Genomic DNA, 57,671 nt, shown 5'->3' with positions numbered 1-57,671 from the left:
TGAGCATGGTCATCAGGAAATCCTTATTGAGTTGGCCGAAAAGAGGCGGCCTGCCGTTGAATCAAATTTTCTATGGATGAAGCAGGGGACGAGGCACCGCGATTCACCCTGGCAGTCGTGCACTGACGAGGCAGAGGCTGCGGTGTTGACGACGCTGAATGAGGGTGTGAGAGGTTTTCATGCCTTCAACCCTAACCATTGGGGTGAAGGATGGCAAGCTGGTGAAAAAAATTGAGATAATTTCTGTTTTTAAAGCGTGTTTCGAGATTTTGTGGCGCTAAATTGTTCTTGTTGTTGGATTAATTGCGTTGATGTTAAAAGGTCAGCAATGATCGTTCCTGCGCTCTGCGTGGGAACGATCCCTGAATCGGCGGCGATTACGGCTGGAAGGCACCGATAAAGATCGCCGGATCAACCCGGGTGTCATTCAAACTTACGTTCCAATGCATATGTGGTCCAGTCGCCCGGCCGGTGGAGCCGACTTTGCCAACCACGCTACTGCGGGCCAGTTGCTGGCCTACCTTCACGTCGATTTTAGACATATGGCAGAACATGCTGATAAAGCCCTGGCCGTGGTCAACGAACACTGTATTGCCATTGAAGAAATAGTTGCCGATCAGGATCACCTTGCCGGCGGCCGGAGTTTTGATCGGTGTGCCAGCGGGCACGGCGAAGTCCAGCCCGGCGTGGGGATTGCGTTCCTCGCCGTTGAAGAAACGGCGCACACCAAACTTGCTGGAAAGCGGGCCATCGACCGGTTTGTCCAGTAACAGGTTGCTCGGTGTGTTCGGACTGAAGCTGCGGTAGGCGCGAATCTGTTCGGCCAATTCAGCGTCGATGCGTTTCAGATCCGCCGGGTTTGGATTGACCTGCCGCTGGTTTTTCAGGGTGATGCGCTGTTCCGGGTAGTGCTTGTTGCCGACGGTGAAACTCAGGCTGCGGCCGCCCGCGCTGATCTGCTGGCTGCCCGGTTTGGCCGTCAAAGGCACGCCAACAATCGCCAGCCAGTTGTTCTGTTCCTTGATCACCAGCAACGGTTTGTCCTGATAGCTGGCTTTTGGCACTTGAGCCGAAGGACCGAGATCGACGACTGCGACGCCACCGGGCACCGGTTTGTTCAGCAGACGGGTGATGTAACTGTCGGCATGGGCGTTGAAAGACAAGCAAAGTAACAGCAGGGAGCCAAGAAAACGCAGCATGGATCAATCCAGTAAAGAAAGGGTGACAGGCGTCAGGTGATTGTCTTCGACGCGCACCTGCAATTCACCTTCGCCGAGCCTGGCCTTCAGGCGCTGACCAGTGTGGGTCTGTGCGGCGCTGCGAATGGCCTGGCCGCGCTCGTCCAGCAATATGCTGTAACCACGGCTGAGGGTCGCCAGCGGGCTGACCACATGCAGCGTTTGCATCTGGCTTTGCAGTTGCAGGCGACGGGTCTTCAAACCTTCGCGCATCGCACGCGGCAAGCGTTCGGCGAGGCTTTCGAGGCGTTGGCGCAGCATGGCCAACTGCCGACCGGGATGCTGCCCGGCGAGGCGGGTTTCCAGGCGGATCAGCCGCTCGCGACGGATATTGAGGCTGCGCTCGAAAGCGCGGCGCATGCGCATGTCCAGGTCATCCAGACGTTGCGCTTGCTGGCGCAGGCGTTCGCCGGGATGACGCAAGCGACGCGCCATGCCTTCCAGGCGCAGGCGGTCGCGCATCAGCCGATCGCGAATACGCATCACCAGGCGGCGGTGCAGGCTTTCGACCCGGCGTTGTAGATCGCTGGAATCCGGTGCCAGCAATTCAGCGGCGGCGGAAGGCGTCGGCGCACGGATGTCGGCGACGAAGTCGCTGATCGACACATCGGTTTCATGGCCCACGGCGCTGACAATGGGTGTCACGCAGGCATCCACCGCACGGGCGACGGCTTCTTCGTTGAAACACCAAAGGTCTTCCAGCGAACCGCCGCCGCGCGCCAGGATCAGCGCGTCGAAGCCGCGGGCGTCGGCCAGCTGCAGGGCGCGGACGATCTGCGCCGTGGCTTCACGGCCCTGCACGGCAGTCGGGATCAGGGTCAGCCGGACTTGCGGGGCACGGCGGCGGAACACGCTGATGATGTCGCGTATCACCGCGCCGGTTGGTGAGCTGATGATACCGATGCGTTGTGGATGGGCAGGCAGCGGCACTTTTCGTTCGGCGCTGAACAGGCCTTCGGCACTGAGTTTTTCCTTCAGTGCATCGAAGGCCAGACGCAGCGCGCCATCGCCGGCAGGCTCCACGGTGTCGAGAATCAGTTGATAGTCGCCACGGCCTTCGAACAACGAAACCTTGCCGCGCACCTTGACGGCCAGGCCGTCTTTCAACGCCTGACGAACCCGCGCGGCATTCTGCCGGAACAGTGCACAACGCACCTGGGCACCGCTGTCCTTGAGGGTGAAATACACGTGACCGGAGGCCGGGCGGGCGAGGTTGGAGATTTCGCCTTCGACCCAGATGTTGCTGAACACATCTTCCAGCAACACCCGTGCCCGGCCGTTGAGTTGGCTGACAGTCAGGACTTCGCGGTCGAGGCCGAGTCTTGCAAAGGGGTCTTTAATCATGGGGCGCATGATAAAGGCATTCGGCGGTCAATCTCCACGACTCTATGGGATCGCGCGATCCTGCGTAGCAGCTGGCGCAGCCTGCTGCTACAAGTCATCCTGAAAAGGATCAGGGAAGTCGTACCAATGAGTGTTGTCGCACTGTTAAATCAATGGCCGTTCGGCGCGGTGGAATGGCTGGTGATCGAGCTGGGCATAGCCCTGGCCTATATCGTGTTCGGCATCGCCGGCTTCGGCACGGCGCTAGTGGCGGGACCGATATTGATTCTGTTCATGCCGCTGTCGAAGATTGTGCCGCTGCTGGTGTTGCTGGATTTTGTCGCGGCGTTTGGCAATTTGTTGCCTTCACGACGCAATGTGATCAAGCCTGAGTTACTGAGGCTGCTGCCGTGCATGGCCGTGGGTTGCACCTTGGGGGTGATTTTTCTGCTCAATCTCAAAGCCGACGTGTTGTTGCTGCTCATGGGGCTGTTTATCAGTGCTTATGCGATCTACAGCCTGTCGGTGAAAATCCGTCCCGCCCAGCTTGCTGCCGGGTGGTCGATCCCGATGGGCACGGTGGGCGGGTTGTTTGGTGCGTTGTTTGGCAGTGGCGGCTTTTTATATGCGATCTATTTGAACAGCCGTTTGCCGAAGGATGCCGCGCGGGCGACCCAGAGTGCGCTGATCAGTTGCAGCACGGTGGTGCGTTTGAGTCTGTTTACGCTCGCGGGTGTGTATGCCGAACTACCCTTACTGTTGTTGGCTCTGTGTTTACTGCCAGCAATGGCGCTGGGGCTGTTGATCGGTCGCCGATTGACCATGAAGCTGTCCCGGGACGCCTTTGTGCGGCTGGTGACCTGGCTGGTACTGGCCAGCGGCATTGCCTTGATCACTCGTTATCTGAGTACTTGACCTGATGGTGTCAGGGATTAAGCTGCCGGCCGCCAGATCCATTCGCGGGCAAGCCTTGCTCCTGCAGATTTATCGATTCATGCAGGAGACTCGCCGGCGAGACGGCTGACCGGACAACGCAAAAATCTCATTCAACGCTTCAGGCCCCACCATGAACTCCCAAAGCATCATCGTCCCGAAAATTTCCACACTGCCGGTGCACGAACCCCGAGCGCGGGCGATCGTGCGTTGGCTGGTGCGCAAGAACATCATCGAAGAAGAACTGACCACCTGCGGTCGTACGGGCAACCGCATGGCCCATGCGATTGCGCCGGGGGCTTGCAGCGTGGTGCTGCACCCTGAGGCGTTACCTTTCGGTGAGCCGGTGAATGGTCTGGAGATCATCACCAAGCGCTGCATCTATACACCGGCCAAAGGCTTTCTCGAAGAAGCTGGCTGCGCTGAGTGCCGAAAAGAAGTGGGTGAAGCCCTGTTCGACAGCCTGGAAGACTGGATGCCCGGACGCACGGATAACTTCACCTGCCCGGAATGTGGCCATGAAGACGACATCAACGGCTTTCTGTTTTTGCAGGAATGCGGTTTTTCCAATCTGGGCTTCATCTTTAATAACTGGGCCGAAGCGGGATTCAAACAGAGCTTTCTCGATGAGTTTGCCGAATGGCTTGATCAGCCGGTGACCTGGGTCAAGGTCGAGCTTTAACCAGGTTAGAACAAAGTCGCTCCTGCAGGAGTGAAGCTTGCTCGCGATGCAGAGGCTGCGGTCTTCAAATGACCCTCCCATCACCCCGCCGATAATAGGCAGAGTTTTACATTGAGCCGAAGGGGGTGTCTGAGTATAATGGCGCGCTTCCATTTTCCCGCTCGGGAGCCCCCGCGATGCTGCGTATCAGCCAAGAAGCTCTGACCTTCGACGACATTCTCTTAGTGCCCGGTTATTCCGAGGTTCTTCCTAACGAAGTCAGTCTCAAAACCCGTCTTACCCGTGGCATCGAGCTGAATATTCCACTGGTTTCCGCCGCTATGGACACCGTCACTGAAGCCCGTCTGGCAATTGCCATGGCTCAGGAAGGCGGCATCGGCATCATTCACAAGAACATGACCGTCGAGCAGCAAGCTGCCGAAGTGCGCAAGGTCAAGAAGTTCGAAGCCGGCGTGGTCAAGGACCCGATCACCATCGAGGCTGACGCCACGGTACGTGATCTGTTCGAACTGACCCGCATGCACAACATTTCCGGCGTTCCGGTGCTGCACGATGGCGACCTGGTCGGCATCGTCACCTCCCGTGACGTGCGTTTCGAAACCCGTCTGGAAGCTACCGTTCGTGAAGTCATGACGCCGAAAGAGCGTCTGGTCACCGTTCGCGAAGGCGCCAACAAGAACGAAGTCCGCGAGCTGCTGCACAAGCACCGCCTGGAAAAAGTCCTGATCGTCGACGACAAGTTTGCCCTCAAAGGCATGATGACCGTCAAAGACATCGAAAAAGCCAAGGCCTACCCGCTGGCCAGCAAGGACGACCAGGGTCGTCTGCGTGTCGGCGCTGCGGTCGGTACCGGTAAAGACACCGGCGATCGCGTCGCGGCACTGGTTGCTGCCGGCGTTGACGTGGTGGTGGTCGACACCGCCCACGGTCACTCCAAAGGCGTGATCGACCGCGTTCGCTGGGTCAAAGAGAACTTCCCTGAAGTCCAGGTGATCGGCGGCAACATTGCCACCGGCGCTGCTGCCAAGGCCCTGGCCGAAGCCGGCGCTGACGCGGTCAAGGTCGGTATCGGCCCTGGCTCGATCTGCACCACGCGTATCGTTGCCGGTGTTGGTGTGCCGCAAATCAGCGCCATCGCCAACGTCGCCGCTGCCCTTGAAGGCACTGGCGTCCCTCTGATCGCCGACGGCGGCATCCGTTTCTCCGGTGACCTGTCCAAGGCCATCGTTGCCGGTGCTTCCTGCGTGATGATGGGCTCGATGTTCGCCGGTACCGAAGAAGCTCCAGGCGAGATCGAACTGTTCCAGGGCCGTTCGTACAAGGCATACCGTGGCATGGGTTCGCTGGGCGCCATGTCCCAGGCTCAAGGCTCCTCCGACCGTTACTTCCAGGACTCCTCCGCGGGTGCCGAGAAGCTGGTTCCGGAAGGCATCGAAGGGCGTGTTCCGTACAAGGGCACCCTGAGCGCCATCATCCACCAGCTGATGGGCGGCCTGCGTTCTTCGATGGGTTATACCGGTAGCGCCAACATCGAAGAGATGCGTACCAAGCCAGAGTTCGTGCGCATCACCGGCGCCGGCATGGCTGAATCGCATGTCCACGACGTGCAGATCACCAAAGAAGCGCCAAACTACCGCGTAGGTTGATGCTTCCAGCAAAACGTTAAGTAACCGGGGCTGTTTTCAGCCCCGAGTTGTTTCTGAATCAAGACTGTTTTTGAATTACTTAGACGAGACTGAATCATGGCCCTCGACATTCACGCTCACCGCATCCTGATCCTCGACTTCGGTTCCCAGTACACCCAGCTGATCGCCCGCCGCGTGCGTGAAATCGGCGTTTACTGCGAGCTGCATCCGTTCGACATGGACGACGAAGCGATCCGCGAATTCGCGCCGCGCGGGATCATCCTCGCCGGCGGCCCGGAGTCCGTGCACGAAGCCGACAGCCCACGCGCGCCGCAAGCGGTCTGGGATCTCGGCGTACCGGTTTTCGGTATCTGCTACGGCATGCAGACCATGGCCGAGCAACTGGGCGGCCGTGTTGAAGGTTCCGAGCTGCGTGAGTTCGGTTACGCCCGTGTCGACGTAGTCGGCAAGAGCCGCGTCCTGGACGGCATCGAAGACCATGTCGATGCCGATGGCGTCTTCGGTCTCGATGTGTGGATGAGCCACGGCGACAAAGTTACCGAAATCCCGAAAGGCTTCCACATTCTGGCCAGCACCCCAAGCTGCCCGATCGCCGGCATGGCCGACGACACCCGCGGCTACTACGGCGTGCAGTTCCACCCGGAAGTGACCCACACCAAGCAGGGCGGTCGCATCCTTTCGCGTTTCATCCTCGACATCTGCGGCTGCGAAGCCCTGTGGACGCCGTCGCACATCGCTGATGACGCCATCGCGCAAATCCGTGCCCAGGTTGGCACCGACAACGTGCTGCTCGGCCTGTCCGGCGGTGTGGATTCCTCGGTGGTTGCCGCGCTGTTGCACAAAGCCATTGGCAACCAACTGACCTGCGTTTTCGTCGACAACGGCCTGCTGCGTCTGCACGAAGGTGAGCAAGTGATGGCCATGTTCGCCGAGAACATGGGCGTCAAAGTGATTCGCGCCAACGCTGAAGACCAGTTCCTGAACAACCTGGCCGGCGAGTCGGACCCTGAGAAGAAACGCAAGATCATCGGCCGTACGTTCATTGACGTGTTCGATGCCCAGTCCAACAAGCTGGACAACATCAAGTACCTGGCCCAGGGCACCATCTACCCGGACGTGATCGAGTCGGCTGGCGCGAAAAGCGGCAAGGCTCACGTGATCAAGTCGCACCACAACGTGGGTGGCCTGCCGGACGAAATGAACCTCAAGCTGGTTGAACCCCTGCGCGAGCTGTTCAAGGACGAAGTCCGTCGTCTGGGCCTGGAACTCGGCCTGCCGTACGACATGGTCTACCGTCACCCGTTCCCGGGCCCGGGCCTGGGCGTGCGGATCCTGGGTGAAGTGAAGAAGGAATACGCCGACCTGCTGCGTCGCGCGGACCATATCTTCATCGAAGAGCTGCGCAAGGCCGACTGGTACCACAAAGTCAGCCAGGCCTTCGTAGTGTTCCAGCCGGTGAAATCGGTAGGCGTGGTCGGCGACGGCCGTCGTTACGCCTGGGTCGTGGCCCTGCGTGCAGTAGAAACCATCGACTTCATGACCGCACGTTGGGCGCACCTGCCTTACGAGCTGCTGGAAACCGTCAGCGGCCGGATCATCAATGAAATCGAAGGCATCTCCCGCGTCACTTACGACGTGTCGAGCAAGCCGCCTGCGACCATCGAGTGGGAATGATCCAGACCGGCTCGCCGGCCTGTAATCTGCGCGTTTAAACAGCGGCGATCGGCACCTTGGTGTCGATCGCCGCTGGCGTTTCAGCTGCTGTAAAAACCCTTCGCAATACTCTGAAAGACATAGGCCAAGCCTGCTATCAGTCTCGTCTGTACGCTCTCCAGATAATCTTCCAGCCCTGTCCGAGCGGCCTTGGCAGCTCAAGTTTCGGGAAAGGGGCGGTGGATTTTTGGCTGGTTGTCATTTGACAACCTTGCAGTTCTTGACGAGACTGGAGGCTATGGATGGCTCGTGCATCTCACCCTGAAAAAGAAATCGAAATGGCCCTGCGTCATGCCGAAGAACAAGGCTGGCGGATAGAAGTCGGTGGCAGTCACGCTTGGGGAAAGATCTACTGCCCTTTCAGACATGACCTTTGCCGCTGTGGTGAGTTCTGTATTACCAGCGTGTGCAGCACACCGAGAAACTCGTTCAATCACGCGAGGGCGCTACGGCGGGTGGTTGATAACTGTACGACGCAGCAGGTGATTGACGGGAAATCAGCACCTCGACTCAAGGAGTAAATCAATGGACTACATTTTCACCCTCAAGTATCAGCTCGCGGAGTGCGATTGCGATCCCGACCAGTTGGTCGAACGTCTATACGCGGCAGGCTGCGATGATGCGTTGGTCGGTATCGGATTGCCGGGCCGGTTGGCCTTGGCGTTCACCCGTGAGGCCGCGACTGCGGAAACGGCGCTGTTGAGCGCACTGATGGACGTCAAGCGCATCATTCCTGACGCTCGTCTGGTGGAGGTGGCACCGGACTTCGTCGGTCTGACGGATATTGCCGACATCGTCGGCGTTTCGCGGCAGAACATGCGCAAACTGATGCTGACCCATTCCAACAGCTTCCCGTTGGCCGTTCATGAGGGCAAGACATCCGTCTGGCACCTGGCTGAGGTATTGAGCTGGCTGGATGCAAAGGGCGGCTACAGCCTCGAACAACCGGTGATCGACGTCGCCCGGATCGCGCAAAGCGTCAATCTCGTCAAGGAGTCACGCCGGGTTGTGGCCCTGAGCGCCGAGTGGCAGGCGCTGGTTTGACGCACTCCTCTCAGCGCCGCGCAACGTCCGAGAAGTAGAACTTGTCCAGCGTATGCCGTGATTCGGTGTACTCGAACTGACGACCGTCCTGCAGAAAGGTCTGGTTGCTGACCACGATGACATGGCTCTGGCCCTCAAGATCCAGGTGTTGTTGGTCATCCTTGCTGCGCGGTACCGCTTCGATGGTCCGCTGGGCATAGCTGATTTGCAGTTGCAGGGTTTGCTCGATGAAGGCGTAGATCGAGTGCTCGGCGATCTCGCGATTCAGGCCTGGGATCACATCGGCGACAAAGTGGTTGATGTCGAGGATCACACGCTTGCCGTCGATTCGGCGTATGCGCTTGATACGGGTGATCAGGCTGCCTTCTTGCGCCTGGATGTGTTCGAGCAGGGCGCCTTCGAGGGGGAACTGGCTGAACTCGACCACCTCGGTGCTGACGTCGTTGCCCAGCCGCGGGTAGGTTTCCTGGAAACTGACAATTCCGCCCAATTGGAATTCGATCGGGTTGGGCGACAGAACAAAGGTGCCTTTGCCGTGGATTTTCTGGGCGAAGCCGCGTTCCTGAAGTTGCTCTATGGCCTTGCGCACAGTGCCGCGACTGGCCTGGTAGCTGTCCATCAATTCGGTTTCAGAGGGCAGCCGCGTGCCACGTTCCAGACGTTCGGTGCTGATGCTGGCAAGCAGATCGGTGTAGATCTGGTTGTATTTACTCATGGGATGGCTCTGTGCCCGCTGCGCTCAAGGTCTGGAACCTTAAGGGCAGAGTTGGGGTTTGTCCATGTAGATGGATCGCACAGGAAAACTCACCGCTGGTCGGGTTCAGGATAAACAAATTGTAACTCGTCTGTACGAGTTGTTGCTTTAACTCGTACAGACGAGTACTTTTCACTTCGGCGTGCTGCCAATAGCGCTCTCCAATAACAAGAATCCAAGTGGAAGAAAAAGCATGAGCCACGATTATCCGAATATCGCCAGCGAGATCCTTCAGAGCCTCGGTGGTGCAGACAACCTCGAACAAGCTGCGCACTGTGTCACCCGACTGCGGCTGGCGCTCAAAGACCCGAGTCGGGTCGACAGCGCGACGCTGAACCAGATCGATCTGGTCAAAGGCTCGTTCTTTACCGGTGGCCTGTTTCAGGTCGTCATCGGTCCCGGCGAAGTGGAAAAGGTTTACGCGGCCCTGCGTCAGCAGACCGGTCTTGCGGCGTCGACCATCGCGGATGTGAAACAGAAGGGTGCTGACAAGACCAACGCCATGCAGCGGCTGGTGCGAGTGTTCTCCGATGTGTTCATGCCGATTCTCCCGGCACTGATCATTGCCGGCCTGCTGATGGGGGTGAACAACCTGATCGGTGCCAAGGGCATGTTCATCGAGGGCAAGACCCTGCTTGAGGCTTACCCGACGCTGGACGGCGTGTGGAGCCTGATCAATCTGATGGCCAACACCTCGTTCGTGTTCCTGCCGGCGCTGGTGGGCTGGTCGGCGGCCAAGCGTTTTGGTGGCAGCGAGATCCTCGGCATCGTCCTGGGCCTGATGCTGGTGCACCCCGATCTGCTCAATGCCTGGAACTATGGCAAGGCGGTAGCGGGGCTGGACGGTCAGAGCCTGCCGTACTTCGACATCTTCGGTTGGTTCCAGATCGAGAAAGTCGGTTACCAGGGGCAGATCCTGCCGATTCTGCTGGCGGCGTGGGTGATGAGCACCCTCGAAAAATGGCTGCGAGCGCGTATCCCGAACGCTATTCAGCTGCTTGTCGTGCCGATCACCACCATCGTGGTGACTGGCGTGTTGGCGCTGGCCGTGATTGGCCCGGTCACGCGGCATCTGGGGATCCTCATCACCGAAGGCGTGGTCACCCTGTTCGATCTGGCGCCGATGGTCGGCGGGGCGATTTTCGGTCTGCTCTATGCACCGCTGGTGATCACTGGCATGCACCATATGTTCCTCGCCGTGGACCTGCAGTTGATCTCGACCCAGGGCGGCACCTTCATCTGGCCGATGATCGTCATGTCCAACCTGGCCCAGGGCAGTTCGGCGCTGGCGGTGTTCTACATGAGCCGTAATGCGCGGGATCGGAGCATGGCCTCGACCTCGGCGATTTCCGCCTACTTCGGTATCACTGAGCCGGCGATGTTCGGCGTCAACCTGCGCTACAAATTTCCGTTCTACGCCGCCCTGACCGGTTCGGCGCTGGGCGGCATCTTTCTTTCCCTGAACAAGGTCCAGGCCTCGGCGATTGGCGTCGGCGGGCTACCAGGGTTCATTTCGATCATTCCGCAATTCATTCCGATGTTTGTGATCGGCATGGTGATCGCGATGGTGGTGCCGTTCGTTTTGACCTGTGGGTTGAGCATGAAGATCGTCCGGCCTGGGTATCGAGTCGCCTGATGGATCGCTATCGCGAGCAAGCTCGCTCCCACAGTTGACCGCATTCCAATGTGGGAGCGGGCCGGGCGGCGTTCCGATGCTCGCGATGAGGCCCTCAGGGCCAGTACAAAACCAATTGAAGGAATACGCAATGCAGAACTGGCAGCGTTCGGTGATCTACCAGATCTACCCGAAGAGTTTTCACAGCCACGCAGGCAACGCTACGGGCGATTTGCTCGGTGTGGTCGCCAAGCTCGATTACCTGAAATGGTTGGGCGTCGACTGCCTGTGGATCACGCCGTTCCTGCGTTCGCCACAGCGCGACAACGGTTACGACATCAGCGACTACTACGCCATCGACCCGAGCTACGGGACCATGACTGACTGTGAGCTGTTGATTGCCAAGGCGGGCAAACGCGGTATCAAGTTGATGCTCGATATCGTGGTCAACCACACCTCCATCGAACACACGTGGTTCCAGCAGGCCCGCAGCAGTCTCGATAATCCGTACCGCGACTTTTATATCTGGCGCGATCAGCCGAACAACTGGGAATCCAAGTTCGGCGGTTCGGCCTGGGAATACGAGGCACAAACTGGTCAGTACTATCTGCATCTGTTCGACCACACCCAGGCGGATCTGAACTGGGACAACCCGCAGGTGCGTGCTGAAGTGTTCAAAATGATGCGCTTCTGGCGTGACAAGGGCGTCGGCGGGTTCCGTCTGGACGTGATCAATCTGATCTCGAAACCGGCGGACTTTCCCGAGGACAACAGTGACGGTCGGCGCTTCTATACCGATGGCCCGAACGTCCACGACTATTTGCAGGAAATGCACCGCGAAGTCTTCGAAGGTAGCGACCTGATCAATGTTGGTGAGATGTCCTCCACCAGCCTCGAACACTGCATTCGTTATTCGTGTCCCGACTCGAACGAGTTGTCGATGACCTTCAACTTTCACCATTTGAAAGTCGATTACCCGAACCAGCAGAAATGGATACGCGCCGATTTCGATTTCCTCGATCTCAAACGCATCCTCTCCGATTGGCAGACCGGCATGCAGGCCGGCGGTGGCTGGAATGCACTGTTCTGGTGTAACCACGATCAACCGCGGGTGGTCTCGCGTTTTGGTGATGACGGTGAACACCGAGTGGTCTCGGCGAAGATGCTCGGCACCGCGCTGCACTTCCTTCAGGGCACGCCTTTTGTGTACCAGGGTGAAGAGCTGGGCATGACCAATCCGGGTTTTGATCACATTGACCAGTACCGCGATGTCGAGACGCTGAACATCTATCGCCTCAAGCGTGAGGCCGGTGAATCCGAGGCTGAAAACATGGCGGCGATCATGCAGAAGTCCCGGGACAACAGCCGCACGCCGATGCAATGGAACGCTCAAGCCCACGCCGGTTTCAGCACTGCCGAACCCTGGATCGGCGTGCCGGAAAATGCGGCGCTGATCAACGTCGAACAGCAGTTCGACGACCCGGCGTCGGTGCTGCATCACTACCGCCAACTGATCGCTTTGCGCCGCACCGAGTCGCTGATTCAGGACGGCGTGTATCGCCAGCTCCTGGCCGACCACACCCAGGTCTGGGCCTACCTGCGCGAAGGTGACGGTGAACGCTTGCTGGTGGTGAACAACTTCTATGCCGCGGCCTGCGAAGTTGATTTGCCGGAAGGGGTGATCACTGACGGGATGGGGCAGCGCCTGGTGATCAGTAACTATGGCGACTGCCCAACGCGCAGCCGACAGCTCTTCTTGCGGCCTTACGAGTCGTTCGTCCTGTATCTGACCGACCACTGACAAGCACTGTTTCAAACAACTCGCAGAGCGCCGAGCGGGGGAGTGTTGCGCGCCGCTTTTGCAGAGCAAACACAATAAAAATAATGGGGTGGCTCATGAAAACAACCATAAATCGCAGCCTTGCAGCATCGTGCGTGTGCCTGGCATTGCCGTTCTCGGCCCAGGCCCTGGAGTTCGCCGGTTACTTGCGCAGCGGCGTGGGGACCTCGGTCAACAGCAGTTCGCAGTCGTGCTTTCAATTGCCCGGCGCGCAGTCGAAATACCGGCTCGGCAACGAATGCGAGCAGTACGCTGAGCTGGAGTTGCGTCAGGACTTGTTTACCCTCGACGACGGCTCGGTGCTCAGCGTCGATGGCATGGCGTCGCTGTTTAACCAATACGATCGCAGCCTGACGTTCGAGGGCGACAATGGCTCGGTGCGCATGCCGCAGATGTACGCCCAGTGGTCGAAGATGCCCAGCCTGAACGGCGGTTCGTTGTGGGCCGGTCGGCGTTACTACAAGCGTAATGACATCCATATTTCCGACTTCTACTACTGGAACCAGAGCGCCACGGGCGGTGGGGTCGAGGACGTACTGATCGGCGATCTGAAGTACAGCTACGCCTTCTCGCGCAAGGACAACCTGTTCCAGAAGGACTACATCAGCCGGCACGACTTCAACGTCGCCGGGTTCAAGACCAACCCCGGTGGTGAGCTGGAGTTCGGCCTGAGCTACATCGACAAACCGGGCAGTCGTGACGCTCACAGTGGCTGGGCGATTACCACCCAGCATGTGCAGAAAGACTTTTTGGGCGGCAAGAACAAACTGGCATTCCAGTACGGCGAAGGTCCTGGCACCGGGTTGGGCTATACCGGCAATGTCGGCCTCGACGACAGCAACAAGAGCTACCGTGTGGTGGAATTCTTCGACTGGCAAGTGACACCGCGCTTCGGTGGCCAGGTCGAAGCGGTCTATCAGAAAGACATTCGCCCGGACGGCAACGATCAGAACTGGATTTCCCTCGGCATTCGTCCGGCCTATGCCATCACCGAACAGTTCAAACTGGTCACCGAACTCGGTCACGATCAGGTCGAGGCCCCCGGCGGCACGCGTAAATTGAGCAAGTTCACCTTCGCCCCGACCTGGTCGCCCAAGGGCCCGGATTTCTGGGCGCGCCCGGAAGTGCGCCTGTATTACACCTATGCCAGCTGGAACGAAGCAGCCAAACGCGCGGCGAACGAATTGGCGGCGGGTTCGGCGTTGTCCGATACCGGCGCTTTTGGTACGGCGTTGCATGGCTCGAATGTCGGTTTGCAGGTCGAGTACTGGTGGAAATAAGCGATGCTGTCGGGGCGCGTGCTCCATCAGCACTTAAAAGAACAAAACAGCAGGTGAAGTCATGGCCACAACCCAACATTTGCAACTGCTAGCGCCCTTGTCCGGGGTGCTGATGCCGCTCGATCAAGTGCCGGACCCGGTGTTTTCCAGCCGTCTGATTGGTGACGGCCTGTGCATCGATCCGACGTCGCAAACCCTCTGCGCGCCGCTGGCCGGGGTGATCAGCAATATGCAACAGAGTGGCCATGCGGTCAGCATCACCGACGATAGCGGTGTGCAGGTGTTGATGCACATTGGTCTGGACACGGTGAACCTTGCCGGCAAGGGTTTCAAACGGTTGGTGGAAGAGGGCCAGCGGGTTGAGGCCGGGCAGGCATTGATCGTGTTCGACGCCGACTACGTTGGCTTGCATGCCCGCAGCCTGCTGACCTTGATGCTGGTGGTCAGCGCTGAGCCCTTTACGGCACTGACGTCGGACAGGGGTTTGGTCGAGAGCGGTCAGCCGTTGTTGCGTCTGAGTCCGGGCGATCAGGCCTCGGATGCTGTGGTGGCGCAAGAGGGCGAAGCGCTGTTCTCCAAACCGCTGACCCTGCCCAACCTGAACGGTTTGCATGCACGTCCTGCGGCGGTATTTGCTCAGGCGGCGAAGGGGTTTTCGGCGAGCATTTGTCTGCATAAACAACAGGCCAGTGCCAACGCCAAATCCCTGGTGGCGATCATGGCGTTGCAGACTGCGCAGGGCGATACCTTGCAGGTCAGTGCGGCGGGCGAGGATGCCGAGCTGGCGATCAAGACCCTGGCCGAGTTGCTGGCGGCGGGTTGTGGTGAAACGGTCGTTGCGGTGGCGATGAGTGAGCCGGTTACGCTGGTTGAAGCGTCTTCGGCGAAGCTGTTGCGTGGCGTCTGTGCCTCGCCGGGCTCGGCGTTCGGGCAGGTAGTCCAAGTGGCGGAGCAGACCCTTGAAGTGGTTGAGGCAGGCTCGGATCAAGCCGAAGAGCGCAGGCATCTGGAGCGTGCATTGCTCCAGTCTGCGCAAGCATTGCAACGCTTGCGCGACAACGCGACAGGCAGTGCGCAAGCGGAGATTTTCAAGGCGCATCAGGAATTGCTGGAAGACCCAGGCTTGCTGGAGCAGGCCCACGCCTTGATCGCTGAAGGGAAAAGCGCCGCGTTCGCCTGGCGCAGTTCGACCGAGACGACTTCGCAGCTGTTCAAAAGCCTGGGCAGTCCATTACTGGCCGAGCGCGCTCTGGACCTGGCGGACGTTGGCCAGCGGGTGCTCAAACTGATTCTCGGTGTGCAGGACAACGCCTGGGTCTTGCCGGAGCAGGCGATCCTGATCGCCGAACAACTGACGCCTTCGCAGACCGCAGGCCTTGATACCGGCAAGGTGCTGGGCTTTGTCACCGTGGGCGGCGGCGCCACCAGTCATGTGGCGATTCTCGCCCGGGCCTTTGGCCTGCCGGCCTTGTGCGGGTTACCGGCGCAAGTGCTGCAGCTTGCCAGCGGCACTCAAGTCTTGCTCGATGCCGACAAGGGCGAGCTGCACCTGGACCCGGATCTGTCGGCTATCGAACAGTTACAGACCAAACGTCAGCAGCAACAGCTACGGCGTCAGCGCGAACTCGAACAGGCTTCACTGGCAGCCTGTACCCGTGACGGTCATCACTTCGAGGTGACGGCCAACGTCGCTTCGCTGCCAGAGGTTGAGCAGGCGGTGACGCTGGGCGGTGAGGGTGTCGGTCTGCTGCGTTCGGAGTTTCTCTATCTGGAGCGCAACAGTGCACCAAGCCATGATGAACAAGCGGTCACCTACAGTGCCATCGCCCGCGCGTTGGGGACGGAGCGCAATCTGGTGGTGCGCACCCTGGACGTTGGCGGCGACAAACCGCTGGCCTACGTGCCGATGGAGAATGAGGCCAATCCGTTCCTGGGCATGCGCGGGATTCGCCTGTGCCTGGAGCGTCCCGAGCTGTTGCGTGAGCAGTTCAGAGCGATCCTGACCTGCGCCGGGCTGGCCCGTTTGCACATCATGCTGCCGATGGTCACCCAGCTGTCCGAGCTGCGCCAGGCCCGGCAGATGCTCGAAGAGGAAGCGCTGACACTGGGGCTCAAGGCATTGCCCAAGCTCGGCATCATGATCGAAGTTCCAGCCGCGGCGTTGATGGCCGATCTGTTCGCTCCCGAAGTGGACTTCTTCTCCATCGGCACCAATGACCTGACCCAATACACCCTGGCCATGGACCGTGATCATCCGCGGCTGGCCAGCCAGGCCGACAGTCTCCATCCGGCAGTGCTGCGCCTGATCGCCAACACCGTGAAAGCCGCTCACGCCCACGGCAAGTGGGTCGGGGTGTGCGGCGCACTGGCCTCCGAGACCCTGGCGGTGCCGCTGTTACTGGGGCTGGGGGTGGATGAACTGTCGGTCAGTGTGCCGTTGATTCCGGCGATCAAAGCGACAATCCGCGAAGTGGACCTGAGGGAATGCCAGGCCATTGCTCAACGGGTCTTGAGCCTGGAAAGCGCCGAGCAGGTGCGTGAAGCCTTGCACTGGCATCAACAGACGGCAGTCGTCACCTCATTGGTTCTGGAGAACTGAATATGTTCGAGAAATTGCAGCGGGCGTTCTGGAAAGCCCTGACACCGGATCTGGTGGTGGATCAGCCCAAGGTTGTTATTGATCCGCAAAGCTCTTCATTGTTGGAGCCAGAAGTCGTGGCCGCATTGGGTGGTGCCAATAACCTCAAATCCCGGCAACGAATTGCCCTGACGCGGGTGCGGGTGGAGCTGCACGATGACACGCAAATGGACCCGGTGGCCTTGCGTGCGGCCGGTGTCCCGGCGGTGATGGTGTTGGCGGGTGGGGTGGTGCATTTGATCGGGCTAAACCCGCAGTCGAATTGACCAAGCTCCTGTAGCAGCTGCCGAGCCCGCGAGGCTGCGTTCGAGCGCGAAGCGGTCGCAAGACCATCCACTGCGATCTTTCATATACGCCGCATGTGCCGGATTGCGACTGCTGCGCAGCCGAACGCAGCCTCGCGGGCTCGGCAGCTGCTACGGGGCCCCTGCGGCCAGTCACCACGCCACCCTTACTGTTTCTCATCTGCAGGTGTATCGTATTCGCCTTTTTGCGGGCTCAGGCCCGCTGCTGATACGTGAGGTAGTTGAATTCATGTCCTTTTCCCGTCGACAGATACTCGGTGGTCTGGCCGGTCTTGTAGTGGTTGGCGTCGGGGCTGGTGGCGCGTCGCGCTATTGGCTGGGGAAGATGGCTGACGCCGATGCAGGCCACGACTACGAGCTGATCGCCGCCCCCCTGGACGTCGAACTGGTTGCCGGGCACAAAACCGAAGCCTGGGCCTTTGGCCCCTCGGCGCCGGGTACCGAGTTGCGAGTGCGCCAGGGCGAGTGGCTGCGGGTGCGCTTCATCAACCATTTGCCGGTCGCCACCACCATTCATTGGCATGGTATTCGCCTGCCGCTGGAGATGGACGGCGTACCCTACGTCTCGCAATTGCCGGTCTTGCCCGGCGAATATTTCGATTACAAATTCCGTGCGCCGGACGCCGGCAGCTTCTGGTATCACCCGCACGTGAACAGCAGCAAGGAGCTGGGCCGCGGGCTGGTCGGGCCGTTGATCGTCGAAGAGCGTGAACCCACCGGTTTCAAGTACGAGCGGACCCTGAGCCTGAAGAGCTGGCACGTCGACGAAGAGGGCGCGTTCGTTGCCTTCAGCGTTCCCCGCGAAGCTGCACGTGGCGGGACGGCCGGCCGGCTGGCGACCATCAACGGCGTATCGCAGGCGGTGGTCGACCTCCCGGCCGGGCAGGTCACGCGGGTGCGTTTGCTCAACCTCGACAACACCCTGACCTATCGGATCAACATTCCCGGCGTCGAAGCGCAGATCTACGCGCTGGACGGCAACCCCATCGAGCCTCGACCGCTGGGCAAGGAATACTGGCTGGGACCTGGCATGCGTATCTGCCTGGCGATCAAGGCACCGCCAGCCGGCGAAGAGCTCTCCCTGCGCAACGGGCCGGTACGTATCGGCACTTTCCGTTCGGTGGCCAACACTGATGCCCCGACCCAATGGCCACCGGCGCTGCCGGCCAATCCGATCTCCGAGCCGGACATTGCCAACGCCGAGAAACTCAACTTCAACTTCGAGTGGGTTGGCTCAGTCTCGGTGAACGTGGACAATGGCAAACCGCCGAGTCTGTGGCAGATCAACGGCAAGGCCTGGGACATCACCGACAGGACCTGCGCCGACCGCCCGATTGCCACGCTCAAGAAGGGCAAAAGCTACATTTTCGAATTGAAAAACATGACTCAGTATCAGCACCCGGTCCATTTGCACGGCATGAGCTTCAAGGTCATTTCCTCGAACCGCAAGACGATCATTCCGTACTTCACTGACACCTACCTGCTGGGTAAAAACGAGCGCGCCCGTGTCGCGCTGGTGGCGGATAATCCGGGTGTGTGGATGTTCCACTGCCATGTGATCGACCATATGGAAACCGGTCTGATGGCCGCCATCGAGGTCTCCTGATGCGCCAGATGCGTCAACCGAAAATCATTGATCGCAGCCGTGATCAGGACTTCATGCGCGAAGCCCTGGCCCTGGCCGCCGAAGGCGCCGCGCTGGGTGAAGTGCCAGTGGGCGCGGTGCTGGTGCAGGATGGTGAAATCATCGGTCGCGGCTTCAATTGCCCGATCAGCGGCAGCGACCCCAGCGCACACGCCGAGATGGTCGCGATCCGTGCTGCAGCGCAGGCTGCGAGCAATTACCGTCTGCCGGGCAGCACGCTGTACGTGACGCTGGAGCCGTGCAGCATGTGCGCCGGTTTGATCGTGCATTCGCGAATTGCGCGGGTGGTGTACGGGGCGCTGGAGCCCAAGGCGGGGATTGTGCAAAGCCAGGGGCAGTTCTTCAGCCAGGACTTCCTCAACCATCGGGTGTTGTTCGAAGGTGGGGTCCTGGCCGAAGAATGCGGCACGGTCCTGAGCGAGTTTTTCAAGGCGCGCAGGGCGAAACCGGCGGACTAACTCAGGAATGCACTCTTTAAAACAGCGAGGATCGAGTGTGGGAGCGGGCTTGCTCGCGATGCAGGCACCGCGGTGTATCTGAACGACCGCAGTGATGCTATCGCGAGCAAGCCCGCTCCCACATTAGATCTCCATAATTCCTATTTGCGGGCCACAATCACCGCACGCATCGGCGCTGGAAGACCTTCAATGGTTTTGCTGTGATCATCGGGATCAAGGAAGTCACTCAGCGACTGGTACTTCATCCACTCAGTCCCGCGTTGTTCCTCGACACTGGTCACACTGACATCCACGCAGCGCACATCGCTGAACCCGGCGCGGCGCAGCCATAGCATCAGTGCCGGCACCGACGGCAGGAACCAGACATTGCGCATCTGCGCGTAGCGGTCTTCCGGTACCAGCACTTGATGAACATCGCCTTCCACCACCAAGGTCTCCAGCACCAGCTCACCACCTTTTACCAGGCAATCCTTGAGCGCCAGCAAATGCTCGATCGGCGAGCGCCGGTGGTAGAACACCCCCATGGAAAACACCATGTCGAAGCCTTCCAGATTCGCTGGCAGGTCTTCAAAGGGAAACGGCAGATGCCACGCCGACGGTTCTGACAGATAACGCTGTACCGCTTGAAACTGACAGAAGAACAGCCAGTTCGGATCGACGCCGATCACGCTGTCGGCGCCGGCGCCGAGCATGCGCCACATGTAGTAGCCGTTGCCGCAGCCGACATCCAGCACCCGTTTGCCCTTGAGGTCCAGATGCGGGGCGACCCGTGACCATTTCCAGTCAGAGCGCCATTCTGTGTCGACATGTACACCAAACAGGTCGAACGGCCCCTTGCGCCACGGGCACAGGCCCATCAGCGCGGTGCGCATCTGCGCGCGGGTTTCGTCGTCGCAGTCGGTGTCGAGGGTCAAGCCGTCCAGTAAGTCGACCTGGCTCGGCATAATCTTCGGCAGTGCATCCAGCGCACTCTGCCAGCGCTCCAGGTCGCCGTGACCCTTTTGCATTTTGGTGTCCAGTTGCGCTTGCAGGCCGTTGGCCCATTCGGCCAACGGGGTGCCGGCCAGACGGCGGGCGAGAGGAGACAGATCAATCATGGCAAGGCAATCAACGAGGCAAAGTTAAGACACTGGAACCACGGCACGACTTTCGAGAACCCGGCCGCCAGCAGGCGTTCGCGGTGTTCTTCGAGGCTGTCGGGTTTCATTACGTTTTCAATGGCACTGCGCTTCTGGGCAATTTCCAGTTCGCTGTAGCCGTTGGCGCGTTTGAAGGCGATATGCAGGTCGGTGAGCAGTGCATGCTCCTGGGCGTCAACGAAGCGCAGCTTCTCCGAGAGAATCAGCGCGCCGCCCGGCAACAAGGACTGGCGAATACGGCTCAACAGCGCCAGGCGCTGTTCAGGGGCAATGAATTGCAGAGTGAAGTTCAGCGCCACCACCGAGGCCGGTTGGAACTGCAGCGCGAGGATATCGCCCTCGATCACTTCTACCGGCAGCAGCTCCTGGAACATCGAGTCCTGCCCGTTCAGGTATTCGCGGCAGCGCTCGACCATCGCCGCCGAGTTATCCACTGCGATCACCCGGCAACCGTCGGTGCGCACGTGACGGCGCAAGGCTTGGGTCACTGCACCGAGGGAGGAACCCAGGTCGTACAGCACGCTGTTGGGCTGGGCGAACTGTGCTGCCAGCACGCCCAGGTTCTCGACAATGGTCGGATAACCCGGCACAGAACGCTTGATCATGTCCGGGAACACCCGCACCACGTCCTCATTGAAGGCGAAGTCCGGCACCTGAGGCAGGGGCTGGGCGAAAAGGCGATCGGATTCTTTGCTCACGGCGGTTCCAGCGGTGTAGGTGGAAAAGGCCGGCATTTTAGCCGGGTTAACGAGGGGATGCGCGTTCTGTCTGATAAAGCGCGGGGTTCACACAATGATCGTTCCCACGCTCCCACGCTGATCGTTCCCACGCTCTGCGTGGGAATGCCTCACTGGACGCTCTGCGTCCGCTTCTGTGACGCGCAGCGTCACGGGCTGCATTCCCACGCGGGAGCGTGGGAACGATCTAATCTAAACCTGCTCGTGGCGAGGCTGCGCAAACGCCGACGCCGCAATCCCCCATTGCCCCAGCCAGTAACTGAGGATGATCAGGTACGGCGCGGCCTCGAAGGCCACCACAAAGCGGCTGATGCCAATCACACTGTCGGAGAACACAAACGCGACGGCACCGGCGGCCGCGAGCAAAGCCGAACGCTTGGGCGCCGTGCTGCCCAAGCGTGCCAGCGCCCTCCATAGCATGGCGCTGATGGCCAGGCCGTAAACAATCACCGGAATCAGCAACGGGCCAAGGCCATGGGATATCAGGACTCCCAGCAACAGCGCCCCGACACCGAAAGCCAGTAACAGCGGCAACAGCGCCAGCCGACGGCAGTCACTCAAATACGCTTTCAGATAGGCCAGGTGCGCGATCAAAAACGCCCCGAGGCCGAATACAAACAAGTCTGCCGGCCATGCCAGCAGCACATCGCCGAGTAGGGAAAACAGCAGGCCCAGGCTGATCCAGCGTCGATAGTCGCGCGGTGGTGCATCGTGCAACCAGCCGAGTAACGCCAGCACCGGCAACGGCTTGACCACCAGGCACAGCAGTTCGGCATGAACGCTCAGCCCGTAGATGAATGTCACCGCGCCCATCAGTGCAAGAATCAGCCAGCCCATGATCAGTTAACCAAAATCGGGCAGTCGAAGGTTTCCACCGCCGGCACCTCCGGCGCCCATGGCTGTGAATAAGTCAGACGCAAGCGTCCGTTACCGGCCGCGAAGCTCTGAAAACGCCAGGTCGACTGCCCGCCGCTGCCTACCAGCCCTGTGTCTTGCGGGTTGCTATAGACCTCGGGGCTGAGGCTGCGCAGCACGCCCCCAGCCGAGTCCTGAATCGCCCAGCGATAGCCAGTGGTCGGATTGCTCGGCAGGGTCAGGATCAGGTTCTGCCCGGTCTTCAACTGCACAGGGCACTCGCTCTGTTTATCCACAGTGACATTCTGCCTGGGTTGACTGGCGCAGGCGGCGAGCAGGGCGAGGCTGAGGGGGAGCAGCAGGCGGGTGGGGGACATGGGTCAGAAAACTCCGGTCATACACGACGAACGGCGAGCATAACCGAAGATAAGACAAAGTGTGACGAGCGGGACGGGCGACGGTTCATCATCGGCAGTTATGACGTCATCGCGAGCAATCGAGCGTCGACCGGCTGCTCCTACAGGGTTAACGCAATCCATGTAGGAGCGAGCTTGCTCGCGATAGCGTCAGCCTAGGCACCGCAGCTCTATCAGAACAACACCTTTGCCACATCCGCAAAGCGCTTGGCAAAGTGCACGGTAATCCCTTCCTTCAGATATTCCGGCAGCTCTTCGAAGTTTCCGCGGTTGGGTTCCGGCAGGATCAGTTCGTGGATCTTCTGTCGTCGTGCGGCGATGACTTTCTCGCGCACGCCGCCGATCGGCAGTACATGGCCGGTCAGGGTCAGTTCGCCGGTCATGGCCACACCTTTTTTCGGTGGCTGGTTGCGTGCCAGTGACAGCAGTGCGCTGGCCATGGTTACCCCGGCGCTTGGGCCGTCTTTCGGTGTGGCACCTTCGGGTACATGCAGATGGACAAAGGCTTCGTCGAAGAACTTCGCATCACCGCCGAACTGCTTGAGGTGGGAGCTGATGTAGCTATAGGCGATCTCGGCTGACTCCTTCATCACGTCACCCAGTTGCCCGGTGAGTTTGAAGCCGCGATTAAGCGTGTGAATCCGCGTTGCTTCAATCGGCAGGGTCGCGCCGCCCATGCTGGTCCACGCCAGCCCGGTGATCACCCCGGTGCCACTGAGCACTTGCTCATTGCGAAACACCGGCATGCCGAGGGAGGCTTCCAGGTCCTTGTTGCCGATCTTGATCAGCGCATTCGGATCGTCGATCAGCTTCATCACCGATTTGCGCACCAGTTTGCCCAGTTGCTTTTCCAACTGCCGCACCCCGGCCTCGCGTGCATAACCGTCGATCACCGCACGCAGGGCGCCGTCGCTGATGGACAGACTGCCTTTGGATACACCGGCCTTTTCCAGCTGTTTTGGCCACAGGTGGCGCTTGGCGATGGCGATCTTTTCTTCGGTGATATAGCCCGACAGGCGGATCACTTCCATGCGGTCAAGCAGCGGACCGGGAATCGAATCCAGGGTGTTGGCCGTGCAGACGAACAGCACTTTCGACAGGTCCAGACGCAGGTCCAGGTAGTGGTCGAGAAACTCTACGTTCTGTTCCGGATCGAGGGTTTCCAGCAGTGCCGAGGCCGGGTCGCCCTGGTAGCTCTGGCCCATCTTGTCGATCTCGTCGAGCATGATCACCGGGTTCATCACTTCGACTTCTTTAAGTGCCTGCACCAGCTTGCCCGGCAGGGCACCGATGTAGGTCCGGCGGTGGCCTTTGATCTCCGCCTCATCGCGCATGCCGCCGACACTGAAGCGATAGAACGGCCGCCCGAGGGATTCGGCGATGGATTTGCCGACGCTGGTCTTGCCCACACCCGGCGGCCCCACCAGCAGCACGATGGAACCGCTGATCTCGCCTTTGTAGGCGCCCACCGCGAGGAATTCGAGGATCCTGGTCTTGATGTCGCCGAGCCCGGCGTGGTGTTGATCAAGCACTTTGCGTGCGTATTTGAGGTCGAGTTTGTCCTCGCCATACACGCCCCACGGCACTGCGGTTGCCCACTCCAGATAGTTGCGGGTCACTGCGTATTCCGGCGAGCCGGTTTCGAGGATCGACAGCTTGCTCATTTCCTCTTCGACACGCTTTTGCGCTTGAGGCGGCAGGACTTTGCCCACCAGCCGCTGCTCGAATTGTTCAATATCGGCGCTGCGGTCGTCCTTCGTAAGACCTAGCTCCTGCTGGATGACCTTGAGCTGTTCCTTGAGGAAAAACTCACGTTGGTGCTCGCCGATCTTGCGGTTCACTTCGGCAGAGATTTCTTTCTGCAACCGCGCGACTTCGACTTCCTTGCGCAGCATCGGCAAGACTTTTTCCATGCGCTTGAGCATCGGCACGCAGTCGAGCACTTCTTGCAGCTCGTTGCCGGTGGCCGAGGTCAGTGCCGCGGCGAAGTCGGTCAACGGTGACGGATCGTTGGGGCTAAAGCGGTTGAGGTAGTTCTTCAACTCTTCGCTGTACAGCGGGTTGAGCGGCAGCAGTTCCTTGATCGCGTTGATCAGCGCCATGCCGTAAGCCTTGACCTCGTCGGTCGGATCGCTCGGTTGGTGCGGGTATTCGACTTCCACCAGATACGGTGGGCGATGGTGTTTGAGCCAGGTGCGAATGCGCACGCGAGTCAGGCCTTGGGCGACGAATTGCAGTTTGCCGCCCTCGCGGCTGGCGTGATGGACCTTCACCAGGGTGCCGTAGAGCGGCAGGCTCGAGGTGTCGAAATGCCGAGGATCTTCCTGGGGGGTGTCCATGTAGAACAGGGCCAGGGAGTGATGATCGGATTTGCTGACCAGGTCCAGGGTTTCGGCCCAGGGCTCTTCGTTGACGATCACCGGCAACACTTGCGCGGGGAAGAACGGCCGATTATGGATCGGGATGATGTAGACCTTGTCCGGCAGATTCTGCCCGGGGAGGGCCAGACCGGTGCCCGTGGCGTGGTGTTCGGCGTTTTCTGGATCGGCGTAGTCGCTCGGGTTTTCCGGGAATTCTTGCTGGTCGCTCATGGGGGCACCTGCACAATTGGGTATGGAAGATAGATGGGGCAGGTGAGCGGTGGTTTCAATGGGGAGCGGTTGTTGGCAGATATTTCATGCAAGGCTGCAGGTGGCAGACAGGTTCACCGCAGGCCGTGATCTTTAGCCATCCCCCGGAAAAAAGACGACCACTTCTCGGTAGCCGCCCTTCCTTTACTGCCGCCAAGGCTTAATCCGGCAGTTTGAACGCCAGGACGTAGTCGCCCTGTTTGGTGCCCAGCGAGCCGTGACCGCCAGCCATGACCAGCACGTATTGCTTGCCATCTTTACCGGTGTAGGTCATCGGGGTGGTTTGGGCACCTGCTGGCAGGCGACCTTCCCACAGCTGCTTGCCGTTTTTAACGTCGTAGGCACGCAGGTACTGGTCGAGGGTGCCGCTGAGGAAGGCAACGCCTCCTGCGGTGGTGAAGGTCCCGCCCAGACTTGGCACGCCCATGCTCAGAGGGATCGGAATCGGCGAGCTGTCACGTACGGTGCCGTTTTTGTGTTTCCAGATGGTTTTTTGCGTGGTCAAGTCCACTGCGGCCACATAACCCCAGGCCGGAGCCTGGCAAGGCAAGCCCATCGGCGACAGCAGCGCTTCGAGGATCACGCCATATGGCGCGCCTTTGTTCGGCTGGACGCCTTGGGTTTCGCTTTTGCGTGGGCCTTGGGCGGCGATTTGCGCAGCCGGGATCAACCTGGATTTGAACGCCATGTAGCTAGGGTTCACGAAGGCGATTTGCCGCACCGGGTCGATAGACAAACCGCCCCAGTCGAACACACCGAAGTTGCCGGGATAGATGACCGAACCTTGCAGCGATGGCGGGGTGAACGGGCCGTCATAACGCATGGATTTGAAAGTGATCCGGCAGAGCATCTGATCGAATGGCGTCACGCCCCACATATCGCGCTCTTTGAGGGGCGGCGGCATGAAGTTCAGGTCGGACCTGGGCTGAGTCGGGGAGGTATGGTCGCTAGCTACCGCGCCTTGCGGAACCGGCACTTCATTGATCGGGACAATCGGTCTGCCGGTGCTGCGATCCAGCACGTAGATGCTGCCTTGCTTGGTCGACGCGAGGACCGCCTTTTTTACACCGTCAGTGGTTTTCATGTCCACGAGCGTAGGTTGACCACCGACGTCCATGTCCCACAGGTCATGGTGAGTGAACTGGAAGGTCCAGCGTACGTGGCCGGTGTCGATGTCGAGTGCGGTCAGGCCCGCGCTGTATTTTTCCGATTCAGGGGTGCGACCACCGCCCCACTGGTCGGGTGTCTGGTTGCCCATCGGCAGGTAAAGCATGCCGAGTTTTTCGTCGACGCTGAACATGGACCACATGTTCGGTGAGTTGCGGGTGTAGGTCTGGCCTTCAATAATCGGGGTGGTGTTTTCCGGATTGCCGCTGTCCCAGTTCCACACCAGGCGACCGGTGTGCACGTCGAACGCGCGGATCACGCCGCTTGGCTCATCGGTGGAGACGTTGTCGGTGACGTGGCCGCCAATGACCACCAGGTTCCTGGTCACCGCCGGTGGCGAGGTGGAGTAGTAGCCGCCAGGGGCGAAGGTGCCGATGTTGGCGCGCAGGTCGACTTGACCCTTGTCGCCGAAGTCTTCGCACATCTTGCCGGTGTCGGCGTTCAGGGCGATCAGACGCGTGTCGGCGGTCGGCAGGAATATGCGACGCGGGCACACGTTGGCGACAATCGCAGCGACTGGAATGGCAGTTGGCGTTGCAGCTGGCTTCCTGGTCGCTGGCTTGGTCGCTGGCTTGGCCGGGATTTTCTTAGTGGCAGTGGCGGCGTAGGCCGCGTCATCGTGGTATGACACGCCACGGCAGGTCATGTGTGCCCAACCTTTGAAATTCGCCGCATTCTGCGTGCTCAACTTCGGATCGAAGCGCCAGATTTCCTTGCCGGTGTCCGGGTCCAGCGCGATCACCCGGCTGTGGGGCGTGCAGACATAGAGCATGCCGTTGACTTTCAGCGGGGTGTTTTCGGCGGTGGTTTCACCTGGATCGCCAGGCCCTGGGAGGTCACCGGTGCGATAGGTCCAGGCCGGCACCAGCTTACTGACGTTTTGCACAGTGATCTGCGTCAGCGGCGAGTAACGGTCGCCATGAGCGCTGCGACCATAGGAATTCCAGTCACCGTCGGGCATGGCCGGGGCGGTGTTGGTCATGCCGGGTACCGCATCGCGCTCCAGCTGGCCCTTGATTTCACCTGGGTTGGTGTACTGGCTGGCCAGCGCCGTAGCGCCGGCGAGGACCACGGCCATGCTCAGCGCGCTGGTACCCATCGTCGCGTTTTGGCCGCTCTGCAACGGACGGCGCAACCACGGCAGCAGCAGAACGATACCGAAGGCAAACAACAGCGCCAGACGTGGCACCAGTTGCCACCAGTCCAGGCCGACTTCCCACAATGCCCACACCGTACTGGCGAACAGCACCAGTGCGTACAGGCTCAGAGCGGCACGGCGTGCAGCGAGCAGCAAAAAACCGGTCACGACCAGGCCGATACCGGCCAGCAGGTAATACAGCGAGCCGCCGAGCATGCTCAGCTTGATCCCTCCGGCCAACAAGGCCAAGCCCATTAGCAGCAGCAGGATACCGAGCAGGCTCGGCGGCAGGCGGCTTGGACTGAAAGGACCGTCAGTGCTCATTGTGTGGTTCTCCGTGACGTTAAGGGTATTCCCACGCATGTTTACTGTAGATGAGGATCAGGCGCGGGCCTGGTTGATGAGCTGCTGCACACCCAGCCAGACCCTGTGTTTACTCGAACTGCTGCGATAGGCTTGGCCATTCAACGCAGCAGGCTGGTCGTTGCGGTCTTTATAAACGTCAGTGGCCTTGGCATTACTGTAGTAGTAACCCGCGCGATATCCCCGGCAGGCCATTGATCGTTGGTGTCCAGACCCGCTCTATCGGCAGGATCGCCCCCTGGACGCGGCTGCCTTTGAACTTGAGACCGTTGCCGCGATCAAGATATGACGGGTTTTGTTCGTAGGCCCCCGACCTGCGCATAGGGTTCGGGCGCCGATCTTTTCCATTTCACCTACAGTTCACTTTCTAGCGCATAGAGCCCTTCCACCCGACGATGCCCTCGGCTAAGGTGCGCGGCTTCCTTTTCTTTCTTCGTTCAAAGGCCTGGCATGACTGCACCGAACAACAACCCGCTGCACGGCGTGACCCTGGAACAGATTCTCACCGCACTGGTTGAACACTACGGATGGTCGGGGCTGGCCGAGCGCATTGATATTCGCTGCTTCAAGAGCGATCCGAGCATCAAGTCGAGCCTGACCTTCCTGCGCAAAACTCCATGGGCGCGTGAGAAAGTTGAAGCCTTGTACGTAAAATTGCAGCGCACAAAACGCCCAATCTAGGGAAAATGGATGCACAACGGACAATCTCAGCCTTCACGCCGGATGCGTGGTTTTATAGCGGTTGCCGCAGTGTTGGGCTGGTCGGGACTAGCCATTCAGCAGTATCTGATCCTTTACTCTCGCTGGACGGCTGAGGCCAGCCTGCTGGGCGGGCTGGTGAACTTCTTCAGTTTCTTTACAGTACTCAACAACACGCTGGTCGCAGTGGTACTGACCTACGCGCTGAGTACGCGAGTGTCGAAGGGACGGGATTTCTTTCTTCAGCCGTGGGTCAGCAGCGGGATCGCGGTAAGCATTGCGGTGGTCAATCTGGCTTACAGCCTGTTGCTGCGCCATCTCTGGCATCCGCAAGGCTGGCAACTGCTGGCTGACGAGTTGCTGCATGACGTGATGCCCTTGTTGTTCATCCTGTATTGGTGGTGGTGTGTACCGAAAGGGACATTGCGTCTCAAGCACATCGCAGGGTGGGCAATCTACCCGCTGGTGTATTTCGCCTACGCCCTGCTGCGCGGGCATTCGCTGGGGTTGTACCAATATCCCTTTATCGATGTTGACCGGTTGGGTTACCCACAGGTGTTCATCAATGCCGGTGGGATATGGATGGGGTTTGTGCTGGTTTCGCTGGTGCTGGTTGGGGTGGATCGGTGGCGGGGGAGACGTTAAGCGATGCAAGTCCTGTAGCCGCTACCGAAGGCTGTGTTCGCTTCGCAGTCGCGTTCGAGCGCAGCAGTCGTTAAAAACCATGCTGCGTTTCGACGTGAAGATTGAGTCGTCTGGATTACGACCACTTCGTGGCCGAACGCAGCCTGGCGGCAGTTGCTACAACAGATCCTTTCGGAGTCACTCTTCGTCACTGCCCTCCAATCGCCAATACCCGACGGCCTTGACGAACGCTTCATTGAGCCGGTGTTCATCGAGCAGCACCCGGCGAATCTGTCGGGACACCTTGGTTTCAGTCGCCACCCAGGCATAGAGCTCGCCGGTCGGCATTTGCAGTTGCTGCACGGTGCTCAACAGATCCTGTTGACCGCCCTGGCGCAGCACCCAGATCACCTCGACCTGCGCGGCGCTGTCCAGTGTTTGCTGTTCGGCAGCGTTTTCCACTTCAACGACCACCAGCGCGCGACGATTGGCACTCAGGCCTTCAAGGCGGCGGGCGATGGCGGGCAGGGCGGTTTCGTCGCCGATCAGCAGATAGCTGTCGAAGATGTCCGGTACAACCATCGAACCGCGCGGCCCACCGATATGCAGGTACTGGCCGGGCTTGGCCTGCTCGGCCCAGGTCGACGCAGGGCCGTCGCCGTGCAGGACAAAGTCGATGTCCAGTTCAAGGGTTTCCAGGTCATAGCGTCGTGGCGTGTAGTCGCGCATGGCAGGCATTGGGCCGCCATCTTTGCCAGCGCCGAGCACCAGGGTTTCCAGCGCTGCCTGTTCGGCGGCCGTCTGGGGGAATAGCAGCTTTACATGATCATCGGTGCCCAGGCTGACAAACCCGGCCAGCTGCGGCCCACCCAGCGTGATCCGGCGCATGCGTGGCGTCAGGTCGACTACTCGCAGCACTTCCAGGCGACGACGTTTGATCTCATGGCTGACACGGTGAATCGTTTGCACATTAATCGTTTGCACATTAACTGCAGTCATTCGGCTTTCTCCGGTGCAGATTGAACGGCCGGGACGTCGACGATGGCCTTGGCGGTGTTGTTCAGCAGGTCGCGAACACGCAGGATTTCTTCCGGGCTCCAGCGCCCGTGATGCATATGCAGGGCATGGCGCAGGTTGTGCACGGCTTCGTGGATCTCCGCCGGACGGTCATGCCCGCGCAATGAGCGTTTGCTGACATCAATGCGCATGCGCACGCCATCCAGGGCAATCGCTTGCTCGCTTAAAGAAAGACGACCGGCGTCGGTCACGCTGTAGCGTTTTTTCCCGCCTTCGGCGTCACCCAGAATCAGTTCGCTTTCTTCCAGGAAGGTCAGCGTCGGGTAAATCACGCCCGGGCTTGGGCTGTAGGCGCCCTCGAACATGACTTCGATCTGGCGGATCAGATCGTAGCCGTGGCACGGCTGTTCGGCGATCAGCGCCAGCAACAATAATTTCAGATCACCGGGGGCGAAGACCCGCGGCCCACGACTACCGCGTAAACGCCCGGGGGCGAAGCCGTCGCGGCCGTCAACATGCTCTCGATGGGGATGATGCTCTCTCATTTTCCCGTTCTCTTCGGATTTAGATACAACTTAAGATATATCTTATAGAGAAAGCAAGAAGACAAGACCGGTGGTGTTTTTTGAGTGCATGTGAGGGGGCGTGGGGCTCTTCTTCTGACTGAGGGATCTCGACAGACTTGCGCGCAAAACCTGTGGGCCCTCGATCGGGTACTTCATTGGTCGGATTCACGAATTGCTCGGGGTGCCATATTGCTTGGGCGAGGCATCGATTGCAGCCGCTTGGCTGTTTCAGAGTTCAGGGCGAGGCTGGAGTAAAACTGCCGTTCACCGTTGCAGCGATGCGGCGTTTACGAGGCGATACGGTCGATCAGCAAGATCCGCGCCGGCTGATGTTGTGTTTTTCACGCGCAAGGTTGGGGCCGGATCAACCCGGCCTCAACGTCCTGCCACCGTTCCTTTGCATAACGTGTTGCCACCTGGCAGCAGGTAAGGCGTGAGAATCGGCGCCATACCTTTGAGCACTTGCACTGGCAACGCGGAGGTGAATTTGTAGGCTTGGGCCGAGGCGCCCGGAACGAACGCGGTCAACGTGCCAAAGTGATGCTCACCGATGTAGAACACAAAGGTCGCGGTGCGGTTGATCGACTTGGAGCTCAGAACTCGCCCACCGGGGCCGAAGGCTTCAATGCGGTTGTCGCCAGTGCCGGTCTTGCCACCCATGGCCAGTGGTGTGCCATTAGGCAGTTTGAAAGTGCCGGCGACCCGTTTCGCGGTGCCGGCATCCACCACTTGCGACAACACTTCGCGCATCGCCGTCGCCACTTCCGAAGGCATCACGCGCTTACCTTTGTCCGGGTCATTGATCAGCCAGGTTTCGTAGGGCGTGCCGGCGGCGAAGTGCAGGCTGTCGATGCGCAGGGTCGGCATACGCACGCCATCGTTGAGGATGGTGCCGATCAGCTCTGCCAGAGCCGCCGGGCGATCGCCGGAGCTGCCGATGGCCGTGGCCAGTGACGGTACCAGGTGATCGAATGGGTAGCCGACTTTCTGCCAGCGCTGATGGATATCGAGGAACGCCTCTATCTCCAGCATGGTGCGGATCCGACTGTCGCGAGCGCTCTTGTGTTTGCTCTTGAACAGCCAGCTATAGACTTCCTGACGTTCGAATTCACTGGCTTTCACGATCTGGCTGAACTTGGCGTCAGGGTTGTTCAGCAAATACCCCATCAGCCACAAGTCCAGAGGGTGAACTTTGGCAATGAAGCCCTGATCCGGCAGGTCATAGGTACCGGGGCCGTAGCTTCGATAGAGCTTTGCCAGGCGCTCGTCAGTGAGTTTCTCGGTGACCTTTTTGTCTTTGTCGATGCTCTTGGCGGTTTTCAAATGCGAGCGCACGAAGCGGTTGAAGCTCTCCTGACTGGCCTCCGGCAGCAGGTAGCGGTGTACCGCTGCGAGGCGGATCGGTGTCGGGTGCATGCCGTCCAGGAAGGTCTCGAGGCGGGCCTGGGTGTCCTTTTTCTGGTATTTCTTCCAGAAGCGCAACAGGAACGCAGTGCCCTCGCGGTCGGCGAATTGGGCCAGATACTCCTGACGCCGTGGGTCACCGTCGTCCTTGAGCAATAGGGCGCTGCTATTGGGGCTCGAGTAGGTGCTGTAGCGCACCAGGTCGCGCATCAAGCGAATGAACGGCAGGTTGATCGACTCGCGTATGGCATCGCGCAGGGTCGGGCTGCGACCGTTGTCTTCGCTGCGGAAGTTGTGGAACGTGTGTAGCCCGCCGCCGGTGAAAAAGGCCTCGCCGGGGCTCGCCGAGTATGTGCGATCGAGGGCCGCGGAGAGCATTTTTGGCAGGCTGCGGTCGGTGTTCTGGATCATGTAGTCGACAGCCCAGCGGGTGATCCGGTCCTGGTCGGCGACTTCGGTATTTTTCAGCTCTGCCGGGGTTTTCTCTCCATAACGGTCGTGCAGTTCGGAGATGATTTGCAGGTAAGTGGTCAGTACCCGCAGCTTGGCGGTGGAGCCCAGCTCCAGCTTGCTGCCTTCGTTGATATCGAACGGTTGATCGGTGCTGTCGGTCTGTACCCGGACCCGCGAACCGTCGGGGGTGCGTTCGAACAGGGTGAAGCTGTAGCGCACTTGCGTGGTGCTGGTGGGCGTCAGCAGGTGTTCGCCAAACAGGCCCAGTTGTGCGGCGTACGCCGGGTCGGCCAGATGCTTGAGGTACGCGGTGGCCTTGGTTTGCAGTTCGTTCTGCAAGGTGCTCGTGGCGGACAGGTCAAGGCGGTCCAGGTCATACAACGGACGGTTGAGCATGGCCGCCAGACGACTGCGGGCAACGCTGATGCCCTTGTTGGATTCAATCGGCTGGATGGTCGGTTGTGTCTGCCAATCGCGGTAAGTCACCTTGCTGGCCAGGGCTGCGGCCGACAACTGATCATCTATCACGCCGTTTTGCGCGAGCAGGCGGATATGGCTGTCGGTGAGGTCCGCCAGTTCATTGCGACCCTTGGCCAAGTAATGCGAAGGTCGGCGCTGGGCGATCATCAGCGACAATACCTCACGCAAGGCCAGACCTTTTTTCGCCAGACTCTTCGGATCGCTCGCGTTGCTGGCCAGGTCCTGGTTGACCTGATTGAAGTCCGCGCCATACCAGACCCGCAGGCCCTCGGCCATGCCATGCACTTCACCATGGCCAGGCACCGCTGACAGCGGCACGCTGTTGAGGTAGTCGCGGACGATGTTTTGCCGTGCCTCAAGAGTTTGCGGGCCATCCTGATAGGCGCGCACGCTGGCGGAGATCATTTGCCGGATTTTCTCGCTGCCGGAAACGGTCAGACCGTCCGGAGAGTGCCGATACTTCTCGAGTTGCGTGGCCAGAGTACTGCCGCCAGCAGTCTGGCCGGGTAAATGAAGCAGTTTCGCCACTTGTGACCACGCCGCTTTGCCAAAACGCGGCCAGTCCACCGCCGGATTGGCCAATGGCTGTTGGGGATCGAGCAGATCGCGGTTTTCGATAAACAGCAGGCTGTTTATCACCAGCGGTGGAATCGCCGAAAAGCTTGAATAGAGCTGCTGCGGATAGTTGTACTGGTACAGCGGCGCAGCGCGGCAATCGGTTATCGACAGCCCGGCCTGGATTTTCTCCGCATACGGCACAAAGAAGCCTTTTTCGCTGTAACCGAATAACGCCGGGGAAAAACGGGTCTGCGACTGGATCATATAGTTGCGCTTGAGCAGCCGCGGCAAGAATTCACCCAGGGAGCTGTAGCCCAGGCGTTTGTCGAACGGGCCGGCGCCCGGATAGAAAATCGAATCGCTGGCGCCGGGCTCGATGGAGTAACTCAGCGACGAGGCGAATTTGCTGAACTCGCGCGCCTGCACTTTCGAGGTTCGCATCTCCTTGGTGGCGGCGAAGCCCAGAACAATCAAGGTAATCAGCAGTAACAACCACAACAGCCGCCACCAGTGCCGGCGGCGACGAGGTCTTTTCTGTATAGGCGCTTCATCCACGCGGTCAGTTGGCTCCATAGTTTTACTCGAATCGGATTGCCACAAAGCGCCCATAGTCGACTGATCCATTCACGCAGATTTATCGGACTTGTTTGAAGCTTAGACGGTGGTTGGAACTGGTGAAAAATATGTGAAGGAGAATGTGCTTTGAGACGATCACTCACCACAGGGGGTAGCACTTGGCTTGATAGGTCATGCCCCTGGAAGCATCTGAATAGAGCCATCGCTCAGGTAAATACGGCGTAGGTAGGGGGCATTGCGATGCACCATTTCTGTGCAATACTCGATGCCGTTTTGCAGACGCGATGAGGCCCGAAACCCAGGTAATGCCCCCTCCGTTCAAGCGGCTTATACCGCGAGTTCTCGCTGAATCCAGTCGTTTATATAGTGAAAAGCCCTGATAAGAGCTTTTTATACTGCACGCCCGCTGATCTTGCAGGATTTGCCTGCAAGACGTGCCAACCCACGAAGTTGGCCCGGTATCAGGAAGTACAGGCTTATCGGTCGGTATTTCGTATACCAGTGGTTCATATCCAATAACAAGACGAGGTTGTACCCATGCCAGTTGGCAATCATCTGCCCCACGGCGAGACCGCTCAGGGCGGCCCGCTCAAACGCGAACTCGGTGAACGGCATATTCGCTTGATGGCGCTTGGCGCCTGTATCGGTGTCGGTTTGTTCCTGGGTTCGGCCAAGGCTATCGAAATGGCCGGCCCGGCGATCATGCTGTCCTACATCATCGGCGGCCTGGCGATTCTGGTGATCATGCGCGCCCTCGGTGAGATGGCCGTGCATAACCCGGTAGCCGGCTCTTTCAGCCGCTACGCTCAAGACTACCTTGGCCCGTTGGCGGGTTTTCTCACTGGCTGGAATTACTGGTTCCTGTGGCTGGTGACCTGCGTCGCGGAAATCACAGCGGTCGCCGTTTACATGGGCATCTGGTTCCCCGATGTGCCGCGCTGGATCTGGGCGTTGGCGGCGTTGGTGAGCATGGGCTCGATCAACCTGATCGCGGTCAAGGCCTTCGGTGAATTCGAGTTCTGGTTTGCTCTGATCAAAATCGTCACGATCATCGCGATGGTCGTCGGCGGCATCGGTGTGATTGCTTTCGGTTTCGGCAACGACGGCGTGGCGCTGGGGATTTCCAACTTGTGGAACCATGGCGGTTTCATGCCTAACGGCATCCAGGGTGTGTTGATGTCCCTGCAAATGGTGATGTTCGCCTACCTGGGCGTCGAGATGATCGGCCTGACCGCCGGTGAAGCGAAGAACCCGCAGAAGACTATTCCGAATGCAATCGGCTCGGTGTTCTGGCGCATCCTGCTGTTCTACGTCGGCGCGCTGTTGGTGATCCTGTCGATTTACCCGTGGAATGAAATCGGCACTCAAGGCAGCCCGTTTGTGATGACCTTTGAGCGTCTGGGGATCAAGACTGCTGCCGGTATCATCAACTTCGTGGTGATCACTGCGGCGCTGTCCTCCTGCAACGGCGGCATCTTCAGCACCGGTCGCATGCTCTACAGCCTGGCCCAGAATGGCCAGGCCCCGGCAGTCTTTGCCAAGACGAGCAACGGTGTGCCACGTCGCGCGTTGCTGCTGTCGATCGGTGCTTTGCTGCTGGGCGTGTTACTCAACTATCTGGTGCCTGAGAAGGTCTTCGTCTGGGTTACCGCGATTGCCACCTTCGGCGCAATCTGGACCTGGGTGATGATCCTGCTGGCACAGCTCAAGTTCCGTAAAGGCCTGAGCCCGGCTGAACGTGCGGGACTCAAATACCGCATGTGGCTGTACCCGGTAAGTTCGTACCTGGCGCTGGCGTTCCTGGTGCTGGTGGTGGGCCTGATGGCTTACTTCCCGGATACTCGCATCGCCCTGTATGTCGGCCCGGCGTTTCTGGTGCTGCTGACGGTGCTGTTCTACGTGTTCAAGCTGCAACCGGCCAATGCGCTGCAGGGTGCGGTGCGTTCGGCGTCGTAATTGGTAGATTGAGAAAAGCAAAAGCCCCGGCCGAGTGATCGGGGCTTTTTGTTTTTCAAGATCTTTTGACGTTAAGCCGCTACGACCGGTACCGGGCGGTTCAAGCGCTTGTTCAAATCCAGCCACGCCGCCAGCACGGCCATCAATCCCACCCCCAGCACGGCACTGAATACCTGCATCGCCAAGGTATCTCCGGCCAGGGAGTTGAGCATGTCCGCCAGCGGCGCGAGCAGCACGCCGAAACAAAATACCTCCAGCGAATAACGACCCATGCGGCAGCTTTGCTGCGCCAACCAGTTTTGTGTCCAGCCGCTGCTTGGCAACAGCTTTGCGGTGACGTAGGCGAGGGCCAGGAAGTGCAGCAGACGCGTCGGCGAAAGGTTGGTCTTGCTGATCGGGTAGAGCCATTCACCGAGCATTTTTGGCATGAAGGCGTCATGCACGGTCGGCCATTTCCACGAGAGTGCGATCAACCCGGTGATCAGCAGATAGATCGCCGCTGCGACAAACAACGGCTGGCGAGGCAAGGAACGGTTTTGCGGCATGGCTGGCCGCTGCCCGTGAATTGCCGCTGCACCGCCGAGGATAAACAGCAGTTGCCAGGCCATCGGATTGAAGAACCACACGCCGCCGTCCGTAGCCGCCAGGTTCCACTGGAACCACGGCGCCAGCAGATACACTGCCACCGATAGCAGCACCACGTATTCAGCCTTGTGCAACAGCATTGGCAAAACCAGCGGCAAGCCGAGCAACAACAGGATGTACAGCGGCAGCGGGTCCATCAGGTTCGGTTTGAAGCGCAGCAACAGCTCATCGACCAATGCTTGCTGCGGATTGCTCAGGAAATACTGGAGACCCATTTCCTGCACCAGATCGCGGGTTTGCACATGGCTGTTGGCGAAAAATACGATGCCCATCAGCAGCGCCAGCAGGAAGATATGCACCACGTACAGCACCCAGGCGCGTCGCAGGATCTTCACACCGGCGATCAGATAACCATCGCGCTGGACGATCCTGCCGTAGGCCAGTACCGCTGCATAACCTGCCAGAAACACGAAGATTTCCGCCGCGTCGCTGAAACCGAAATTGCGCACGGTGAAATGGGCAAGCGGACTTTGCGGCACGTGATCCCAGAAAATGAAGATCAGCGCCAGGCCGCGAAAGAAATCTATGCGAGGGTCGCGTCCGTTAAGCATCACAGCGGGCTCTTGAGCGAATATTAAGCAAGGAGTGGCGGACAAAACAAAAGATTGCGTGCCGCACATAGGCGGCGCGCAGGGTGGCGTGGTTCGCCGGCAATTGCAAAGGATGGGTATTACTGGATGTCTCAGACGCAGGAACGCAGGGGGCTGTCAGTGATCTGTTAATTAAAACGAGTCGGTAGAATGGCGTTTTGTCCACTGGTCTAATTGCGGGTCTGAAAGTAGACAAGTGGGCACAGGGTGCCTAGCGTGGAGTACAGACCGCTCTTGTCTGAAAGCCGCAGCAGTGTTCGCAAAGAACGGTGCGTACGTCATATCTCCTGGAGCAGGAAGGTGTCGTTCGGTGAGTCGTGGATTGACCACTCAAGTCAATGGAACAGGTGCCAGCAGGTTAATCGGAAATAAACGCCATGGCCATGGATGTAAAGCCTGTGTTTCACGGCTTTTACAGATTCGTCTCAGTCGGTCTTCTTAATACGTTGATTCACTGGTCGACGTTTTTTGTTCTACACGCGCTCATGGGCTTTCGTCAGGCGCCAAGTAACCTCGCGGCCTTTTGTGTGGCAGTTTCATTTTCCTTTTATGCCAATGCGCGATACACCTTCAAACTAAAAGCCACTGCTTCGCGCTATCTGCTGTTTGTCGGGTTTATGGGCGTGTTGAGTCTTGGCGTGGGTTATGCGGGGGACCGATTACAGCTGCCGGGGTTGATCACCCTGGTTGTCTTTTCCGCCATCAGTCTGGTGTGCGGTTTCTTTTACTCGAAATTCTTCGTTTTCCAGGAGCGTGAGACGTGAAAGTTTCGCTGATCGTTCCAGTGTTCAATGAGGAACAGGCGATTAACCTGTTTTATAACGCTGTCCGCCAGCAATTGTCGCTCGATGAGTGCGAGGTCGAGATCGTTTTTGTAAACGACGGCAGTTCGGACCAGACCGCCGAGCAGGCCAAAGCCCTCGCGTTGGCCGATGACAATGTGTTGGTCATCAATTTCTCGCGCAACTTTGGCAAGGAGCCGGCGTTGTTTGCCGGGCTTGAGTACGCCACAGGGGACGCTGTGATTCCGATGGATGTCGATCTGCAGGACCCGATCAATGTAATTCCTCAGTTGATCCAGGAGTGGAAGAACGGGGCCGATGTGGTTCTCGCCAAACGTCATGGTCGCGCCGCCGACGGTTATCTGAAACGGCATAGCGCGGCACTGTTTTACCACCTGCTAAACAGGATCGCCTACACCAGGATCGAAGAAAACGTGGGTGATTTCCGGCTGATGGACCGCAAGGTCGTGAATGTGATCCGCACGCTTCCGGAACACCAGCTATTCATGAAGGGCGTCCTGTCGTGGGCGGGATTCAATACCGTGGTCATCGAGTATGAGCGGGCCGAGCGAGTGGCGGGAACGAGCAAGTTCAACGGTTGGAAACTGTGGAACCTGGCGCTGGAGGGTATTACTTCTTTCAGTACTGTGCCGTTGCGGTTGTGGACTTATATCGGTACCGGGATTTCCTTGTTTGCGATCCTTTACGCGATTTATATGGTGCTGGATAAAATTTTCTTTGGTAACAGTGTGCCTGGCTACCCTTCGTTGATGACCGCTATTCTGTTTCTGGGCGGTGTGCAGCTTATTGGTATCGGCATACTCGGTGAGTATGTCGGCAGAATTTATATTGAAGCCAAGCATCGGCCCAGATACGTGGTGAAGGATGTCATAGGCGGCAAAAACAGGCCCGGGCTATAAAAAATCCAGTGAAGTTCAGGGCTGAGAAAGGAGCGCTGAAATGAGTGTGGTCAGTTTTTTGGACAAGAAACTGGATGGGCGTGAAGTACAGGTGTTTTTTTTGATCAGCGCTTTCATTTACATATTTCCTCTGGTTCTGACGGATTACTATTATATTGACGATAACTGGCGGTCATTGGCTGCCGGAACAGCCTGGGCAGGTCAGGGGCGGTTATGGGCTGATCTGTTTTACAATGCGTTGACGTTTTCGTCGGGCGCGCCAAATATTTTCCCATTACCACTTTTAATTGCAACGTTCGCAATGGCCCACGCCTTGACGAGCCTGACGATGCACTACTACAAAAAAATCACCGTTTCATGTTGCTTTGTGCTGTTACCCCTTTGGTATAACCCGTTTTTCCTGCAGAACCTGTCTTATCAATACGATGGACCTGCCATGACGTTAAGTCTGGTCGCCATTATTTATGCGATGACCTTTCGGGCGAAGTCTGCGGTGCTGCAAGTTGTGGTGCCCGGCATACTGATAGCAACGGGGATAGGGCTTTATCAGTTGAGTATTAATGTATTTCTGGGACTTTGCTGTGTCGAACTGATCAGGGCTGTCAATGACGAAGTGTCATGGGGTTCGTTATGTTCGTTGGTTAAGTGGAAAATTGCACAGTTGATGGTGGGCGGGGTTGTTTATTACGTGGTAGCTTATCCATTTATTATTCAGGAACGCTTGCCACTGCTGGAATGGAGTATGAATGGATTTCTCCAGGTTGAAAGCAGTCTCGGTGTCCTGGCAAACAAAGTTGCTCTGCTTTTTCATGGAGGGAATTTCTGGTTGCTTTGGGCTGTGCTGCTTTGTGCCGGAGCCGGGACAATACGGGTCGGGTTCACCATAGTTAAACGGAAAGAGAATGTTCTGAAAAAAATAATACTGAGTTTGATCTGTCTCCTGACCCTGCCTGTTCTGCTGTTGCTTGTTCCGGGTGCCACGCTGGTTTTCAGGGATTTCAATGAGGGCGCAAGAACCTTGATGGGCTTTGCCGTGTTGCTGGTGTTTTTGTTTTATTTGAGTCATCTGTTGCTGGAGGTTATTGATCCGCGACTGAGCGTTCTGCTGGCGGTACCTCTGCTAAGCATGCTTTCTCTGTCCTATGCGTATGGACGCGTTCTGAATGTGCAGAAAGAATTCGCCACCAGTGCACTGTTTTCGCTCGAACATGACATCGCGTCCAATCAGCGCCTGCGAGAAGCCAAACGAATATATATGTCGGTTACTTATTCCGATCACTGGCTGTCGGGTGCGACAGGCTCTTTTGAGTTGATGCCGGTGCTGGCTTATGTTTTAAATGTGGACTTTTTCATGTTGTCCGAAAATTTGCCCAGGGTAGGCATCACTAATGTGGTCACCGAAGGAGAACGGCGAAATGCGACGCGGGTAGGTTATAGAGGCTATCCAGCGGTGGTGGATAGCAAGTTCTATAACATCTACCTGGTGGGCGACTATGGTTTCATTGTCATGAAAGAACCACCATGAATCGAAAAGTTCATATGTAAATAGCGCTAGGCGCAATAGTGCGTCAAATGAACGAGCCTTTCTGAAAAGGATTGTTTAACGCGATGAGACTTTATTCCGTTGATCAAGCAAACCCTCGGCAGCTGTTCGTCGACGGCCTTGGCCTGGTCGCTATAGTCACACTCGCGTTGATTGTGCGCTTCCACGGTATTAGCGTGCCGGTCATCTGGTATGACGAAGCGTACAGCCTGCTGCTAAGCGAAAAGTCTCCCAAGCTGATCTGGTTCAATACTGCGCGGGACGTTCATCCACCTCTCTATTATCTCCTGCTGCATTACTGGATGAGATTGTTTGGAAACAGCGTCGTGTCTGTACGAGGTCTGAGTGCGCTGGTCGATGTGGGAACGCTGTTGCTCTGCATGAAACTGATGAGTCTGGTTGCAACCCGCAGAGCAACCTGGATGGCAGCCTTGCTGCTGGCGTTGCTGCCGATCTCGGTTCGCTACAGCCAGGAAGTTCGAATGTACACGATGGTGGGTTTTTGGCTCATGGGCGCAACCGTGGCTTTTGTGTGTTGGGTCAAAACACCGCAGCACATACGTTATCCGGTTATTTACGTGTTGCTGATGACGTCCGCGTTTTATACGAATTACTTCGCGGCTCTTTGCGCATTGGTTCATTGGCTTTACTGGTGGAGGGGGCAAATCGCTGGTCGTGGCACGGCGCTACCCGCCCGGGCATGGGGACTGGCTAATGGTGCAATTGCCTTGCTCTATTTACCGTGGCTGCCCCATTTCATTGATCAACTGCTACATATCGGCGGGCTCGGATGGATACCGCCTGTCACCTGGCAGACATTGTTGGGCGCTGTAGCGCAATTCACCGTGATGAAGGATGCTGCGGATGGCTCGGTGTTGTGGGCAATAGTCCTGTCAGCGTTAGTCGTTTTGGCGGCGGCAATGGTGGTCCTGAAGGATCGCAACGATCGAAGGTTCAGTCTGTTGCTGGTCGGTTATTTTTTTGTGCCGGTACTCATTGTCTTTCTGATGTCCTTGGTCGTTCCAGTGTTTGTCGCCAGGTACCTGGTGTTTGCGGCCGTCGGATTGCCCCTCATCGCAGCGGTTGCGCTGGATGCATTGGCCGAACGACGAGCGGTCATCGCGTTTATTGCCATGGTTGTTTTTGTCATGGGGGAAATACAGGGGCTGCTGATTGTCTATGAGCAAACGGATGGGCTGAACGGGACATCCGTTCGCAAAGTGGCCAGGCTGGACACTGTGGCGGCCGGTATCAATCGCCAGGCTCGTCCAGATGACGAGATCGTGGTCGACGGTTTGTACTGGTATTTACCGTTCATGTACTACAACACTACGGGCATCCAGCCGAGGCTGTACGTTTCCAGATCGTCATCCGGTGAGTCCCGAGGACCTTACAATTACGGTGGATGGGTGCTCATCCCCCAACGTCTGGACTGGATTTTTTTCAACGATGTTTCCGCGTTGAAACTGAGTGCCAGCAGAGTCTGGTGGGTGACGGGAAAACCCCAGCCCGAAGATGTCGTGACATTTCCAATGGAGTGGAAACAGACGTTGACGATCAAGGGCGGGGAGGTCGAAGCCCGTCTTTTTATCCTTGGAAGCGGGCGCTGACGTGACTGTCAATCGCCCCCTTGTAGGAGCGAGCTTGCTCCGGGCGGCGTTCCGACGATGGACTCAAGGGCGACGCGTTTATTCAGAAAGCATGCGTTATCGTTAACGTCCATCGCGAGCAATCGAGCGTCGACCGGCTGCTCCTACAGTGTCAGGCACTCTGCGCCTGGAGAAATATCGAGAACAGCTCGGACTGGGACTTGATCCCCAGCTTGCTGTACATGTGTTTCTTATGGACCTTCACCGTTTCGACGGAGATTTCCAGTTTGCGGGCGATTTCCTTGCTTGAGCAGCCGCTGAGCATCAAACGCCCGACATCCAGCTCGCGGGCTGTCAGTTGCGCGCCCTTGAGCTGCTGCACCGAAGCTTCCAGCTGAATCCGCCAGTCGCCCTGTGGCGCGGTTTGTGGTGCCACCAGCACTTCGTTGATTTCATAGGGTAAGCGCTGGCGCAACAGGCCAAGCACCCAGGGCTGGATCAGCGACAACAGGGCGATCTGCTCGGGGCTGAAGCATTGCCGGGAGCCCAGCGACAGGCACAACGTCCGGTCGCCATCGAGCTGGCAATTGAACTGGATTTCATCGGCCACCACATTCAGACGAAAGTAGCGCTGGTAATACTCGGTCAGTTCGAAGTGCTCTGGCGCGACTTCGGCCAGGCGATAGAGACCCGTTTGGGATTGCTCGCGGCTGGCGATGTAGAACGGGTCGAGCAGGTACAGGCCCTTGAGGTAATCCTGAAACAATTGATCGGGGCTGCCGTCCTCGCCCGGGCATTCGGCGAACACTTGCGGGCGCTGAGCATTGCTGAAAAGCAGCGCGACCCAGCTGTCGAAGGCCACGTACTGATCGAGCAGGCGCACCAGTTGCGTCCAGAAGTTGGGTTTGTCGAGGGTATCGATCATTTGCCCGACCGAGCGGTGCCAGGCGATGTCTTCAAGCGTGAGCGTCATATGTCTACCCCTATCGGGTTACCCCAGCCGCGTAATTCCCCCGGCTGCTTGCAGCTGCGCATACTGAACGCAGATCCAGTGGCCGGGCAACATTCTGCCAGTCCGGCGAATAGAACAAGGAAAACCCATGAAGGTCGAATTAGCCCAATTGGCGGGCCGTGACAACGGCACAGCTTACAACCTTGAGCGAGCCTTGGTGGCGATTGCTGCCTGCGCCGTCGATACGCAGTTGATTGTGTTCCCGGAAACCCACTTGATGGGCTTCCCGTCTGCCGAGACCGTGGCCCGGATCGCCGAGCCGCTGGACGGTCCGACCGTCACTGCCGTGCTGCAGGCCGCGCGTGAGCGCAATATCGCCGTGGTGATCGGCGTCGCGGAGAACGATCACGGGAATTTCTACAACACCACCTTGCTGATCACGCCTGAAGGCATCGCCCTGAAGTACCGCAAGACCCACCTCTGGGCCTCGGATCGAGGGGTGTTCAGTGCCGGTGATCGTTACGCGACCTGCCAGTGGAACGGTGTGCGGGTGGGCTTACTGATCTGCTACGACATCGAATTCCCGGAAACCGCCCGTGCGTTGGCGCAGCTGGGGGCTGAGCTGCTGATTGTCACCAACGGCAACATGGACCCCTACGGTCTGACCCACCGCACCGCGATCATGGCTCGCGCCCAGGAAAACCAGGCGTTTGCGCTGATGGTCAACCGGGTGGAAGAGGGTGATGGCGGGCTGCTGTTTGCCGGTGGCAGTGCGCTGGTGGATCCGTTCGGCAGCCTGTTGTTCGAGGCTGGACGGGAAGAAGGGACATTCGCTGTTGAGCTGGATGTGAGTCGGCTGGCGGCAGCGCGGCGCGATTATCGGTACCTGGATGACCAGCGGCTCAGGTTGCCTGGTGAGGTGATTGAGCATGCTGATGGGCTGCGGGAGTTGATGATTCCTGCGGCATAGATCGTTCCCACGCTCTGCGTGGGAATGCAGCCCGTGACGCTCCGCGTCACAGAAGCGGACGCGGAGCGTCCTTAGAGGCGTTACCACGCGGAGCGTGGGAACGATCAATAACAACAAGCAACACCTGCTGTTTTCGCCGAACTCGGCTCTGCCATAAATCTAATAAATCGGAGTAGTCGCTCATGGCTCGTTTGCAACGCACCCTGTCGTTAGGGTCGGTGGTGCTGTTTGGCATCGCTTATATGACGCCGATCATCGTTCTCGGCACCTTTGGCATTCTCGCGCAATCCACCGCCGGCATGGTCCCGGCCGCGTATCTGGCGGCGCTGGTGGCGATGTTCTTTACCGCCATGAGCTACGGGCGAATGGCTGCAGCGTTCCCGGTTGCGGGGTCCGCTTACAGCTATGTGCGCAAAGCCATCAGCCCAAAACTCGGTTTCATCGCTGGCTGGGCGGTGTTGCTCGATTACCTGTTCCTGCCGATGGCAATCTGGTTGATCGGTGCGGCATACCTGAGCTCGGCATTCCCGGCGGTGCCGCAGTGGATCTGGGTGTTGGCGTTCATTGGGATCACCAGTGCGATCAACATCGTCGGCCTGAAACTGGCCAACGGTATCAACGCCTTGCTGATGGTGGTGCAGTTTCTGGTGTTGGTGGCATTCGTCGCGCTGTGCATCCATTACATCGGTGGTGACGCCAGCAAACCGTTGTGGACGGTTGCACCGTTCTTCAGCGGCGACATGCAGATGCCGCTGGTCATGAGCGGGGCGGCTATCGCCTGTTACTCGTTCCTCGGTTTCGATGCGGTCAGCACGCTCACTGAAGAAACCCGTGAGCCTCGTCGCACCATCCCCCGGGCGATCATGTTGATCACTCTTATCGGCGGGCTGATTTTTGTCGGCGTGTCGTACTTCGTGCAGATCGCACATCCGTCGTTTCAGTTCGACAACGCCGACTCGGCGGCCTATGAGATTGCCCGCAACGTTGGCGGTGATCTGTTCGTTTCGATCTTTCTGATCGGTCTGATCGTCGGCCAGTTCGCTTCGGGCCTGGCGGCGCAGGCCAGCGGTTCGCGTCTGCTGTTCGCCATGGGGCGTGACGGTGTATTGCCCAAATCCTTTTTCGGCGCCTTGCATGAGCGCTTCGACACACCGGTCAACAGCATCCTGCTCTGTGCCGTGGTGGCTTTGCTGGCATTGAAACTGGACGTGACGACCTCCACCTCATTCATCAACTTCGGTGCGTTTCTGGCGTTCAGTCTGGTGAATCTGTCGGTGATCTTTCACTACTGGATCGGTGGCGACAAACGCGGCCCGCGCGAGTTGCTGCTGTTTCTGATTTTTCCGTTGATCGGGCTGGTGGCGGACTTGTGGCTGATGGTCAGTCTCGATCATCTGGCGATTTATCTGGGGGGGAGTTGGCTGGCGATTGGTTTCGTGTATCTGGGGGTGCTCACCGGCGGTTTCCGTCGCCAGCCACCGGAGATGGATTTCCAGGAAGCGGCGTAAGCTGTCTGATACACCGCGATGCTTTTGAACGATTCATTCAATCGTTCAAAAGCATCTGTCGGACCGGCAATTGAACCCGAAACGTTGTCCCCACACCGACTTCACTGCGCACTGAAATATCCCCGCGATGCTTTTTCACAATACCGTAGGACAGTGACAGGCCTAGCCCGGTCCCTTGTCCTATCGGTTTGGTGGTGAAGAAAGGATCGAAGATTTTCTGCAAACTCTCCGGCGCAATGCCTGAGCCAGTATCGGCGACCTCCAGCCAGACGGATTCCCCTTCAATGCCGTTGCGCAGCGTGATCGTGCCCCGTTCAGGCCCCATGGACTGAGCGGCGTTGACGATCAGGTTCATGATCACCTGATTGATCTGTGATGGCAGGCATTCGATCTCGGGGAGATCTTGATACTCCTTGATCACGTCGGCCTTGTACTTGAGTTCGTTGGCGACGATGTTCAGGGTCGAGTCGATGCCATGCTGCAGATTTGCCCACTGCCACTGCTGGCTGGCGTCCACCCGGGAGAAGTCCTTCAAGTCTTTGACGATTTGTCCAACCCGGCCAATACCTTCCTTGGACTCCTTGATCAGCAATGGAATGTCTTCCATGAGGAAGTCCAGTTCGATCCGCTCACGCAGGCTTTTCAGGCGTTCAAGACGCTCGTTTGAACCGATGGCTTCTTCGGCACTGCGATAAGCGTCGAGCATTTCCTGCAAATGGTTGAAGTAGCCGCTCAGCGTGCCGAGGTTGGAGGAAATGAATCCGATGGGGTTGTTGATTTCATGGGCGACGCCGGCCGCCATTTGGCCAAGGGAGGCCAGTTTCTCCGATTGCACCAACTGGTCTTCCAGTTGTTTACGCTCATCGGTTTCCCGTTGCAGGGCGTCGCTGGCCATTTTGAATTGCTGAGTCCATTGCTCGACCATCTGTTCCAGATGGCTCATCTGCATCTGCGCTCGCTCGGTCATTTCCCATTTGGTGGTGAGGGTATTGGCCATCTGCTGAACTTCGATATTGTCGAAGGGCTTTTTCAGGATCAACAGCCGGTCGTGGGCCAGCAGCCGGTCGAGCAGTTCCTCCCAGGAATAGTCGGAATAGGCGGTGCAGACCACCACTTGCAGGCGCGGATCTTCTTTCCACAAATGTTCGATGGTTTGCGCACCATCCCAGCCCTCGGGCATGCGCATATCGACGAAGGCCAGTGAGTAAGGCCGATTGTTTTTCAAGGCTTCACAGAGTTTGCTCAGACCTTCCTGACCTCCATAGGCCGAATCCAGTTCGAACGCGGTGCTCGAGCGCTTGACCTCGCTGCCGAACAGCGCGGCTTCCATCAGCTCCAGATCGGCGTTTTGCTGCGCCTGCGGGCTGAGGATCTTGCGAAAGTCCTCATGGATCGAAGGTGTGTCATCGATCAGCAGGATGCGTCGGTTCGACAGGTTGTTCATGCTTGACCTGCTACGGTTTTCAAAGGGATTTGCAAGGTGAACAGCGCACCCTTGCCCGGCCCGTCGCTATGGGCGGTGAGGTGGCCGTTCATCTCGATGGCAGCCAGGGCGCAGCTGTGCAGGCCGAAGCCGTGACCCTCCTTGCGGGTGGTGAAACCGTGGGCAAAGATCCGTGTCATGTTTTCGGGCGCGATCCCCTCACCTTCATCCTTGACGCTGACCTGCAACGTTTCATCGTTGACGACCCTCACCCCCAGGGTCATTTGCCGAGGCCGGTCACTGAGGTCGGACATCGCATATTTGGCGTTGCTGATCAGGTTGATCAGAATCAACAGCAGCCGGTGTTTATCGCCCATCACCTGTGGCACATCGCTGTAGTCCTTGATCACCGTTACATGGTGCCGGGTCAGGGCGCCGGAGTTCATGCGCAGGGCGTCTTCGAGCAGGTCACTGACCTGCAGCGGTTCCACCAGGCTGGAGGCACCGGCGTAGGACTGTTGAGTCGAGACGATGTCTTTGATGTGATCGACGCTTTTGCTCAACTGGGTCAATTCGTCGGTGATGCTTTTTTGCTCGATGGCGATGGCGTCGACCAACTGGTTCAGGTATCCCGGCAGCAGCTTGCCTTTTTCGTCCCGGGTGATGAATTCGCCGAGGTCGTGCGAGTGTTCGTTGATCAAATGCATGGCCTTGCCCAACCCGAGCGCCTTGCTGGTGCGCAGTTTGCGGGTGACCAGGTCAGCAGAGATATTCACGCTGTTGAGCACATTACCGACGTTATGCAGCACATTGGTCGCAATCTCCGCCATTCCGGCCTGGCGCGCCGTATGCAGTAATTCGCTCTGGGTGTCTTTGAGCTCACGTGTGCGCTTTTCTACCCGTTGTTCGAGCTCCTCGTTGGCCGATTGCAGGTCCTTGTTGACGCGATTGATCACCGCGAAACTACGCAACAGCCGAATCGCCAGGTACAGCAGCAAGACGACCAGCAGGGTCGAGAACAGCAGCATGTAGAAGTGGTATTTGCGGTCGCTGATGTCGTTCTGTTGCTCGTCTTTGTTGAGCAGGTTGGTGATGTCATCCAGGCGCTCAGCCACAGGGATCGCGGCGATTTTATCCAGCAAGGAGTTGACCACCGGCTGTTCGCGCAGGATCAGCGCGATGTGGTTGCCCAGAATTTCCACTGCACCGTGGAACTCCACCGGTAGACGCTCCCGGTCCACCGACAGTTTGTTCAGGCCGACCTGGATATCGGCAGCTTTGTCATCGGAGGTGACCTGGGCGAATTCAAGGCTGCTGAGCAACAGGTCATAGGTGTCGGTGGCAAAGTTTTGCAGCCGCAGCTTGTCACTGTCCGGGAAGCGGGCGAGCTGGCCCTGAATATCGTCCTCGGCGGTCGGCAGAAACGCCAGGGAGTTACGCAACACGGCGTTGTGCGATTTGAACCGCTCCACCAGCCGGGTTTTTTCCTTGATCGCGTTCAGGTAGGCGTCATGACTGGCTTGCCATAACACTGAGTCATTGCGGCCATGGCTGGACTCCATCAGGTCGAACCTGTCCCAAAGGCGGGTCATTTCGGTCAGCGGCGAAACCAGTGGATCGTAGTTGTGGGTGATGGCGACTCTGGCCTTGAGCACCTCGGTTTCCCACTGCGCGTTCAACTGTTTTATCTGTGCGATCAGATCCCGTGATTCGGTATAGGTCGTGGTTTGATCGGAGCTGGACTTGAGGTACAGGAACAGCAGAATCGAGGCGAGCAGCAGGGACATACCAGTGAGCAACACCAGGCTGAGGCTGCGGGACATTTTCATAACGGCTTGCCTTCCCATTCACCGGTCAGGGTTTTGAGGAATTTGATGATCAAGGTCTTGTCCTGCTCGGAAGGGACGCGCCCCAGCTGGTACTTGAACATCACGTCCACCGCGTCTTCGAGTGTCCTGGCCGACGCGTCGTGAAAGTACGGGGCGGTAACCGCGACATTACGCAGACTGGGAACCTTGAAGACATTGCGGTCCTCTTCATCCTTGGTCACCAGGTAACGTCCCAGATCGGACTCGGTCGGGTTGCCCCGGGCCTGGAAGTAGTCGCCCATCACACCGAACTTCTGGAACATGTTGCCGCCAATGTTTACGCCCTGATGGCAGGCGATGCAGCCGTAATCCTTGAAACGCTGGTAACCGTACTTTTCATCGAGGGTCAGAATGTCGGTGTTGCCCAGCAGGTATTGGTCGAAGCGAGAGCGGCTGCTCAACAGGGTGCGTTCGTAGGTCACCAGAGCATTCTGCACATTAGCGACTGTCACGCCGTCGGGGTAAGCCGCACTGAAGGTCGAGTGGTAGGCCGGGTCGGCGGAAAGTGTTTCGACCACGTTCTTCCAGTTGCTGCCCATTTCGGTGGGGCTTTGCACGACGCTGTGGGCCTGCGCTTCCAGGGTATCGGCCCGACCGTTCCAGAACTGTCTGAAATTCAGGCTGGCATTCAACACGCTAGGGGTGTTGACCGCCAACGGCTTGCCGTCGAAGCCGAGGGAAAACGGCTTGTCATCGGCACCGCCTTTTTCCAGGTGATGACAGCTGGCACAGGACAGGCTGTTATTGACCGATAACCGTGTTTCGTTGAACAGCCGGCGGCCCAGCTCTACGCGTTGGGGATCCTGGTGAGGGACCGGCGGCAGTGGTTTTAGCGGCTCGTCGAGTGGTTCGGCACTGGCTGTCAGGCAAACCCCAATCAACAGGGCGCCGATCAGGTTGGGACGGTATGGCGACATCTGATGATTCCTTGGCCGGGTACCTGAGTGTCGTTAAACCTGAAGGGGCAAAGCGTTGATCTATTCGTCCGGTGGTGCAGGTTGCGCATCGGCCTTGAGCAACTGGGCAAACGCCAGAGGTTCTACCGCTTTGCTGAAGTAATAGCCCTGACCTTCCTCACAGTGATGGGTCTTGAGGAAGTCCAGTTGCTCAAGGGTTTCCACACCTTCGGCGATGATGTTCAGGTTGAGGCTTTTGCCCAGGCTGATGATGGCGCTGACCAGCGCTGCGTCATTGCTGTCGTTGCTCAGGCCGCGAACGAAGGACTGGTCTATTTTCAAGACATCGATGGGAAAGCGCCGCAGATAACTCAGACTCGAGTAACCGGTGCCGAAATCATCGATGGCCAGCCGGACTCCCAGCGCCTTGATGGACCGCAGGGTTGCCACGGTGGCGTCGACGTTTTGCATCAGTACGCTTTCGGTGATCTCAAGTTCGAGCAGCGTCGGATCGAGACCGGTTTGTTCGAGTATCTGCACTATGCCGTCGACATAACCGCGCTGACGAAAATCGATGGCGGAAACGTTCACCGAGATGCTGATCGGCGGCAGCCCGGCCGCCTGCCAGGTGCAGGCTTGACGGCAGGCCTCGGCCAACACCCATTTGCTCAGCGGGACAATCAGGCCGCTGTCTTCGGCAACCGAAATGAAGTCCGATGGGTAGACCCAGCCGTGCCCGGGTTTGAACCAGCGAATCAGCGCTTCGGCGCCCACCACTTTGCCGGATCTGAGGTCGAGTTTGGGCTGGTAGTGCAGGACGAACTCCTTGCGTTCCAGGGCCAGGCGGATGCCGGACTCGATACTTTGCTGTTCACGGGCGCGCTGATTCATGTCGTCGATGAAAAATCCGAAATCGTTAGGCGCGTTTTCCTTGATGTTGCGCATGGCGGTTTCGGCTTTCTTGATCAGCACCAGGGCATCGAAGCCATCTTCGGGATAAATGCTGATACCCAGGCTGGCGGTCACGCTCAGGTCATGACCGGCAATGTGCTGAGGGGTACTCACAGCGCTCAAGAGTTTCTCGGCGATGCCTTTGGTCTGCTGGGGATGATGGACATCGGCGAGGATCACCACGAACTCGTCGGAACCGTAGCGAAATACCGAATCGGACTCACGCACGGTCGCTGCCAGGCTGCCGGCAACCCGTTTGAGCATTTCATCGCCAATCGGATGCCCAAGGGCGTTGTTGATACGCTTGAAGCGATCCAGGCCCAGGAACATCACCGCCAGTTGCTTGTCATGGCGCCTGGAGAGCGCCAGGGATTGGGTCAGCCGGTCACCGAGCAGGGTGCTGTTGGGCAGTTCGGTGAGCACGTCGTACTGCAACAGATGAGAGACTTTCAACAGCTCATGGACGCGGTCTTCGATGGTTCGCTCCAGGCTGAGCATTTTTAGCGCCGCATCCTGAGCCATCTGCCATTTCCAGGTCAGCGCACTGGCCATCTGGCGTATTACCAGGCTGTCGAAGGGTTTTTTCAGTACCAGTAACTGGTCGCTGAACTCCAGGCGCTCGGCCATGGCTTCCCAGGAATAGTCGGAGTGGGCGGTGCACAGCGCGATCTGCAGGTTAGGGTCGGTCTTCCATAGATGTTCGATGGTTTCCAGTCCGTCCCAGCCGGTTGGCATGCGCATGTCGGTGAACGCCATGGCGTAAGGCCGGCCCTCGGCCAAGGCGCGCGTGACCAGCTCCAGAGCTTCCTGGCCCCGATAGGCCGAGTCGACCTCGAAGGTCGGGCGTACAGGCTGAGCAGTGCCGAACAGGGTCTCTTCGGTGCCGGCCAGGGGCTGTTCACCCGCAGGTACAGGACTGAGGATCTTGCGAAAGTCCTCATGGATCGACGGTGTGTCGTCAATGATCAGAATGCGCCGGTTGGTAATGGCTAACGATGGCTTCATCTCGCGGCCTCCGGTGGTCGGTGCGAGTCTTCGACCGCAAGGGTTGCGGCGTCGGCAGGGGGCGTCGGCACGATGCTGCCGTTCATCAACAGTTGCGCGGCCTGCTGGCTGCTGACCGCTTTACTGAAGTAGTAACCCTGAGCATTCATCGGCGAGCCGGTAGAGATCAGGGAGGTTCGTTGCTCTTGGGTTTCCACCCCTTCGGCGATGATGCCGATGCCGACTTCGCGGGCGAAATTGATGATGGCACGCAGGGTCGTCGCGCTGGCCGGATCCCGCGTGGCGTTGTCGATAAACGCCTGGGCAATCTTCAGGTGGTTGACCTGGTACGTCTTGAGGTAGTCGAACGAGGAATATTCGGTGCCGAAATCGTCGATGGCGATTTTCACTCCTAGCTCTCGCAGGCGCGGCAGCACATCATTGTGGGTCCATTTGGTCTGGGCCAGGGTCGCTTCGGTGACGTCGAACCGCAGATCCCAAGGGCACAGGGTCCAGCGGGCGGTGGTCCGCAGGACGTCATAGATCAGGTCCGGGCCGCTCTTGAGCTGGGCCAGAGAGAGCTTGATCGCAATCACTGGTGGCGCCATGCCCTGGTCGCGCCATTGGCGCATTTGCTGGCAGGCCTGATCCAGAAGCCAATGCCCAAGGGCAATGATGGTCCCGGTTTTTTCCGCCGCCGGGAGGAATACATCGGCCTCCAGCAGCCCGCGCTCGGGGTGGTTCCAGCGCACCTGGGCTTCCATACCGAGGATTTTTCCCGAACTCAGATCGACTTCAGGCAAATAGTGCAGTTCGAGCTCGCCTTGTTCGATGGCCGTTTTCAAGTCATTGGCCAGGGTAATCCGGTCGACCACCTCCTGATTGATCTCCTCTGAGTGGAAGTGGTACTGGTTGCGGCCCTCCTCCTTTGAACGGTACAGCGCCATATCGGCCTGGATCAGCAAGTTATCGGCGCTCGCGCTGTCTGGTGTGTAGGTGCTGATACCGATGCTGACCGACACCCGCACGTCGTTGCCATCCAGCGAGTGGGGCAGAACCAGCGCATCACGGACCTTCGCCGCCAGGGCCGCAGAATGGGTCGGGTCGCCCACGTCCAGCTGCAATATCGCGAACTCGTCGCCGCCCAGGCGCGCCACTACATCGTTTTCTCGTACACAGGCCTTGATGCGCCTGGAGACTTCTTGCAGCAATAGATCACCCACCGGGTGGCCGAGGGTGTCGTTGATCCGCTTGAAGTGATCCAGATCCAGATAGAACATCGCAAAGGGTGCAGCGCCGCGTCGGGCCGCGGCAAAGGCCTGGTGCAGGCGCTCGATCAGTGTGGCGCGGTTGACCAGACCGGTCAGCCCGTCGGTACGCGCCAGCAGGAAGATCTTCTCTTCGGCCACCTTGCGCTCGGTGATGTCGATGATGATGCCTTCGACTTCCAGCAACCGACCTTCGTTATCGCGCACCGGGATATAGCGGTTTTCGACCCAGCGCCAGGCACCGCCGCCGGTGCGCATGCGGAACTCGATGGATGCGCCTGCGGCGTGGCGGTCCAGCACCCGGGCCATGGCGGCGTCGACTTTCTCCTGATCGTCGACGTGAATCAGCTCCTTGGCCCAATTCGCCGACGCGACCAGTTGGGCCGCGACGTGACCGAACTTGGTGATGTTGTGGGAGATATACATCAGCGGGAACGACGGCTCACCGCGCAGGCGATAAAGGATGGTCGGACTGTTCTGCACAATGATATTGGCGTCGGACAGTTCCCGGGTGCGCTCCTCGACTGCCTGTTCCAGCAGGTTCATTTTCATTGAGGCGTTTTCGGTCATCTGCCATTTGACCGTCAGTGCACTGGCCATCTGGCGAATTTCGATGGCATCGAAGGGTTTTTTCAGGATCAGCAGCCGGTCACCCAAGTCAAGACGCTCGGTGATGTCCTCCCACGAGTAGTCGGAATACGCGGTGCAGAGTGCGATTTGCAGCCTGGGGTCGGCTTGCCAGAGTCGCTCGATGGTTTCCAGCCCATCCCAACCGGGCGGCATGCGCATATCGATGAAGGCCATGGCGTACGGCAAGTCGTTGGCCAGCGCCGACTCCACCTTGTTCAGGGCTTCGAGGCCTTGAAACGCCGAATCGAGCAAAAAGCTCTGGAGGGAAGCGGCCACCGGGGAGCCGAACAGTGCCTCTTCGACGCTGTTCAGTGCGTCCTCATCAAGCGCTTGCGGGCTGAGGATCTTGTAAAAGTCCTGATGGATCGATGCGGTATCATCGACGATCAGGATTCGTCGGTTTACCGGCTCCTGCAACGCCTTCATTGGAATACACCAAGGAATACGGCCATTGTGCGCGTTGAATTCATATGGCATCCCTTCCTGTCGCGGACTTATGCGGGAGCAGATATTGGATCCTATTTTCATGAGCATAGTCCGGCTCCTTTGGGTTCGCCGGGCGCTTGAGCTCAAATTGCCATCGAATTAGCTGAAAATCGTCTAGCCTTTAGCTCAAACCCACGCAATAGCCGATGTTTACCTTTCATTTGCCCAAAGAATGAACGTCCCAGTGTTGAATTGAGGTACTGCCATGGATGAGCAATCTGCGATGGCTTCGGCCTACAGACCCAAGGTTCTGCTGGTCGATGATGAAGAGTCGATCCTCAACAGCCTGCGCCGTCTGCTGCGCAGCCAGCCTTACGACGTGGTATTGGCCAATAGTGGCGCTCAGGCCCTGGAGGTCATGGGGCAGCAACCGATCGATCTGGTGATGACCGATGCGCGCATGCCCAATATGGATGGCGCCACCTTGCTGATGGAAATTCATCGGCGTCACCCTTCGACCATGCGCATTTTGCTGACCGGTTATGCGGATCTGACGATGATCATCAAAGCGATCAACGAAGGGCAGATCCATCGGTACATCAGCAAACCCTGGAACGATGAGGAAATGCTGTTGACCTTGCGCCAATCCCTGGCCCATCAGCATTCCGAGCGCGAACGGCTGCGCCTGGTGCAGTTGACCTGGGAGCAGAACGAGCAATTGAAGTCGCTCAACACGACGCTGGAAAAGCGTGTCGCTGCACGCACTGCTGAACTGCAGCAAACGGCGGACATGCTCGACCTGGCCTACGAAGAGCTCAAACACAGCTATGTCACGGGTACCGAAGTGTTCTCGCTGTTGGCCAATCTGCGTTTACCGAAGGCCAAGCAAACCAACCGGCAGATCATCGAACTGGTGCGCGTCTACTGCAAATCCCATGGGCTGGATGAGGCCACCAGTCGCGACCTGACCATGGCCGCGGCCCTCTACAACATCGGTAAGTTGAGCTGGAGCGACAGCATGATGACGGCCCCCGCCGACTTGCTGCGCCACACCGAGCGTGAGCGTTACCGGGGGTATCCGAAACAGAGTGAGTCGCTGTTGATGACTCTGGACCCGATGAAGGATGCGGCCCGCTTGATTCTTCACCATCAGGAGCGTTGGGACGGCAGCGGTTTCCCCGATCACCTCAAGGGCGAGGCGATTCCTTTCGGTTCGCGGCTGCTGAAACTGGCGGTGGACTTTATCGAGTTGCAGCGCGGGCTGATCCTCGAGCGGCAGATGAACAGTGATGAAGCACTGGTATTCATCCGCAACTACGCCGGCAAGCTTTACGATCCGGAGCTGGTGGAAGATTTCGTTCAAGTCTGCGCAGCGTACCTGAGCGATGTCACTGTCGGTGATCCTTCGGTCAAAGTGCTGAGCACCCGTGAACTGGCGCCCGGCATGGTGCTGGCACGCAACCTCAATGCCGACAATGGCATGCTCCTGCTCAATGCCGGCAAGCAGCTCAATGGGCCGCTGGTGGCGAAACTGATCGCCTTCGAAGCCATGGAGGGGGGCAAATACAGCATTTTTGTCAAAGTGCCGGAGGAGGTGGGGGGGTTGCAGCAGGTTGGTTAGACGTTGTTTGAGGTGAAGCGAGGTTGTGTGGGGGCGGGAAATCGTTGCCTGTCTCGAAACCCAGCTCTCTCCCTTTTGGGGAACGGACTGGCTGTCATGACCCGCTCGAAGTTCGAACGACTGCGATACCCGGCTCCTCAATTGCCGACAAACTGAAACTCATGGGATCCTTGCGCCTTTGCGTCCAAGGCCATTTCTCACCCATGACTCTTCCATCATCCGCAACATTTTCCTCCATCATCCGCATTGCCGCGGCGCTGTTGATTGGTCCAGACGGTCGAACCCTGCTGGTACGCAAGCGCGGCACTCAGGCGTTCATGCAGCCGGGCGGCAAGATCGAAGTTCATGAACAACCGGTGGCGGCGCTGGCGCGTGAGCTTGCAGAAGAACTCGGATTGCGTATCGATACGACGGCAGCCCGTTACCTGGGCAAGTTCTGCGCTCCAGCCGCCAACGAGCCGGGTTCTGTGGTGGAAGCCGAACTTTTCCAGTTGAACATCGCCTCTGATGTGACTGCGGCAGCGGAGATCGAAGAGGTGGTCTGGATCGATCCGGCCACCGACGGCGGTCTGGTGTTGGCGCCATTGACACGGGACCTGATCTTGCCGTTTTATCGGGCATCACAAACGACCCCAGCCTGATCTTCAACGGACAAAGGACTGCTCCATGATTCCCACTCAAGACTTATTGCTGTTCGCCGCTGCCGCACTGCTGATGGTGCTCACGCCAGGGCCGAACATGATCTACCTGATTTCCCGTTCGATCTGCCAGGGCCGCAAGGCCGGCGTGACTTCATTGCTGGGGGTGGTGGCGGGATTCTTCGTGCACCTGTTCGCGGCTGCGGCAGGTTTGACGGCGGTGTTTCTCGCCGTGCCGATGGCCTATGAAGTGCTGAAATGGGCTGGCGCGCTGTACCTGCTGTGGCTGGCCTGGCAGGCACTCAAACCGGGAGCGCGCTCGCCGTTCGAGGCCCAGCAACTGTCGCCGGATTCCTCAAGAAAACTGATCTTGATGGGCTTTCTCACCAGTGCCCTGAACCCGAAAATCGCGGTGTTCTACCTGTCGGTGTTTCCGCAGTTCATCAACCCCGAGCACGGCTCGGTGTTCAGCCAGAGCATCATTCTCGGCCTGACCCAGATCAGCGTGAGCTTTTTAGTCAACTTGCTGATCGCATTGTTTGCCTCCGGAATTGCAGCGTGGTTCGCCCACAACCCGCTGTGGCTGGCGGTGCAGCGCTACTTCATGGGCTTTGTGCTGGCCGCGCTCGCGGTGCGTTTGATGCTCGAACAACGTCGGACTGCCTGATAATCCACATGAGCCATTTTTCATTGCCGGTTTGAACGCGCCATGAGCATCCAACGCCTGAACCAACGACACGCCGTGCAGTATCGGGCGTTGATGCTTGAAGCCTACGGTCTGCATCCCGAGGCGTTTACCTCCAGCGTCGCCGAGCGCGCCACAATGCCATTGGCCTGGTGGGAGTCGCGCCTGACCAGCGATCTGGATCTGGTGCTCGGCGCGTTTGAAGGCGACAACCTGGTGGGCATCGTCGGTCTGGCCTTCGAACCGCAGGAAAAAGCCCGGCACAAGGCCACGCTGTTTGGCATGTATGTATCCGCTGCGTCTCGTCATATCGGGTTGGGCTACCAATTGGTACAAGCCGCACTCGCCGAGGCGCGAGCGCGTGAAGGGTTGAAACTGATTCAACTGACCGTCACCGCCGGCAATGACGCGGCGTTAACCCTGTACCAACGCTGCGGTTTCGTGCAGTTCGGGCTCGAGCCGTTGGCGGTGAGGGTGGGTGTGGAGTACTTCGACAAGATCCATATGTGGCGGGAGTTGGGGGTGTAACTACGTATGATCGTTCCCACGCTCCGCGTGGGAATGCCTCAATGGACGCTCCGCGTCCGTTTCTGCGGTGACGCAGAGCGTCACGGGCTGCATTCCCACGCAGAGCGTGGGAACGATCTGCGTGGGGTTGCGCGCAGCTCTTTAGCGCACCGCACTCACTCCATCCAGGGTCGAGAATGAGGTGTCTTTGGCCGTCAGCAAGGGGAGTTGGGGGTGTAGCTACGTATGATCGTTCCCACGCTCCGCGTGGGAATGCCTCAATGGACGCTCCGCGTCCGCTTCTGCGGTGACGCAGAGCGTCACGGGCTGCATTCCCACGCAGAGCGTGGGAACGATCTGCGTGGGGTTGCGCGCAGCTCTTT

Annotated in this window: 46 protein-coding genes and 1 pseudogene (1 of these 47 only partly in view); 26 read left to right on the top strand and 21 right to left on the bottom strand. The window is 58.6% G+C overall.

What is annotated here, in order from left to right:
- The 3 genes from leuA to xseA all read right to left on the bottom strand — a co-directional run.
- Positions 1–13: the beginning of a 2-isopropylmalate synthase gene (leuA, locus tag AC07W5_RS27015; RefSeq protein ID WP_494991938.1), read on the bottom strand. The gene continues 1,661 nt to the left of window position 1, outside the view; the window shows 13 of its 1,674 coding nt (coding positions 1–13); it begins with the start codon at positions 11–13; its stop codon lies beyond the left edge, outside the window.
- A gap of 364 nt (positions 14–377) precedes the next feature.
- Complete coding sequence (locus AC07W5_RS27010) at positions 378–1,199, bottom strand: peptidoglycan DD-metalloendopeptidase family protein (RefSeq protein ID WP_494991939.1); 822 nt, start codon at positions 1,197–1,199, stop codon at positions 378–380.
- 3 nt (positions 1,200–1,202) lie between these two features.
- Positions 1,203–2,582 (bottom strand): exodeoxyribonuclease VII large subunit, encoded by a 1,380-nt coding sequence (xseA, locus tag AC07W5_RS27005; protein ID WP_495024649.1) that lies wholly within the window; start codon positions 2,580–2,582, stop codon positions 1,203–1,205.
- 126 nt (positions 2,583–2,708) lie between these two features.
- Between xseA and AC07W5_RS27000 the strand changes: the two genes are divergently transcribed.
- The 6 genes from AC07W5_RS27000 (at position 2,709) to AC07W5_RS26975 (ending at position 8,579) form a co-directional block, all read left to right on the top strand.
- Entirely contained in the window at positions 2,709–3,476 is a 768-nt protein-coding gene (locus tag AC07W5_RS27000; RefSeq protein ID WP_495024641.1) for a sulfite exporter TauE/SafE family protein, read from the top strand.
- 151 nt (positions 3,477–3,627) lie between these two features.
- Positions 3,628–4,176, top strand: a complete 549-nt coding sequence (locus AC07W5_RS26995; protein ID WP_495011129.1) for a sugar ABC transporter ATPase — start codon at positions 3,628–3,630, stop codon at positions 4,174–4,176.
- A 176-nt stretch (positions 4,177–4,352) separates the two neighbouring features.
- Positions 4,353–5,822 carry an IMP dehydrogenase gene (gene guaB, locus AC07W5_RS26990; protein ID WP_495011128.1) on the top strand — a complete coding sequence of 490 codons (1,470 nt, stop codon included), beginning with the start codon at positions 4,353–4,355 and terminating at the stop codon, positions 5,820–5,822.
- Between the two features lie 96 nt (positions 5,823–5,918).
- On the top strand, positions 5,919–7,496 hold the full coding sequence (gene guaA, locus AC07W5_RS26985) for a glutamine-hydrolyzing GMP synthase (RefSeq protein ID WP_495024640.1): 1,578 nt from the start codon (positions 5,919–5,921) through the stop codon (positions 7,494–7,496).
- Positions 7,497–7,777: 281 nt separating this feature from the next.
- Complete coding sequence (locus AC07W5_RS26980) at positions 7,778–8,056, top strand: hypothetical protein (protein WP_494991944.1); 279 nt, start codon at positions 7,778–7,780, stop codon at positions 8,054–8,056.
- Between the two features lie 4 nt (positions 8,057–8,060).
- The gene (locus tag AC07W5_RS26975) at positions 8,061–8,579 is read left to right on the top strand and encodes a helix-turn-helix transcriptional regulator (protein ID WP_495011127.1); all 519 of its coding nucleotides are present in this window, start codon (positions 8,061–8,063) and stop codon (positions 8,577–8,579) included.
- A gap of 10 nt (positions 8,580–8,589) precedes the next feature.
- On the opposite strand, the gene treR is transcribed toward AC07W5_RS26975, so the two are convergent.
- Positions 8,590–9,294: a trehalose operon repressor gene (gene treR / locus AC07W5_RS26970; RefSeq protein ID WP_495024639.1), complete on the bottom strand. Its 705-nt coding sequence runs from the start codon at positions 9,292–9,294 to the stop codon at positions 8,590–8,592.
- 232 nt (positions 9,295–9,526) lie between these two features.
- On the opposite strand from treR, the gene treP reads away from it, so the two are divergent.
- The 7 genes from treP to tadA all read left to right on the top strand — a co-directional run bounded on the left by treP (position 9,527) and on the right by tadA (position 19,114).
- Positions 9,527–10,969, top strand: a complete 1,443-nt coding sequence (gene treP, locus AC07W5_RS26965) for a PTS system trehalose-specific EIIBC component (protein WP_494991947.1) — start codon at positions 9,527–9,529, stop codon at positions 10,967–10,969.
- A 130-nt stretch (positions 10,970–11,099) separates the two neighbouring features.
- Complete coding sequence (gene treC, locus AC07W5_RS26960; RefSeq protein ID WP_495024638.1) at positions 11,100–12,749, top strand: alpha,alpha-phosphotrehalase; 1,650 nt, start codon at positions 11,100–11,102, stop codon at positions 12,747–12,749.
- A gap of 95 nt (positions 12,750–12,844) precedes the next feature.
- Positions 12,845–14,068 (top strand): maltoporin, encoded by a 1,224-nt coding sequence (locus tag AC07W5_RS26955; protein ID WP_494991949.1) that lies wholly within the window; start codon positions 12,845–12,847, stop codon positions 14,066–14,068.
- 61 nt (positions 14,069–14,129) lie between these two features.
- Positions 14,130–16,667 (top strand): phosphoenolpyruvate--protein phosphotransferase, encoded by a 2,538-nt coding sequence (gene ptsP / locus AC07W5_RS26950; protein ID WP_495024637.1) that lies wholly within the window; start codon positions 14,130–14,132, stop codon positions 16,665–16,667.
- 2 nt (positions 16,668–16,669) lie between these two features.
- Positions 16,670–16,972, top strand: a complete 303-nt coding sequence (locus tag AC07W5_RS26945; protein WP_495024636.1) for a PTS sugar transporter subunit IIB — start codon at positions 16,670–16,672, stop codon at positions 16,970–16,972.
- Between the two features lie 268 nt (positions 16,973–17,240).
- Positions 17,241–18,617, top strand: a complete 1,377-nt coding sequence (locus tag AC07W5_RS26940) for a multicopper oxidase family protein (RefSeq protein ID WP_495024635.1) — start codon at positions 17,241–17,243, stop codon at positions 18,615–18,617.
- Entirely contained in the window at positions 18,617–19,114 is a 498-nt protein-coding gene (gene tadA / locus AC07W5_RS26935) for a tRNA adenosine(34) deaminase TadA (protein ID WP_495011119.1), read from the top strand. Before AC07W5_RS26940 ends, tadA begins: the two co-directional genes overlap by 1 nt.
- Before the next feature lie 140 nt (positions 19,115–19,254).
- On the opposite strand, the gene cmoB is transcribed toward tadA, so the two are convergent.
- The 7 genes and pseudogenes from cmoB to AC07W5_RS26900 all read right to left on the bottom strand — a co-directional run.
- Positions 19,255–20,211: a tRNA 5-methoxyuridine(34)/uridine 5-oxyacetic acid(34) synthase CmoB gene (gene cmoB, locus AC07W5_RS26930; RefSeq protein WP_495024634.1), complete on the bottom strand. Its 957-nt coding sequence runs from the start codon at positions 20,209–20,211 to the stop codon at positions 19,255–19,257.
- Positions 20,208–20,987: a carboxy-S-adenosyl-L-methionine synthase CmoA gene (cmoA, locus tag AC07W5_RS26925; protein WP_494991955.1), complete on the bottom strand. Its 780-nt coding sequence runs from the start codon at positions 20,985–20,987 to the stop codon at positions 20,208–20,210. Before cmoA ends, cmoB begins: the two co-directional genes overlap by 4 nt.
- Before the next feature lie 195 nt (positions 20,988–21,182).
- Positions 21,183–21,827 carry a lysoplasmalogenase gene (locus tag AC07W5_RS26920; RefSeq protein WP_495024633.1) on the bottom strand — a complete coding sequence of 215 codons (645 nt, stop codon included), beginning with the start codon at positions 21,825–21,827 and terminating at the stop codon, positions 21,183–21,185.
- 2 nt (positions 21,828–21,829) lie between these two features.
- On the bottom strand, positions 21,830–22,222 hold the full coding sequence (locus AC07W5_RS26915) for a protease inhibitor I42 family protein (RefSeq protein ID WP_494991956.1): 393 nt from the start codon (positions 22,220–22,222) through the stop codon (positions 21,830–21,832).
- A gap of 212 nt (positions 22,223–22,434) precedes the next feature.
- Positions 22,435–24,852: an endopeptidase La gene (lon, locus tag AC07W5_RS26910; RefSeq protein ID WP_494991957.1), complete on the bottom strand. Its 2,418-nt coding sequence runs from the start codon at positions 24,850–24,852 to the stop codon at positions 22,435–22,437.
- Positions 24,853–25,051: 199 nt separating this feature from the next.
- On the bottom strand, positions 25,052–27,451 hold the full coding sequence (locus tag AC07W5_RS26905) for a glucose/quinate/shikimate family membrane-bound PQQ-dependent dehydrogenase (RefSeq protein ID WP_495024648.1): 2,400 nt from the start codon (positions 27,449–27,451) through the stop codon (positions 25,052–25,054).
- Positions 27,452–27,595: 144 nt separating this feature from the next.
- Positions 27,596–27,891 (bottom strand): annotated as a pseudogene (locus AC07W5_RS26900) (carbohydrate porin); the annotation flags it as partial.
- Between the two features lie 118 nt (positions 27,892–28,009).
- On the opposite strand from AC07W5_RS26900, the gene AC07W5_RS26895 reads away from it, so the two are divergent.
- Both AC07W5_RS26895 and AC07W5_RS26890 read left to right on the top strand, forming a co-directional pair.
- Positions 28,010–28,240: a VF530 family protein gene (locus AC07W5_RS26895; RefSeq protein WP_494991959.1), complete on the top strand. Its 231-nt coding sequence runs from the start codon at positions 28,010–28,012 to the stop codon at positions 28,238–28,240.
- Between the two features lie 9 nt (positions 28,241–28,249).
- Positions 28,250–28,903, top strand: a complete 654-nt coding sequence (locus tag AC07W5_RS26890) for a Pr6Pr family membrane protein (RefSeq protein WP_495024632.1) — start codon at positions 28,250–28,252, stop codon at positions 28,901–28,903.
- A gap of 177 nt (positions 28,904–29,080) precedes the next feature.
- Here AC07W5_RS26890 and AC07W5_RS26885 read toward each other — a convergent pair whose 3' ends face one another.
- The 3 genes from AC07W5_RS26885 to AC07W5_RS26875 all read right to left on the bottom strand — a co-directional run bounded on the left by AC07W5_RS26885 (position 29,081) and on the right by AC07W5_RS26875 (position 33,969).
- Positions 29,081–29,881 carry a siderophore-interacting protein gene (locus tag AC07W5_RS26885; RefSeq protein WP_495011113.1) on the bottom strand — a complete coding sequence of 267 codons (801 nt, stop codon included), beginning with the start codon at positions 29,879–29,881 and terminating at the stop codon, positions 29,081–29,083.
- A complete protein-coding gene (locus tag AC07W5_RS26880; protein ID WP_495024631.1) occupies positions 29,878–30,444 on the bottom strand; it encodes a PadR family transcriptional regulator in 567 nt (188 codons plus the stop codon). The genes AC07W5_RS26885 and AC07W5_RS26880 overlap by 4 nt, the downstream gene beginning before the upstream one ends.
- 396 nt (positions 30,445–30,840) lie before the next feature.
- Positions 30,841–33,969 carry a biosynthetic peptidoglycan transglycosylase gene (locus tag AC07W5_RS26875; protein ID WP_495024630.1) on the bottom strand — a complete coding sequence of 1,043 codons (3,129 nt, stop codon included), beginning with the start codon at positions 33,967–33,969 and terminating at the stop codon, positions 30,841–30,843.
- A gap of 504 nt (positions 33,970–34,473) precedes the next feature.
- Here AC07W5_RS26875 and AC07W5_RS26870 point away from each other — a divergent pair.
- Positions 34,474–35,892 carry an amino acid permease gene (locus AC07W5_RS26870; protein ID WP_495011111.1) on the top strand — a complete coding sequence of 473 codons (1,419 nt, stop codon included), beginning with the start codon at positions 34,474–34,476 and terminating at the stop codon, positions 35,890–35,892.
- Positions 35,893–35,963: 71 nt separating this feature from the next.
- Here the strand turns inward: AC07W5_RS26870 and AC07W5_RS26865 are convergent, their stop codons facing one another.
- On the bottom strand, positions 35,964–37,088 hold the full coding sequence (locus AC07W5_RS26865; RefSeq protein ID WP_495024647.1) for an OpgC family protein: 1,125 nt from the start codon (positions 37,086–37,088) through the stop codon (positions 35,964–35,966).
- A 422-nt stretch (positions 37,089–37,510) separates the two neighbouring features.
- On the opposite strand from AC07W5_RS26865, the gene AC07W5_RS26860 reads away from it, so the two are divergent.
- The 4 genes from AC07W5_RS26860 (at position 37,511) to AC07W5_RS26845 (ending at position 41,982) form a co-directional block, all read left to right on the top strand.
- On the top strand, positions 37,511–37,891 hold the full coding sequence (locus AC07W5_RS26860) for a GtrA family protein (protein ID WP_494992144.1): 381 nt from the start codon (positions 37,511–37,513) through the stop codon (positions 37,889–37,891).
- Positions 37,888–38,829, top strand: a complete 942-nt coding sequence (locus AC07W5_RS26855; RefSeq protein WP_494991966.1) for a glycosyltransferase family 2 protein — start codon at positions 37,888–37,890, stop codon at positions 38,827–38,829. Before AC07W5_RS26860 ends, AC07W5_RS26855 begins: the two co-directional genes overlap by 4 nt.
- Positions 38,830–38,869: 40 nt before the next feature.
- Positions 38,870–40,354: a glucosyltransferase domain-containing protein gene (locus AC07W5_RS26850; protein ID WP_495024629.1), complete on the top strand. Its 1,485-nt coding sequence runs from the start codon at positions 38,870–38,872 to the stop codon at positions 40,352–40,354.
- Positions 40,355–40,437: 83 nt separating this feature from the next.
- A complete protein-coding gene (locus tag AC07W5_RS26845) occupies positions 40,438–41,982 on the top strand; it encodes a glycosyltransferase family 39 protein (protein ID WP_495024628.1) in 1,545 nt (514 codons plus the stop codon).
- Positions 41,983–42,133: 151 nt separating this feature from the next.
- Here the strand turns inward: AC07W5_RS26845 and AC07W5_RS26840 are convergent, their stop codons facing one another.
- Positions 42,134–42,934, bottom strand: a complete 801-nt coding sequence (locus tag AC07W5_RS26840) for a helix-turn-helix transcriptional regulator (protein WP_494991969.1) — start codon at positions 42,932–42,934, stop codon at positions 42,134–42,136.
- 127 nt (positions 42,935–43,061) lie between these two features.
- Between AC07W5_RS26840 and AC07W5_RS26835 the strand changes: the two genes are divergently transcribed.
- Together AC07W5_RS26835 and AC07W5_RS26830 are read left to right on the top strand one after the other, a co-directional pair.
- Positions 43,062–43,883, top strand: coding sequence for a carbon-nitrogen hydrolase family protein (locus AC07W5_RS26835; RefSeq protein ID WP_495024627.1), 822 nt, complete (start codon positions 43,062–43,064; stop codon positions 43,881–43,883).
- A gap of 182 nt (positions 43,884–44,065) precedes the next feature.
- A complete protein-coding gene (locus tag AC07W5_RS26830; RefSeq protein WP_495011107.1) occupies positions 44,066–45,391 on the top strand; it encodes an APC family permease in 1,326 nt (441 codons plus the stop codon).
- 37 nt (positions 45,392–45,428) lie between these two features.
- On the opposite strand, the gene AC07W5_RS26825 is transcribed toward AC07W5_RS26830, so the two are convergent.
- The 5 genes from AC07W5_RS26825 to AC07W5_RS26805 are packed head-to-tail and all read right to left on the bottom strand — an operon-like array spanning position 45,429 to position 53,837.
- A complete protein-coding gene (locus tag AC07W5_RS26825; RefSeq protein WP_495024626.1) occupies positions 45,429–46,835 on the bottom strand; it encodes an ATP-binding protein in 1,407 nt (468 codons plus the stop codon).
- Positions 46,832–48,643, bottom strand: a complete 1,812-nt coding sequence (locus AC07W5_RS26820; protein ID WP_495024625.1) for a DAHL domain-containing sensor histidine kinase — start codon at positions 48,641–48,643, stop codon at positions 46,832–46,834. The genes AC07W5_RS26825 and AC07W5_RS26820 overlap by 4 nt, the downstream gene beginning before the upstream one ends.
- Positions 48,640–49,599 (bottom strand): cytochrome-c peroxidase, encoded by a 960-nt coding sequence (locus tag AC07W5_RS26815; protein WP_495024624.1) that lies wholly within the window; start codon positions 49,597–49,599, stop codon positions 48,640–48,642. Before AC07W5_RS26815 ends, AC07W5_RS26820 begins: the two co-directional genes overlap by 4 nt.
- A gap of 60 nt (positions 49,600–49,659) precedes the next feature.
- The gene (locus AC07W5_RS26810; protein ID WP_495024623.1) at positions 49,660–51,534 is read right to left on the bottom strand and encodes a GGDEF/EAL domain-containing response regulator; all 1,875 of its coding nucleotides are present in this window, start codon (positions 51,532–51,534) and stop codon (positions 49,660–49,662) included.
- Positions 51,531–53,837, bottom strand: a complete 2,307-nt coding sequence (locus tag AC07W5_RS26805; RefSeq protein ID WP_495024622.1) for a GGDEF/EAL domain-containing response regulator — start codon at positions 53,835–53,837, stop codon at positions 51,531–51,533. Before AC07W5_RS26805 ends, AC07W5_RS26810 begins: the two co-directional genes overlap by 4 nt.
- A 265-nt stretch (positions 53,838–54,102) precedes the next feature.
- Here AC07W5_RS26805 and nosR point away from each other — a divergent pair, with 265 nt between their 5' ends.
- The 4 genes from nosR to AC07W5_RS26785 all read left to right on the top strand — a co-directional run bounded on the left by nosR (position 54,103) and on the right by AC07W5_RS26785 (position 57,309).
- Entirely contained in the window at positions 54,103–55,458 is a 1,356-nt protein-coding gene (gene nosR / locus AC07W5_RS26800; protein ID WP_495011101.1) for a response regulator c-di-GMP phosphodiesterase, NosR family, read from the top strand.
- Between the two features lie 203 nt (positions 55,459–55,661).
- A complete protein-coding gene (locus AC07W5_RS26795; RefSeq protein WP_494991978.1) occupies positions 55,662–56,099 on the top strand; it encodes an NUDIX hydrolase in 438 nt (145 codons plus the stop codon).
- Positions 56,100–56,124: 25 nt separating this feature from the next.
- Positions 56,125–56,763, top strand: a complete 639-nt coding sequence (locus AC07W5_RS26790; protein WP_495011100.1) for a LysE family translocator — start codon at positions 56,125–56,127, stop codon at positions 56,761–56,763.
- Between the two features lie 42 nt (positions 56,764–56,805).
- Positions 56,806–57,309, top strand: coding sequence for a GNAT family N-acetyltransferase (locus tag AC07W5_RS26785; protein ID WP_495011099.1), 504 nt, complete (start codon positions 56,806–56,808; stop codon positions 57,307–57,309).
- Positions 57,310–57,671: the final 362 nt, after the last annotated feature.

It is taken from the genome of Pseudomonas sp. GW821-FHT01E05, assembly GCF_059422425.1.
Note: the sequence above shows the minus strand (reverse complement) of the source record. Positions and strands in the feature narration are given on the sequence as shown.

What these genes read in the sequence shown, in the direction of transcription:
- tadA (WP_495011119.1), top strand. Translation starts at nt 18,617, where the DNA reads ATGCGCCAGATGCGTCAACCGAAAATCATTGATCGCAGCCGTGATCAG.
- AC07W5_RS26795 (WP_494991978.1), top strand. Translation starts at nt 55,662, where the DNA reads ATGACTCTTCCATCATCCGCAACATTTTCCTCCATCATCCGCATTGCC.
- treR (WP_495024639.1), bottom strand. Translation starts at nt 9,294, where the DNA reads ATGAGTAAATACAACCAGATCTACACCGATCTGCTTGCCAGCATCAGC.
- AC07W5_RS26920 (WP_495024633.1), bottom strand. Translation starts at nt 21,827, where the DNA reads ATGGGCTGGCTGATTCTTGCACTGATGGGCGCGGTGACATTCATCTAC.
- AC07W5_RS26840 (WP_494991969.1), bottom strand. Translation starts at nt 42,934, where the DNA reads ATGACGCTCACGCTTGAAGACATCGCCTGGCACCGCTCGGTCGGGCAA.
- guaB (WP_495011128.1), top strand. Translation starts at nt 4,353, where the DNA reads ATGCTGCGTATCAGCCAAGAAGCTCTGACCTTCGACGACATTCTCTTA.
- AC07W5_RS26850 (WP_495024629.1), top strand. Translation starts at nt 38,870, where the DNA reads ATGAGTGTGGTCAGTTTTTTGGACAAGAAACTGGATGGGCGTGAAGTA.
- AC07W5_RS26820 (WP_495024625.1), bottom strand. Translation starts at nt 48,643, where the DNA reads ATGAAAATGTCCCGCAGCCTCAGCCTGGTGTTGCTCACTGGTATGTCC.
- AC07W5_RS26945 (WP_495024636.1), top strand. Translation starts at nt 16,670, where the DNA reads ATGTTCGAGAAATTGCAGCGGGCGTTCTGGAAAGCCCTGACACCGGAT.
- AC07W5_RS26860 (WP_494992144.1), top strand. Translation starts at nt 37,511, where the DNA reads ATGGATGTAAAGCCTGTGTTTCACGGCTTTTACAGATTCGTCTCAGTC.
- AC07W5_RS26940 (WP_495024635.1), top strand. Translation starts at nt 17,241, where the DNA reads ATGTCCTTTTCCCGTCGACAGATACTCGGTGGTCTGGCCGGTCTTGTA.
- AC07W5_RS26805 (WP_495024622.1), bottom strand. Translation starts at nt 53,837, where the DNA reads ATGAAGGCGTTGCAGGAGCCGGTAAACCGACGAATCCTGATCGTCGAT.
- AC07W5_RS26955 (WP_494991949.1), top strand. Translation starts at nt 12,845, where the DNA reads ATGAAAACAACCATAAATCGCAGCCTTGCAGCATCGTGCGTGTGCCTG.
- AC07W5_RS26975 (WP_495011127.1), top strand. Translation starts at nt 8,061, where the DNA reads ATGGACTACATTTTCACCCTCAAGTATCAGCTCGCGGAGTGCGATTGC.
- AC07W5_RS26845 (WP_495024628.1), top strand. Translation starts at nt 40,438, where the DNA reads ATGAGACTTTATTCCGTTGATCAAGCAAACCCTCGGCAGCTGTTCGTC.
- lon (WP_494991957.1), bottom strand. Translation starts at nt 24,852, where the DNA reads ATGAGCGACCAGCAAGAATTCCCGGAAAACCCGAGCGACTACGCCGAT.
- treC (WP_495024638.1), top strand. Translation starts at nt 11,100, where the DNA reads ATGCAGAACTGGCAGCGTTCGGTGATCTACCAGATCTACCCGAAGAGT.
- AC07W5_RS26870 (WP_495011111.1), top strand. Translation starts at nt 34,474, where the DNA reads ATGCCAGTTGGCAATCATCTGCCCCACGGCGAGACCGCTCAGGGCGGC.
- AC07W5_RS26915 (WP_494991956.1), bottom strand. Translation starts at nt 22,222, where the DNA reads ATGTCCCCCACCCGCCTGCTGCTCCCCCTCAGCCTCGCCCTGCTCGCC.
- AC07W5_RS26785 (WP_495011099.1), top strand. Translation starts at nt 56,806, where the DNA reads ATGAGCATCCAACGCCTGAACCAACGACACGCCGTGCAGTATCGGGCG.
- AC07W5_RS26905 (WP_495024648.1), bottom strand. Translation starts at nt 27,451, where the DNA reads ATGGGCTTGGCCTTGTTGGCCGGAGGGATCAAGCTGAGCATGCTCGGC.
- AC07W5_RS26980 (WP_494991944.1), top strand. Translation starts at nt 7,778, where the DNA reads ATGGCTCGTGCATCTCACCCTGAAAAAGAAATCGAAATGGCCCTGCGT.
- AC07W5_RS26810 (WP_495024623.1), bottom strand. Translation starts at nt 51,534, where the DNA reads ATGAAGCCATCGTTAGCCATTACCAACCGGCGCATTCTGATCATTGAC.
- AC07W5_RS26830 (WP_495011107.1), top strand. Translation starts at nt 44,066, where the DNA reads ATGGCTCGTTTGCAACGCACCCTGTCGTTAGGGTCGGTGGTGCTGTTT.
- AC07W5_RS26875 (WP_495024630.1), bottom strand. Translation starts at nt 33,969, where the DNA reads ATGGGCGCTTTGTGGCAATCCGATTCGAGTAAAACTATGGAGCCAACT.
- AC07W5_RS27010 (WP_494991939.1), bottom strand. Translation starts at nt 1,199, where the DNA reads ATGCTGCGTTTTCTTGGCTCCCTGCTGTTACTTTGCTTGTCTTTCAAC.
- xseA (WP_495024649.1), bottom strand. Translation starts at nt 2,582, where the DNA reads ATGATTAAAGACCCCTTTGCAAGACTCGGCCTCGACCGCGAAGTCCTG.
- AC07W5_RS26890 (WP_495024632.1), top strand. Translation starts at nt 28,250, where the DNA reads ATGCACAACGGACAATCTCAGCCTTCACGCCGGATGCGTGGTTTTATA.
- AC07W5_RS26790 (WP_495011100.1), top strand. Translation starts at nt 56,125, where the DNA reads ATGATTCCCACTCAAGACTTATTGCTGTTCGCCGCTGCCGCACTGCTG.
- AC07W5_RS26825 (WP_495024626.1), bottom strand. Translation starts at nt 46,835, where the DNA reads ATGAACAACCTGTCGAACCGACGCATCCTGCTGATCGATGACACACCT.
- AC07W5_RS26880 (WP_495024631.1), bottom strand. Translation starts at nt 30,444, where the DNA reads ATGAGAGAGCATCATCCCCATCGAGAGCATGTTGACGGCCGCGACGGC.
- cmoB (WP_495024634.1), bottom strand. Translation starts at nt 20,211, where the DNA reads ATGATTGATCTGTCTCCTCTCGCCCGCCGTCTGGCCGGCACCCCGTTG.
- AC07W5_RS26995 (WP_495011129.1), top strand. Translation starts at nt 3,628, where the DNA reads ATGAACTCCCAAAGCATCATCGTCCCGAAAATTTCCACACTGCCGGTG.
- AC07W5_RS27000 (WP_495024641.1), top strand. Translation starts at nt 2,709, where the DNA reads ATGAGTGTTGTCGCACTGTTAAATCAATGGCCGTTCGGCGCGGTGGAA.
- nosR (WP_495011101.1), top strand. Translation starts at nt 54,103, where the DNA reads ATGGATGAGCAATCTGCGATGGCTTCGGCCTACAGACCCAAGGTTCTG.
- guaA (WP_495024640.1), top strand. Translation starts at nt 5,919, where the DNA reads ATGGCCCTCGACATTCACGCTCACCGCATCCTGATCCTCGACTTCGGT.
- treP (WP_494991947.1), top strand. Translation starts at nt 9,527, where the DNA reads ATGAGCCACGATTATCCGAATATCGCCAGCGAGATCCTTCAGAGCCTC.
- cmoA (WP_494991955.1), bottom strand. Translation starts at nt 20,987, where the DNA reads ATGCCGGCCTTTTCCACCTACACCGCTGGAACCGCCGTGAGCAAAGAA.
- AC07W5_RS26885 (WP_495011113.1), bottom strand. Translation starts at nt 29,881, where the DNA reads ATGACTGCAGTTAATGTGCAAACGATTAATGTGCAAACGATTCACCGT.
- AC07W5_RS26835 (WP_495024627.1), top strand. Translation starts at nt 43,062, where the DNA reads ATGAAGGTCGAATTAGCCCAATTGGCGGGCCGTGACAACGGCACAGCT.
- AC07W5_RS26865 (WP_495024647.1), bottom strand. Translation starts at nt 37,088, where the DNA reads ATGCTTAACGGACGCGACCCTCGCATAGATTTCTTTCGCGGCCTGGCG.
- AC07W5_RS26895 (WP_494991959.1), top strand. Translation starts at nt 28,010, where the DNA reads ATGACTGCACCGAACAACAACCCGCTGCACGGCGTGACCCTGGAACAG.
- ptsP (WP_495024637.1), top strand. Translation starts at nt 14,130, where the DNA reads ATGGCCACAACCCAACATTTGCAACTGCTAGCGCCCTTGTCCGGGGTG.
- AC07W5_RS26815 (WP_495024624.1), bottom strand. Translation starts at nt 49,599, where the DNA reads ATGTCGCCATACCGTCCCAACCTGATCGGCGCCCTGTTGATTGGGGTT.